Origin of the sequence: Pseudomonas orientalis (assembly GCF_001439815.1) — a bacterium.
In the GTDB taxonomy this organism is placed as follows: Bacteria; Pseudomonadota; Gammaproteobacteria; order Pseudomonadales; family Pseudomonadaceae; genus Aquipseudomonas; species Aquipseudomonas orientalis.
On sequence record NZ_JYLM01000004.1, the window covers coordinates 454,934 to 512,472 of the forward strand.

The following is a 57,539-nucleotide window of genomic DNA, read 5'->3' on the forward strand; positions in this document are numbered from 1 at the left end:
GCACTGGCTGAGCGGCTACCTGCCAGCCAAGGTACCGCGCTGGATATCGCCGAGGGCATGCTCAACCATGCGCGGCCCTCAGGCGGCGCGCAGTACTTTATCGCCGGGGATGCGGAACGCTTGCCGCTGAAGGCTGAAAGCTTCGCGCTGATGTTTTCCAGCCTGGCGGTGCAGTGGTGTGCGAACTTCGACGCGGTCCTCAGTGAAGCCTTTCGCGTGCTGCAACCGGGCGGTGTGCTGGCCTTTGCCAGCCTGTGCGTGGGCACGCTGGACGAGCTGCGCCAGAGCTGGCGCGCGGCGGATGGCCTGGTTCACGTCAACCGTTTCCGCACCTTCGAGGCTTATCAGCAGCTGTGCGCAGCCAGTGGTTTTCGGGTGACCAGCCTGGAACGGCGGCCCCATGTCCTGTATTACCCGGACGTGCGCAGCCTGACCCATGAGCTCAAAGCCCTGGGCGCGCATAACCTCAACCCCGGTCGCCCGGGCGGGTTGACCGGCCGCGCGCGGGTTGCGGCACTGGTCCAGGCCTATGAGCAGTTCCGTCAGCCCCAGGGCCTGCCGGCCACTTACCAGGTGGTGTACGCCGTACTGGAGAAACCGCTATGAGCGCCGCTTATTTCATCACCGGCACCGACACCGATGTGGGCAAGACCACCATCGCCGCCGGCCTGCTGCATGCCGCGCGCCAAGCGGGTAAAACCACGGCGGCGGGAAAACCGGTGGCCTCGGGCTGCCAGATCACGCCCAAGGGCTTGCGCAACGCTGATGCCCTGGCGCTGCTCGCCGAGTGTTCATTGCCGTTGAGCTATGCCGAGGTCAACCCGGTGGCGTTGGAACCTGCGATTGCGCCGCATCTGGCCGCGCGTGAGGCGGGGGTCGCGCTGACGGTGCAATCGCTGCTCAAGCCGATGCAGCGGATTCTCGCGCACAAGGCGGACTTCACCTTGATCGAAGGCGCGGGCGGTTGGCGCGTGCCCCTGGCCGACCAAGCCAACCTGTCGGACCTGGCCATTGCGCTCAAGCTTCCGGTGATTCTGGTGGTGGGTGTGCGCCTGGGGTGTATCAGCCATGCGTTGCTCACGGCCGAAGCGATCGCGCGCGATGGATTGCAGCTGGCCGGTTGGGTGGCCAATATCATCGACCCGAAGACCTCTCGTCTGGAGGAGAACCTCGCCACCTTGGCCGAGCGTTTGCCGGCGCCTTGCCTTGGGCGGGTACCGAAACTCAAGCATGCCGGGGCGGCAGCAGTGGCTGCGTACCTGGAAATGGACCTGCTTGACTGATTTTGGCTATCGCTTAGGCAATGTGCCATTAGTGTTTTTGACGGGCGTTTCGCCAGGATGTCTGATTCAATTGGCACTCACGATTCTCTAAAGGCAGGCTTGCGCCATGGAAATCTCTGGAAGCAGCGCGTTTTATTCGGGCCTGAGTACCATTCAGGCCGGGCAGAGCCGTGTCGACCAGGCCGCCGGCAAGATTGCCAGCGCCGCGACGACCCAGCCATCGGCCGCGCAAAGCGACCGTCTGCAAGCCAACGATCGCGCCCAGGCATCCAACTCGGCGAGCAATATGGTCGAAATGGCCCAGGGCAAGTTTCAAGTGGAACTGGGGGCGAAAGTCGCCAAGGCTTCGGACGAAATGCTCGGTACGTTGATCGATACCTACGCCTGATTCTTTGAACGCATGACATTCAAAATGTGGGAGGGGGCTTGCCCCCGATAGCGGTCTATCAGCCAGCTTATTCATAGCTGACCTACCGCCATCGGGGGCAAGCCCCCTCCCACATTTGTTTTGTGCCCTCTCGCTGAACTCCTACACTTCTTGTGGCATCACGCCACAGGCTTCGCTGTGCGCGCCATTGATCCGCATCAAGACAAACGGCATCAGGCCGACGCTTGACAACCCCATGTCGTAAACGTATGTTTCAAACACCTGTTTGACCGCCATCATCCTTCCAAGCGGTTGTTCATCCCAGCTACATCAGCAGAGGTTTATCGCTATGCCTGACTACAAGGCCCCCTTGCGTGATATTCGCTTCGTTCGTGACGAACTGCTCGGTTATGAAGCGCATTATCAGAGCCTGCCGGCTTGCCAGGACGCTACGCCGGACATGGTTGACGCCATTCTCGAAGAAGGCGCCAAGTTCTGTGAGCAAGTGCTGGCACCGCTGAACCGCGTGGGTGACATCGAAGGGTGTACCTGGAGCGAGTCAGGCGTTAAAACCCCTGCCGGTTTCAAAGAAGCCTACAAACAGTTCGTCGAAGGCGGCTGGCCTAGCCTGGCCCATGACGTGGAGCACGGTGGCCAAGGCCTGCCGGAGTCCCTGGGTCTGGCCGTGAGTGAAATGGTCGGCGAAGCCAACTGGTCGTGGGGCATGTACCCAGGCCTGTCCCATGGTGCGATGAACACCATTTCCGAGCACGGCACGCCGGAGCAGCAAGAGGCCTACCTGACCAAACTGGTGTCGGGCGAGTGGACCGGCACCATGTGCCTGACCGAGCCGCACTGCGGCACTGACCTGGGCATGCTGCGCACCAAGGCCGAGCCTCAGGCCGACGGTTCCTACAAAGTCTCCGGCACCAAGATCTTCATCTCGGCCGGTGAACACGACATGGCCGACAACATCGTCCACATCGTGCTGGCGCGCCTGCCGGACGCACCGGCCGGTACCAAAGGTATCTCGCTGTTTATCGTGCCCAAATTCCTGCCCAACGCCGATGGTTCGGTGGGCGAGCGCAACGCGGTGACCTGTGGCTCCCTGGAACACAAGATGGGCATCCACGGCAACGCCACCTGCGTGATGAACTTCGACGCGGCCACCGGCTACCTGATCGGCCCGGCGAACAAAGGCCTGAACTGCATGTTCACCTTCATGAACACCGCTCGCCTGGGCACCGCGCTGCAAGGCCTGGCCCACGCCGAGATCGGTTTCCAGGGTGGCCTGAAATATGCGCGTGACCGCCTGCAAATGCGTTCCCTGACCGGCCCGAAAGCGCCGGAAAAAGCCGCCGACCCGATCATCGTGCACCCTGACGTGCGCCGCATGCTGCTGACCATGAAAGCCTTCGCCGAAGGCAACCGTGCGATGGTGTACTTCACCGCCAAGCAAGTGGACATCGTCAAGTACGGCACCGATGACGAAGCCAAGAAACAGGCTGATGGCCTGCTGGCCTTCATGACCCCGATCGCCAAAGCGTTCATGACCGAAGTCGGTTTCGAGTCCGCCAACCACGGCGTACAGATCTACGGCGGTCACGGTTTCATCGCCGAGTGGGGCATGGAGCAGAACGTTCGCGACAGCCGCATTTCGATGCTGTACGAAGGCACCACCGGTATCCAGGCCCTGGACCTGCTCGGCCGTAAAGTGCTGATGACCCAGGGCGAAGCGCTCAAGGGCTTTACCAAGATCGTGCACAAGTTCTGCCAGGCCAACGAAGGCAACGAAGCGGTCAAGGAATTCGTTGCGCCGCTGGCGGCGCTGAACAAAGAGTGGGGCGAGTTGACCATGAAGGTCGGCATGGCCGCGATGAAAGACCGTGAAGAAGTCGGTGCCGCCTCGGTGGACTACCTGATGTACTCCGGTTATGCGTGCCTGGCTTACTTCTGGGCCGACATGGCACGCCTGGCCGCCGAGAAACTGGCTGCCGGCACCGGCGAAGAGGCGTTCTACACCGCCAAGCTGCAGACTGCGCGCTTCTACTTCCAGCGCATCCTGCCGCGTACCCGCACCCACGTGGCAACCATGCTGTCGGGCGCGAGCAACCTGATGGACATGAAAGAAGAGGACTTCGGCCTGGCTTACTAAGCCTTACCGGGTTCAGAAAAGCCGCTTCCTTTCGAGGAAGCGGTTTTTTTTCGTCCGTGCGAATACCGCTGGCTAAACATTGAAATGCGGTCAATGTGGGAGAGGGCTTGCTCCCGATTGCGGTATGTCAGCTAGCCGATTTGGCGGCTGTCACAATGCCATCGGGGGCAAGCCCCCTCCCACATGCGTTTTGTGCCGATGCGAAAAAAGCGCGCTGACGCTAAGGGTTTGATGAAGCGTGCCGTTACAGTGATGGCAAAGTGATACATGGCCGGTCAGTTGTGCTTAACTGGCCGCTTCGAGGCACAGTGCCATTATTCTTGCGGGTCGGAGTTTTACCCTTGTCACGCGTGTCCGCTGTACGCTTCAGTCATTTCCTACCCTCGTTGCTGCTATTGCTGGCCGGGCTCTCGGCTGCCTATCTCAAGGACCTCAACGTCTTCTTCACCTCGCTGTTCAACGTGCTGCCGACCCTGGTGCTGTTGCTCGGCGGAGCGTACTGCGCGGTCTATCGGCGTCAGCGTGAGTTGTTCCTGATGATCACGGTGTACGTCACGTATTTCCTGCTGGACACCCAGACCGATTTCTACCGCGACCATGGCCGCGTACGCGAAGACGCTGCGGTGGTATTTCACCTGTGCTGCCTGCTGCTGCCGTTGCTGTTCAGCGTGTACGCGCTGTGGCAGGAAAAGACCCACCTGTTCCGTGACTTCGTCGCACGCTGCGCGGTGTTATTGGCCGTCGGCAGCGTGGCGCTGGCGCTGGAGCAAAGTTACCCACAGGGGGTGCTGGACTGGTTGGCCGAGATTCGCTGGCCGGCGCTGCATGGCGCCTGGATGAGCCTGATCCAGCTGTCATACCCGATGTTCCTGATTGGCTTTATCACCCTGGCCGCCCAGTACTGGTATCAGCCGCGCCCGCTGCACGCCGCGCAACTGGTGGGGTTGCTGGGGATGTTCTGGATGCTGCCGCAGACCTTCATCCTGCCGTTTACCCTCAACATCATGTGCAGCCAGGTGATGCTGATGATCGCGGCCGGTGTGGCGCATGAGGCCTATCAAATGGCCTTTCGCGATGAGCTGACCGGCTTGCCCGGTCGCCGCGCCCTTAATGAACGCATGCAGCGATTGGGGCGCAACTATGTGCTGGCGATGGGCGACGTGGACCATTTCAAGCGTTTCAACGACACCCACGGTCATGACGTGGGTGATCAGGTGTTGCGCCTGGTGGCGAGCAAACTGTCCAAGGTCAGCGGCGGCGGGCGCGCCTATCGTTACGGCGGTGAAGAGTTTGCCGTGGTGTTTGCCGGCAAGAGCCTGGATGAATGCCTGCCGCACTTGGAGGAGATCCGCGAAATCATTGCCAACTATGCGATCAAATTGCGCAACCCGGACCGCCCCAATGACGACCATCAGGGGCGCCAGCGTCGCGCTGCCAGCGGTGCGTCCAGTGTGTCGGTGACCGTCAGCATCGGCGTGGCCGAGCGCCAGGCCGAGCAGCGCAGCCCTGAAGAAGTGCTCAAGTGCGCCGATCAGGCGCTCTACGCCGCCAAGGGCGCCGGGCGCAATTGCGTGATCGCGGCCGGGCAGAACCGTCGCGGTGCGGTGCGCATGCAAAGCGCTGCCGGTTGAGTAATGGTGCTGTATTCAGCAGCCCTACAGTGATTGTTTGCGGCGTTGGCCGGCAGTAGGTTGAAACCATCTGCTGCCGGAGACATTGCCATGCCTGAGTACAAAGCTCCCCTGCGCGACATGCGCTTTCTGATCGATAACGTGTTCGACTTCCATGGCCACTACGCGGCCCTCGGCGCGACGGACGCCAGCCCCGATATGGTCAGTGCAATCCTCGAAGAAGGCGCGAAGTTCTGCGAAAACGTGCTGGCGCCGCTCAATCGCAGCGGCGATGAAGAGGGCTGCCATTTCGATAATGGCGTGGTGACCACGCCCAAGGGCTTCAAGCAAGCCTTCGCCCAGTACGTGGAAGGCGGCTGGCACGGCGTGGCGGCGGACCCGGCCTTCGGCGGCCAGGGCTTGCCGCAGTCCCTGGGGCTGGTGCTGAGCGAAATGATCGGTTCCAGCAATACGTCCTGGGGCATGTACCCGGGCCTGACCCACGGCGCAATGTCGGCGATCCACGCCCACGGCACCGACGAACAGAAGGCCACCTACCTGCACAAACTCACCGCCGGCGAGTGGACCGGCACCATGTGCCTGACCGAAGCCCACTGCGGCACCGACCTGGGTTTGATCAAGACCCGCGCCGTTCCCCAGGCCGATGGCAGTTATGCAGTCACCGGCAGCAAAATCTTCATCTCGGCCGGTGAGCACGACATGAGTGCAAATATCATCCACCTGGTGCTGGCCAAACTGCCGGATGCACCGGCGGGGACCAAAGGTATTTCGTTGTTCATCGTGCCCAAGTTCCATGCCGATTCCGGTGAACGCAACGCCGTGCATTGCGGTTCCATCGAGCACAAGATGGGCATCAAGGCCTCGGCCACCTGCGTGCTGAATTTCGACGGCGCCAAGGGCTTTTTGATTGGCGAGGCGAACAAAGGCCTCAACTGCATGTTCACCATGATGAACCACGCGCGCCTGGGCACGGGGATGCAGGGCTTGTGCAATGGCGAGGCCAGCTTCCAGGGTGCGATCAAATACGCCGGCGAGCGCCTGCAGATGCGCTCGTTGACCGGCGCCAAGGCCCCGGACAAACCCGCCGACCCGATTATCGTGCATGCCGATGTACGCCGCATGTTGCTGACCATGAAAGCCTTCAACGAAGGCAATCGCGCGCTGACCTACTTCACCGCCCAATTGCTCGACACCGCGCACTTGAGCCGCGACGCCGGCCAGCGCCAGGAGGCTGAGGACCTGTTGGCCTTCCTCACGCCGATCTGCAAAGCCTTCATGACCGAAACCGGGCTGGAGGTGACCAACCACGGTATGCAGGTGTTCGGCGGCCATGGCTATATTCGCGAGTGGGGCATGGAACAACTGGCCCGTGATGCGCGGATTGCGCCGATCTACGAAGGCACCAACGGCATCCAGGCGCTCGATCTGCTGGGGCGCAAGGTGCTGGGCAGCCAGGGCAAGTTGCTGCGCGGCTTTACCAGAATCGTGCATAAGTTCTGCGCCGCCAACGCCGAACATGCGCAACTCAAGGCCCATGTCGAACAGCTCAACCAGTTGAATCAGCAATGGGGCGAGCTGACGCTGAAGGTCGGCACGGCAGCGATGAGCAATCCCGACGAAGTGGGGGCGGCGGCCATGGATTACTTGATGTACAGCGGTTACATCATCCTCGCCTACCTGTGGTTGCGCATGGCGATTGCGGCGCAGGCGCACGACGACCCAGGGTTCGCCCAGGCCAAACGTGCGACGTGCGACTTTTATTTCAAACGTCTGTTGCCGCGCACCACGATGCATCGAGCTGCGGTGGAGGCGGGCAGCGAGTGCCTGATGAGCTTGCCGGCGCAAGCTTTTGCACTGTAGATGGCTGGCAACAGCTTGCTTCGTGACTTATAAATACTTATGGGTCACGAACGGACCCTATGTGTCTGAAAAGTTGTTCGGTTACACTCGGAGCCTGTAAAACCGATCCTATCGAATCACTTTTCACGTTCCCACGAGGTTTGCCATGGCTGATTACAAAGCGCCGTTGCGTGATATGCGCTTCGTCCTCAACGAAGTGTTTGACGTCGCCACCACCTGGGCGCAGTTGCCTGCCTTGGCAGACACGGTTGACGCCGAAACCGTTGAAGCCATCCTCGAAGAGGCGGGCAAGGTCACCGCCAAATCCATCGCGCCGTTGAGCCGTGGCGGCGATGAGCAAGGCTGCCGCTGGGCGGACGGTACCGTCAGCACTCCGGACGGTTTCCCGCAGGCTTACGCGACCTATGCCGAAGGCGGCTGGGTAGGCGTCGGCGGCGACCCGGTGTATGGCGGCATGGGCATGCCCAAGGCGGTGTCGGCGCAGGTCGAAGAGATGATCAACTCGTCCAGCCTGGCGTTCGGCCTGTACCCGATGTTGACCTCGGGCGCTTGCGTGTCGATCAATACCCACGCCAGCGACGAACTCAAGGCCACCTACCTGCCGAAGATGTACTCCGGCGAGTGGGCCGGTTCCATGTGCCTGACCGAAGCCCATGCCGGTACCGACCTGGGCATGATTCGCACCAAGGCCGAGCCGCAGGCGGACGGGTCCTACAAAGTCAGCGGTACCAAGATTTTCATTACCGGCGGCGAACACGACCTGACCGAAAACATCATCCACCTGGTGCTGGCCAAGCTTCCGGATGCACCGGCCGGGCCCAAGGGCATCTCGCTGTTCCTGGTGCCGAAGTTCATGGTGAACGCCGACGGCAGCCTCGGCGCGCGCAACCCGGTGACCTGCGGCTCGATTGAACACAAGATGGGCATCCAGGCCTCCGCGACCTGCGTGATGAACTTCGACGAAGCCGTGGGCTACCTGGTCGGTGAGCCCAACCGTGGTTTGGCGGCGATGTTTACCATGATGAACTACGAGCGCCTGGGGGTGGGTATTCAGGGCCTGGCATCCGGCGAGCGCTCCTATCAGAACGCGATTGAATATGCCCGCGACCGCCTGCAGAGCCGGTCGCCCCTGGGCGCAAAAGCCAAGGATAAACCGGCCGACCCGATCATCGTGCACCCGGACGTACGCCGCATGCTGCTGACCATGAAGGCGGCGAACGAAGGCGGCCGTGCGTTCTCCACCTACGTGGCGACGCAGTTGGACATTGCCAAATTCAGCGAAGACGCGGCTGCCCGTGAGCGCGCCGACAACCTGGTGGCGCTGCTGACGCCGGTCGCCAAGGCTTTTCTCTCGGACCTGGGCCTGGAAACCACCGTGCTCGGCCAGCAAGTGTTTGGTGGCCACGGCTACATTCGCGAGTGGGGCCAGGAGCAATTGGTGCGTGATGTGCGTATCACGCAGATCTACGAAGGCACCAATGGTATCCAGGCCCTGGATTTGGTGGGGCGCAAGATCGTCGGCAGCGGTGGGGCGTTCTACACCCTGTTCGCCGATGAGATCCGCCAGTTCATCGCCAGTGCCGGCGCGCAACTGGGCGAGTTCACCCGGCCGCTCGGCGCGGCGGTGGACAACCTGGATGAATTGACCGCCTGGGTGCTGGACCGTGCCAAGGGCAATCCGAATGAAATCGGCGCGGCCTCGGTGGAGTACCTGCACGCGTTTGGTTACATGGCGTATGCCTATATGTGGGCACGCATGGCCAAGGCCGCCTGGGGCAAGGAGACCGAGGACGATTTCTATGCCAGCAAGCTGGGCACGGCGCGCTTTTACTTTGCGCGCCTGTTGCCGCGGATTCACTCGTTGAGTGCGTCGGTGAAAGCCGGTAGCGAATCGCTGTTCCTGATGGATGAAGCACTGTTTTAAGGGCGAGGCGTGCGTGTAAGCATTCTCTTACATGACGTGCTGCTAATCGTCCTCTATCGCCAAATTGGATCCACGGATAATCTACTTCACATGGACGTCGCGCAGGAAGCGCAAAGCAACAACACGGACACGTAGGATTCTGCCAGGATGGCGGAGTGAAATGGATGTCAGGGAAACAGTCTGCAAAGCCCCGCTTCGGCGGGGTTTTCTTTTGCCCGCGAAAAAGTCAGGCGCCCGCCTGCGGGGCATTCATCACGTTTTCCAGCAACGTGCGCAGCAACGCCATCGTCGCTTGCTGGCGCTGCACGTCACGGCACACCAGACCGACTTTCAACGCCACCCTGGGTTCGCTCAAGGGTTTCCACAGCAGCGACTGGCTGTTGTGTTCATCCTGGGAACGCCCCGGCAGCACAGTGGCCAACTGAGTATGAGGCAGGCTGTCGAGAATCCCCGCCATGGTATTGAGTTCGGCCTGCACCTGCGGGCGGCGGCCCAGGTTCGCCAACTGACCCTGCCAGATCTGCCGTATCTGGAATTCTTCCCCCAGCAGCAACATCGGCAACTCGGCTGCCTGTTTCAGCGAGACCTTCTTGAATTCCCGCAACGGATGTTGCTCAGGGATGACCACCTTCAACTCATCCTCATACAACAACACCCCATGCAGCCCCGGCTGGCGCGGTGGCAGGTAGCTGATGCCGATGTCCAGCGAGCCATTGAGCAGCCGCCGCTCGATCTCAAGCCCGGTCAGCTCGTAGATCTGCACGACCAGATGCGGTTGGGCCTTGCGCACCCGCTCCAGCATCTGCGGCACCAGGCTGGTGTGCACGGTTTGCAGCACGCCGATAGCCAGGGTGCGCATCGCCTGGCCCTTGAAGTTACGCAACGCCTCCACGGCTTGCTGCATGCCGTCGATCAGGGGCAGGGCATGGTTGTACAGCGTGTGGGCGGCCAGTGTGGGGAGCAGGCGCTTGCTGCTGCGTTCGAACAGGCTCACGTCGAGGTTCTGCTCCAGTTGGCGAACCTGCTGCGACAGGGCCGGCTGGGAGATCGACAGACGCTCCGCGGCACGGCCTACATGGCCTTCCTCATACACCGCGACGAAATAACGCAGTTGCTTGAAATCCATAAGGTTTGCTTATCGAAAAAGCTGGAAAATCGAAATGGCCGTCGGCCCCCGAGACGCCTAGTCTAGCGCCTATTCGCAGGGCTTACAGGGCCGAATCGGGCAATGAATAACGTTTTGGGTAATGGCGTTTACATAGGCAAGGCAAAACACTTCTGCGCACTGTCAGTACCCGGTACCTATCCAGGTGCGGTTGCTATCGGGGGCGAACTGTGAACCTGTTCCGGCGGCCCGCGCCGAGCCTTGACGACCTGGTACTTCATGCTCCGCCTCATGATTTTTCCAACCATTGCCTGATGCCTACCGTCGCGCGTCCATCCGAGGTGTTCGTCCAGGGTCAAGGCGCCTGGCTCTCGGACACTGACGACCGTGCCTACCTGGATTTCAGCCAGGGCGGCGGCGCCAACAGCCTCGGCCACAGCCCGCAAGCGGTGCGCGACGCCATCGCCGCACAGATGCAAACCGTGATCAACCCTGGCATGGGCTTGCACAGCCGGGCGCAGCTCGACCTGGTTGAGCGCCTGTGCCATCACACCGGCAGCGATCAGGCCTATCTGCTCAATAGCGGCGGCGAGGCTTGTGAAGCCGCGATCAGACTGGCGCGCAAATGGGGCCAACTGCATCGCGGCGGCGCTTATCACATCATCACCGCGGGCAACGGCTGCCATGGCCATGGTTTCGCAGCGATGTCGGCATCGGCCGTTGCCCGCGAAAACCGTTTCGAACCGCAATTGCCGGGTTTCAGTCATGTGCCCTTCAACGATCTGCCGGCGCTGCATGCCGCCGTCGATGCACACACCGTCGCCATCATGCTGGAGCCGATCCAAAGCGCCGCCGGTGTTATTCCCGCGACCGAACATTATCTAAAGGGCGTCGAACGTCTGTGCCGTGAGCTGGGGATTTTGCTGATTCTTGACGAAGTGCAAACCGGGATCGGCCGCTGCGGCAGTCTGCTCGCCGAGCAGCAATACGGCGTTCGCGCCGATATTATTACTATCGGCAAAGGCCTGGGCGGTGGCGTGCCCTTGGCGGCGTTGCTGGCACGCGGCACAGCCTGCTGCTTCGAAACGGGCGAGCTGGACGGTACCCATCACGGCAATGCGCTGATGGCCGCAGCGGGGATCGCGGTGCTCGATGCCGTCTTGACCGACGGCTTTCTCGAGCACGTACGCGAATCCGGCCTCTATCTGGCAGAAGGCCTCGCCCGCCTGGCCTACCGTTATGAGCATGGGCAACTGCGCGGCAACGGACTGATATGGGGCCTGACGCTGTCGGACGACTCCGCGTCTGCCGTGGTAAAGGCCGCGCTGCACGAAGGCCTGATCCTCACCGCTGCGCAGCCGGATTGTTTGCGTTTCACGCCGGCCTTGAACGTCAGCAAAAACCACATTGATGAAATGCTCCTGCGCCTGGCCCGTGCCTTCTCTCGGGTACGCACCGCGCAACTGCAATGCCGCAAGGGCATTGCCGTCTGACTCTATTTTCTGAACCGTCTCGCGGAATACGCGGCGCCTCCAGCCTGATTCTTTTGGCTGGGGGCGTTTTTTTATCTGGCCATTAAAGGATGGCCCACTGCCAGAAACCACTGAACCCTCACGAAGCGCCAATGTCGATTAGCTACACGGCTCACACGAGCCGATTTTCTGGAGCTGACCCATGGACATCATTCGTATCATCATCGCCATTCTGCTGCCGCCACTGGGTGTGTTCCTGCAAGTAGGATTCGGCGGCGCATTCTGGCTGAACATTCTGCTGACCCTGTGCGGTTACTTCCCCGGCATCATTCACGCCGTGTACATCATCGCCAAGCGCTGAGGCTCTCAGCCTTTTGCGATGAGGCGTGAATTGCGCTCATTGCGAAACGCCAGTTGTTCAATGGTCTGGGTGGCATGTTCGGCTTCTTCCCGCGCCTGCAGGATGATGCCGTGCTGCTCGGACTTGCTGCACACGGGGTCGGCGTTGCTCGCATCCCCGGTGAGCATGAAGGCCTGGCAACGGCAGCCGCCGAAATCCTTTTCCTTCTCATCGCATGAACGGCACGGCTCGGGCATCCAGTCGTAGCCGCGAAAGCGGTTGAAGCCGAACGAGTCGTACCAGATGTGCTGCATGCTGTGGTCGCGCACATTGGGAAACTGCACCGGCATCTGTCGGGCGCCATGACAGGGCAGGGCAGTACCGTCCGGTGTGACTGTCAGGAAAATACTGCCCCAGCCATTCATGCAGGCTTTCGGGCGTTCTTCGTAGTAATCCGGCGTGACGAAAATCAACTTGCACGGGTGGCCTTCGGCTTCGAGCCTGGCGCGGTATTCGTTGGTAATGCGTTCGGCGCGTACCAGTTGTTCCCGGGTCGGCAATAACCCCACACGATTGAGTTGCGCCCAGCCGTAGAACTGGCAGGTGGCAAGCTCGACGAAGTCCGCCTCAAGCGCAATGCACAGCTCGATAATGCGGTCGATCTTGTCGATGTTATGCCGGTGGGTGACGAAGTTCAGCACCATCGGATAACCGTGGGCTTTCACCGCGCGGGCCATTTCCAGCTTTTGCGCGAAGGCTTTTTTCGAGCCGGCCAGCAGGTTGTTGACCTGTTCGTCGCTGGCCTGGAAGCTGATCTGGATATGGTCCAGGCCGGCCTTTTTGAAGTCGCTGATCTTCTGTTCGGTCAGGCCGATGCCGGAGGTGATCAGGTTGGTGTAGAACCCCAGCTTGCGTGCCTCGCCGATCAACTCAGCCAGATCCTGGCGCACCAGCGGTTCACCGCCGGAAAACCCCAGCTGCGCGGCGCCCATCTCGCGGGCCTCGCGAAATACCTTGATCCACTGCTCGGTGCTCAGTTCCTTGCCCTGCTCGGCAAAATCCAGCGGGTTGGAGCAATACGGGCACTGCAGCGGGCAGCGGTAGGTCAGCTCGGCGAGCAGCCACAGCGGCAGGCCGATAGCGGGTTTTTCAGGCAAGGGTAATCCAGTGCTCGGCACGGGCGACCTCCATGAATTGCTCGATGTCAGCACCGAGTTCCGGCACGCCGGGGAATTGCCTGTCCAGCTCGGCGATGATGGCGGCCACGTCGCGCTCGCCGTCGATCAAACCACCGATCAGCGCGGCGCTGTCGTTGAGCTTGATCATGCCTTCCGGATAGAGCAACACATGGCCTTGCTGCGCGGGCTCGTACTGATAGCGGTAACCCGGGCGCCACGTGGGTTTTTTGCTGCGATCAAAACTCATAGGGTGATCCCTTTATGCCAGACCCGCTCTGCGGTCACGCTGTGGTACGGCGGGCGGTTCAGTTCGTAGGCCATGCTCATGGCGTCGAGCATGCTCCACAGGATGTCCAGTTTGAACTGGAGAATTTCCAGCATGCGCTCCTGGCCTTCACGGGTGGTGTAGTGCTGCAGCGTGATCGCCAACCCGTGTTCCACATCGCGACGGGCCTGGCCCAGTCGGGTGCGGAAGTATTCGTAGCCGGCCGGGTCGATCCACGGGTAGTGCTGCGGCCAGCTGTCGAGGCGCGACTGGTGGATCTGCGGCGCGAACAGTTCGGTCAACGAACTGCTGGCAGCCTCTTGCCAACTGGCGCGGCGGGCGAAGTTGACGTAGGCGTCCACCGCAAAGCGCACGCCGGGCAGCACCAGTTCCTGGGAGCGCAGCTGGTCGGGGTCGAGGCCGACGGCCTGGCCCAGGCGCAGCCAGGCTTCGATGCCGCCGTCTTCTCCGGGCGCGCCATCGTGGTCGAGCAGGCGCTGGATCCATTCGCGACGAATCTCCCGGTCCGGGCAGTTGGCCAGGATCGCAGCGTCCTTCAGGGGAATGTTCACCTGATAGTAGAAGCGGTTGGCGACCCAGCCCTGGATCTGCTCGCGGGTGGCGCGGCCTTCGTACATCGCCACGTGGTACGGGTGGTGGATGTGGTAGAAGGCGCCTTTGGCACGCAGGGCCTGTTCGAATGCTTCGGGGGTCATCGGTGTATCAGTCATCTGGGGGCTCCTACAACTCAATGCTCATGCCGTCGTAGGCTACTTCGACATTACGCCGCACCAACTCGGCTCGCTCGGGGGAGTCTTCATCGAGGATCGGGTTGGTGTTGTTGATGTGGATAAGGACTTTGCGCTGCTTCGGCAATTGTTCCAGCACTTCGAGCATGCCGCCGGGACCATTCTGCGCCAGGTGGCCCATTTCGCGGCCGGTGCGGGTGCCGACGCCACGGCGCTGCATTTCGTCGTCGTCCCACATCGTGCCGTCCACCAGCAGGCAGTCGCTGCCGGCCATGATCTCCAGCAGCGGCGCGTCGACCTTGCCCAGGCCCGGGGCGTAGAACAGTTTGCCGCCGGTGCGCAGGTCTTCGACGATCAGGCCGATGTTGTCGCCCGGGTGCGGGTCGAAGCGATGCGGCGAATAAGGCGGCGCTGCGCTGCGCAGCGGCAGTGGGGTGAAGCGCAGGTTGGGGCAGGCGGGGATGGTGAAGCTGGCGTCCAGCTCGATGCGGTTCCAGGCCAGGCCGCCGTTCCAGTGGGTGAGCATGGTGAACAGCGGGAAACCGGTGCTCAGGTCTTCATGGACCATATCGGTGCACCACACCTGGTGCGGGCAACCCTCGCGCAGGCTCAGCAGGCCGGTGGTGTGGTCGATCTGGCTGTCCATCAGGATGATCGCGCCGATGCCGGTGTCACGCAGGGCGCGGCCCGGTTGCATCGGCGCAAAGCCCTGCAATTGCGCGCGGATATCCGGCGATGCATTGCACAGCACCCAGTTCACACCATCGTCGGAAATCGCGATGGACGACTGGGTGCGCGCCTGGGCCCGCAGGCTGCCATCACGAAAACCTGCGCAGTTCACGCAGTTGCAGTTCCACTGCGGGAAGCCACCGCCGGCGGCGGAACCTAGAATCTGGACAAACATGATCGCTCCATCAGCAAAGCTCAAAACAAAAACGCCCCGGGCGAACCGAGGCGTTGTAGTACCCAGCGAATTAGCGGCTGGCGAAGTACATGGTGACTTCGAAACCGATGCGCAGATCAGTGTAAGCAGGTTTGGACCAGGTCATATTCATACTCCTATCAAGGGACGGGATGTTCACTACCAAGTAGTACATATAGTCCACCTCCCATGGGAGATGTTCAGATATTGCGTGTGAATATTACGCAATTCTTTTCGAGTTAGCGCTGTCTTGAAAGAAAAAGCCTGTTGCAGGGTTGGCAATGATCACTCCGCCAGCTGCCAGGCCATTCGGCTGAACGGCCCGTTAGCGAGGCAATGCCAGCCACCTGTGGCGTCGTTCAGCTGTTGGGCGGCATGCCGCATATCGTCGCGTGAGCAGGTTTGTATCAAATCTTGTAATTGCCCCAGGTAGTCCGATGGGTGACCCGCCAAGTGCGCGTGCCACAGCAGATCGGCGGCTTGGGCCATGGGCAATGACTGGGCAGCGAATTGCTGCGCCAGCGCCTCGTTACCCATGTCAACGCTGCGTTCGATCAATGATGGCAGTTGGTTCAGAAAGGTCTGCACCTGTTCGAGGATTTCTTCCAGGGAAGCGCTGGGGGACTGCACGCCGAACAGCAGGCCGGTTTGCCCATTGATCTGTCGGATACCGCTCAAAACGGCGTAGCCCAGTTGTAGTTCAACGCGCAGGCGCTGGTAGAACGGCCCTTGAAGCAGGTGACCGAGCAAGCGCCAGGCGGCTTCATCGCGCAGGGCCTGGGTGGGTGTTGGGCAGAACAACAGCAGCGCCGCTTCGCTGGATTCGGTGTTTATCTCGTGCCAGAGGCGCTGGCCTTGGAGATGTTGAGGCAGGTACTGGAACTGTGCAGGCTGCCCGGGCAAACGTGCCGCAGCGGTCTTGATGGCCGCTTCACAAGCTGGCGGTAAGCCTGCGCCCAGTCCGTGCCAGCGCGCGGTGGCCCATGAGGTTGGGACTGCTTGGGGCGTCGGCTGAACACCGGCACAGCAGTTGGGCAATGCCTTGAGCAATTCGCGGATGGCGATCACCGGCGTCGAGGGCGGTGGCGGCAGCTGTTCATCGGCAGTGGTCAAGCAGTGCGTCAGCGCTTCGAGCACGGCGGGCATGGGCTCGTGGACACCGAGTATTTTTACCTGCCAGTCATTGGCGATGGTGTCGAAACACAACTCGACGCCCGCCTGTGCTGCACTCTCGCGCAACGGCTGCAAGGTGTTTTCCAGACCAGCAGGCACCGCAGAGTCGAATCGCCAGCGCAGGTACAGCGCGCCTTCGTCAGTGTCGTCCGCCAATGCCTGGCTGAAGGTCAGCGCCGACAGGTCTCGTCGCCCCCGCGAGCGATCCTGGGCGAAGGTGCGCAAGCCACGGTGGGCGCTGGTCTGGCCGCGAATCAAGCCGGCCCGTTCTTCCCTGACCGGCGGGCGCAGGAACGGATTATTCGGTGGAAGCTGCCAGCCGTGCGTGGCGGGCGGCAAATGCAGTGCGCCGAGCATGGCCTTGAGGGCTGCGAGGCCTTGGTCCGATAAATCTTCCGTGCCGTCGCGTGCCAGCGCCAGGGCGCCCTGGACCTGCTGTTGGCGCGCCTTGAGCAAGGCGAATTCTTCGCGTAACGGCGTCCAGTCGCTGTGTGCGAAAAAACTCAGCCAGTCGTACAACCGCGCCTCGATCTGTGTCGTCGAATCACTTTGGCTGTCGAGGGTAAAATCGATATCCAGCACGGCCTGTCCGGCAAAGTGATACGGCACCGAAGCGTGCACTGCCGTCGCCAGGCGTCGATCTTTGAGGTCTGCGAGCAAGCCGCCCGGCGCCGAACTGTTGAGCCAGGTACAGAGAAACGCCAGCGCTTCGCGCGGCGCATCACAGGTGATGACCTGGTGCAGATGATGATCGGCAACGTGCTGATAGCTCCGCGCTTGCCCGGCCATCAGCGCCGGTGGCGCGGCCTGGGGATGCCGCGGGCCAGGGGGCAGCTGCGCACTGAATCGCTGCGCCAGCGCTTCCAGGTCTTCCCGGGATTGCGGGCCGGCCAGGCTCAACGTCATCTGCCCGCTCTGATAGAAGCGTTGATGAAATTCGCGCAACGCCTGCTGAAAGGCCTCGCGTTCCACTGGCAGGCTGTCGCGGTTGCCCGCATGAAATCCGCGCAATGGATGATCAGCGGCCAGGCCCTCCAGCAAAGCCACCTGTTGCTGCGCCTTGGCATCCTCAGACCAGGCCACGAACTCGGCGTGCAGCACTTCGCGTTCGCGCAGTTGGTCGTCAATGGCCAGGCGAGGGTGCGTCAGCATGTCGGCCAAGCGCACCAGCCCCTCGTCGAAGGTCGACACCGGCAGCTCGAAAAAGAACTCGGTGACGCGCTCGCGGGTGCTGGCATTCACGTGCCCGCCATGGCGCTGCACATAGGCCATCAACCCTTCGCCTGCGGGAAAACGCTCGGTTCCCAGAAACAACAGGTGCTCCAGAAAGTGCGCCAGCCCCGGCCACGCCAAAGGCGCGTCATGACTGCCCGCCGCCACGCGTAAAACAGCGGCGCAGCGCTTCAAGCGCGGCGCATGGTGCAGGCAAAGGTTCAGGCCGTTGGCCAGAGTCAGGTGCAGAGGGTGAGGGTGAATCGGCGCAGGCATGGGCACTTCCGAAGCGGGGCAAGGGCCTATGCTAGCAAACCCGGTGGGTCAGGGCTTGTGCAGTGCGCCGTAAAGCTCGGGACGACGGTCCTGCAAGTAATGATTGGCGGCGCGGGCGTCGAGGATCGCTTGCCGCTCCAGCGTGCCGACGATCAACGTCTCATCCAGGCCCGCCTGGGCGATGCGCTGACCGTCGGGCGCGGCAATGCTGCTTTGGCCGCAGTAGTGAATATCGCCTTCGTGTCCGCAGTAGTTGGCATAGGCCACGAAGCATTGGTTCTCGAACGCCCGTGCCCGCACGGTGACGTCGGCGACAAAATCGAACGGCACCATATTGGCGGTGGGCACCAGGATCAGCTCGGCACCGGCCAGCGCCAGGCGGCGCGTGTTTTCCGGGAACTCCAGGTCATAGCAAATCAGCAAACCCAGCTTCCAGCCGTTCAACTCCACCAGCGGGAAGTCGTCATCACCGGCGCTGAACATCGAATGGTCCAGATCGCCAAACAGATGGGTCTTGCGATAGTTGCACAGGCGTGTGCCATGGGCGTCGATCAACTGCACGGCGTTGTAGACCTGGCCATCCTCGGCCCGCTCCGGATAGCCGTACACAATCGCCAGCCCGGCACTTTGCGCGATGTCGGCAATGGTTTGGGCCGACTCCCCATCCTTCGCCTCGGCCAGCGCGCCTGCCGCCTCGGCGCCAATGTTGTAGCCCGTCAGGAACATCTCCGGCAACACGAGCACATCGGCTCCCGCCGCTTCATGGGCCAGTTGTCGCAGGCGCTTGAGATTACCGGCGACATCCAGCGGCAGTGGCGGGCATTGGTACAGGGCGACACGCATGTCAGGCTCCTTATTCGGGCAGGGCGATGGGCCCTATCTCGTCAAACACATCGCCGGGCCCCGGGTTTTCCGGATGAGTGCTGCCGCCGAAGTGGTTCATGATGCCCCACACCGCGTTCAGCGAGGTCTGCACCGCGCCTTCCACCCACGCCGGGGTCCAGGAAACGTCGTCGCCAGCGATAAAAATCCCACGTTGCTCGGCAGGCATGTCCTTCTGCATGAAGTGCGCATACATGCGCTGGTTATACCGATAGTGGCCGGGCAATGCACCTTTGAAGGCCCCGAGGAAGTGCGGGTCGGCTTCCCAGGACACCGTGATCGGGTCGCCGATGATGCGCGCCTTGATGTCGACCTTCGGATAGATCTTGGCCAGCGCGTCGAGTGCCAGCTTGACCCGCTTATCGATGGGCTGGGGCAGCATTTTCAGCGCGTCGCTCATCCACGAGTAGGACAGGCAGATCACGCCCGGCTTGTCGTCGCCGTTGTCGAACAGATAGGTGCCACGGGTCAGGCGGTCGGTGAGCGTCATGCTCATCAGGTCTCGGCCGGTTTGCGGGTCTTTGTCTTTCCAGAACGGGCGGTCGACCATGACGAAGGTTTTCGATGACTGCATGTAACGCGTGCGGTCCAGGGCCATCCACATTTTTTGCGAGAACAGGGTTTCGTCGCATTCGATCTGGGTGGTCAGCAGCCAGCTCTGGCAGGTGGTCAACACGGCGGCGTACTCGCGGGTGTCACCGTAGGTGTCGGTGACGGCGAAACGACCGTCGGCAGCGTGGGCGATGCGCTTCACCCCTGCCCGTGGCGCGCCTCTGTGCAATGAGCTGAGGCTGGTGCCGGCGGGCCAGTGGGCACAGCGCTCCGGTACGTGACGCCAAATGCCCATGGGCACTTGGGCCACGCCGCCAACCACCAAGTGTTGGTGGTCGTCACAATTGGTCATCACCACGCGGAAGATTTCCAGCATGGAGTTGGGGAAGTCCGAGTCCCAGCCGCCGGTGCCGAAACCTACCTGGCCAAAGACTTCGCGATGATGGAACGACAACTTTGCGAAGGCTTTTGAGGTGGCGACGAAGTCGTAGAAGGTGCGGTCGTCCCACAGCGGCACCAGCTTATTCCACAGCGCCTTGAGCCGCGCCACGTCGCGGTCGCGGATCGCTTGCTGGATATCGCTGAACTGTGACCCTGCTTCCAGGGCATCGGCCCAGGCATCGGCCACTTCCTGGAACAGCGCAGGCAAGTCGGACAGTTTTTGCGCGTAGTGGGTCTGGCCTTCCAGATCGATAACGGTGCTGCCGGATGCCGGCGTCAGCGGGTTGGGGAAGGGTTTGGTGTCCAGGCCCAGTTTGTCCACATAGTGATAGAAAGCGGTGGACGACACTGGAAAACGCATCCCACCCAGCTCGGCGATAATGCCTTCGGCGCCTTCAAACGCCTGGGAGCGCAGGCGACCGCCCATCTTCGAGGCTTCGTACACCACCGGCTTCAAGCCCAGCTTCATCAGTTCGTAGGCCGCCACCAGCCCCGCAATGCCGGCGCCCACGATCGCCACTTCGGCGCCGTGGTGGGCGGCAGGAATACTGCCCAGGCCGGCGGGATGCTCGATCCAGTCATCAAAGGCAAACGGGAAATCCGGGCCGAAGATGGTGATGGGTTTCTTACCGTCGGTGGGGTGGCGATGGGGCTTGGCGATGCTGCTGGACGGAATGCTCATGGCGGACCTTACTGACGACTCGGCGGGACAGTGCCCGTTGAGTATAGGAAAAGATGGCAGCCAGTTTAGGGAGCGTTGCGCTCGTTAATAAGACGCAATGTGTCGTCGGATTGCACTCATTTTAGTCATTGTGACGAGATGTTCGGTCAGACAGGCTGCCCGCGGTCCAGTTTGTTACTGAGAATGATCGAAGTCGTGGTTTTCTCAACACCGTCGACACTGCCGATCTGATCGAGCAATTGATCCAGCTGCTCCGGCGACTCCGTGCGCAGCCACGCCACATAATCAAACTCGCCGCTCACCGCGCACAACTGCTGCACCTGGGCCATTGCACTCAACCTGCGCAGCACTTCCTTGCCCGAGCGCGGCTGCACGGTAATCCCCACATACGCCTGCAGACCGCCATCCGCCAGGCGCTGGCCCAGGCGCACGCCATAACCGGTGATGACCTGGGTTTTCTCCAGGCGTGCCAGGCGCGACGTCACCGTGGTGCGCGCAATGCCGAGCTGCCGGGCAAGCATGGCCACGCTTTCGCGGGCGTTGAGCTGCAGGGCTGCGATCAGCTGGCGGTCGATTTCGTCCAGGACGGGCAAGGGCAGAGCTCCAGTGCGGGGGTAGTGGGCCTGCATGTTACAGGCTTGATCCGGGTTACAGAACTGCTGTGCCAGGCACACGAAAGCCGCGCAATGCGCGGCTTTATTTGGGCGTCTTATCCACTTTGAACTATCACAAGCCCCATCCCCCTAAAGCTTTGTAGATAGCCCTTGGCCCAGGCTGATCCTGGGTTCTCCACTTACACGCATAGGTTTGGTGAGTTATGAAAAGTGAACAAGTCGAAGGCGTTACAGAGAAGCTTGCTGGAAAGGCACAGAGCGCCGTAGGGAAATTGTTTGGTGATTCGAAACTGGAAGCTGAAGGTGTTGGACGCCAAGCTGCCGGACAGTTGACTCAAACCTATGGTGACGCGTTGGACAGCGTATCGACTTTCGTAAAGGAAAAACCCGTTGCTGCCATCGCGATTGGTGCGGTGGCCCTGTTGGTGCTGGACCGTCTGCTGCGCCGTTGAGGTGAGGGGAAACCTTCAAAATTCAACCGTGTGGGCGGTTTGTGGACGGAAGATATTTTCTGGCGATTTTCAGTCAGGTTTCGTCTATTGCAGAAACGACAAAGGCCACGTAATACGTGGCCTTGAAGTTGGTGGGCCCACACGGACTTGAACCGTGGACCAAAGGATTATGAGTCCTCTGCTCTGACCAACTGAGCTATAGGCCCTTGTAACTGGACGCGGATTATAACGACGGTTTCCTCGCTGTGCCATCCGTAAAATCCCCCATCCGTGTACGAAGGAAGGTTTCGGCAAAAAGCTGCGGTGGCAGGGGCAGGCTGACGATGTAGCCTTGCATCTGTTCACAGCCTTCTGCGGCGAGGAATGCTTGCTGTGCGGGATTCTCCACGCCTTCGGCGATGATGGTGAATTGCATGCTGTGGCCGAGGGCGATGATGGCGCGCACGATGGCGGCGTCGTGGGGGTCGTCGGGCAGGCCGCGGACGAAGGACTGGTCGATCTTGAGGAAGTCCAGCGGCAGGCGCTTGAGGTAGCTGAGGGACGAATAGCCTGTACCGAAATCATCGATTGCCAGTTGCACGCCCAATTTCTTGAGCTGGTGCAGCACCGTCAGTGCTTCTTCCGCCTGGCTCATGATGAAGTTTTCGGTGATTTCCAGTTGCAGGCAGCCGGGTTCCAGGCGGTAATCGCGCAGCAGTTGTTCGATGCGCGACAGCAGGTTGGGGTGGCGCAGCTGCGCGCCGGCGAGGTTGACGGACAATGGGCCGAAGTCCTCGTAAGCGTCTCGCCAGGCGTGCAATTGTCGACAGGCCTGTTCCAGCACCCAATCGCCGATTTGCAGGATCGTGCCGTTCTCTTCGGCCAGGGCGATGAAGTGTTCGGGCGGTACGTCGCCGAAGGTCGGGTGGTGCCAGCGAATCAAGGCTTCGGCGCCGATCAGTTCGTGGGTGATCAGGCTGCGTTTGGGTTGGTAATACAGGCTCATTTCTCCACGTTCGATGGCGCGGCGCAGCTCATGCTCCAGCGCGACGCGTTCGTTGGCCTGGGTGGTCAGGTCGCAGGTGTAGCTTTCAACCCGGTTGCGGCCCTTGGCTTTGGAGCGGTACATCGCGGCGTCGGCGTTTTTGACCAGGGTGGCAACGTCGGTGCCGTCCTGCGGGTACAGGCTGGTGCCGATACTTGCGCTGATAAAGAACTCGTGCTCGCCGGCCTGGAAGGGCGGTGTGAAGCAATCGAGCAGTTTGTTCGCCAGGTATTGCGCGTCGCTGGCCTGTTGCAGGCCGGGCAGCAGGATGATGAATTCATCGCCGCCCAGGCGGGCGACGGTGTCGATATCGCGCAGTTGGTCCTTGAGGCGTACGGCGATGTCTTTGAGCAGCAGGTCACCGACCGGGTGGCCGAGGCTGTCGTTGATGTGTTTGAAGCGGTCCAGGTCGAGGAACAACACGGCGCCTTGGTTCCCGCTGTCCTGCTGACCATTGAGGGCCGCTTGCAGTCGACTTTCAAACAGCGTGCGGTTGGGCAGGCCGGTCAACGGGTCGTGATGGGCCTGATAGTCAAGGCGCGCCTGGGCGAGCTTGAGGCTGGAGATATCGGCAAATACTGCAACGAAGTGCGTGACCACCTCTTCGCGATTGCGCACGGCGCTGATGGTGAGCCAGCTTGGGTAGAGCTCACCGTTCTTGCGGCGGTTGGAAATTTCGCCCTGCCAGTGTCCCAGGGTCGTCAACTGATGCCACATCGCGGCATAGAAAGCGCTGTCGTGCAGGCCGGAGGCGAGCAGGCGCGGGGTCTGGCCAAGCGCTTCTGCCTCGCTGTAGCCGGTGATTTCGCTGAACGCGCGATTGACGGCACTGATGTTCTGCCGCGTGTCGGTGATCAATACGCCTTCGGCGGTGCTCTCGAACACGGTGGCAGCCTGTTGCAGTTTTTCCTGCATTTGCTGGCGCTCGGTGATGTCGCGGGCGATGGTCAGCATGCAGTCCTCTTCGCCGATGGGCAGCTGGCGGCTGGACAGTTCGCAGAGGCGAATCCGGCCATCGACGTGGCGGATATGGCAGATGAAGTCGCGGACAAAACCGTCGCGCTGCAGCAATTCCAGCATGTGCTTGCGTTCGTTGAGGTCGACCCATATGGCAAGGTCCAAGGCCGACTGATCGAGCGACATAGCGCTGGTGTAGCCGGTCAGATGGCTGAAGCCTTCGTTCACTTCTATCAGCAGGCCATCACTTTGACGGCTCAGCAGCAAGCCGTCCGGTGAGGCATGAAACGCCTTGGCAAACTTCTGCTCGGACAGCAGCAGTGCCTCTTCCGTCCGCTTGGCTTCGCTGATGTCGATCATCAAGCCGCGCAGCACCGGTTCCGGGCCGTATTTGATCAGGCTGACAATGTCGCGGACCCACAGGCAGCGGCCATCGGCGGTGATCACGCGATAGTCGATGCTGTGATCACGGTTGGCGCGGGTTTCACGGTAACAATAGGTTTCGGCGCGCATCAGGTCGGCGGGGTGAATGATGTTGCGCCAGAAGCCGGGGATCAGCCAGTGGGCGCGGGGGTAGCCAAGCAATTGCTCGGCATGGGGCGACACGTAGCTGTAGGTGAAGTCGCTGACGTTGGCTTCCCAGGCGATGGCGGACAGACTCTCCACCAGGCCGCGATAGTGGTACTCGCTGCTGCGCAGTTTTTGCTCAAGCGCCACTCGGCGGGAAATTTCCGAACTGAGCCGGCGATTGATTCGAATCACGATGACCAGCACGGTGCTCAGCAGCAACACCGCAGGTAGCCCGTACAACAACAAATCCGCCCAGAACGTGCGGTGATCGCTGAAGCTGCCCACCCAATGCTGCTGGATCGCATCGGTTTCGGCTGGGCTGAGATCGGCGAGCACCTTGTCCAGGATACCCACCAGTATTTTCTCGTCCTGGGGTACGCCCATTGCCAGCTGATAACGGTAGGGCGTTTCGCCGCTGACGTACAAACCATCGAGTTTCAGCTGGCGCAGGCTCCAGACGCTGGACGCCAGGTCGCTGACTACCGCATCGACTTCATCGGTGGCCAGGGCCTGCAGCATGGAGCTGGCGTTAGGCATCGCGACGAGGTTGAGGTCCGGGTGGTGGGTGCGCAGTAATTCATGGGGCGCATAGTTTTCCACCACGGCGATTTTCAGGCCGTACAAATCCTTGAGGTTGCGTGGTTTCGCGCCACCTTCATGGGCCAGTATCACGATGGGGAAGTCGAGATAGGGGCGCGTGAAGGCCAGGAAGCTCTGGCGTTCAGGGGTAGACATGATGCCGGGCAGCAGGTCGAGCTGATTGTTGCGCGCTTGTTCGAGCACGGCAGTCCAGTTCACCGGCTCGATCAGCTTGACCCTGACGCCCAGGCGATCCTGTATCAGGCGCACATAATCGGCGGCCAGGCCCTGATATCGGCCATTTTCATCGCGGTATTCAAAGGGCGGCCAGGACGCATCCACGCCAAGGCGCAGCTCCTGATGGTCCGTCAGCCAGCTACGCTCATCATCAGTGAGAGTCAACGCGCCAGCCGTTGCGGTCCAGGTCAGCAGCGACAGCAGTATCACGGTCGGCAATCTGGGCATAACGGTCTCGTTATGGCACGGGGAATGTCTCGAGTGTAGACGGGCATTGCGTGGGCGGGGTGTTGCGGGGCAGTTAATCTGCGCAAAGAAATGACTGGAAAGCAAAACCCCCGGCCTGGGCCGGGGGTTCTGGTATCACTCGTCGAGGAAGGAGCGCAGATGCTCGCTTCGCGTCGGGTGGCGCAACTTGCGCAGCGCCTTGGCTTCGATCTGACGGATCCGCTCACGGGTCACGTCAAACTGTTTACCGACTTCCTCGAGGGTGTGGTCGGTATTCATGTCGATGCCGAAACGCATGCGCAGTACCTTGGCTTCACGGGCAGTGAGGCCGGAGAGTACGTCGCGAGTCGCTTCCTTGAGGCTCTCAACAGTGGCGACATCGATGGGCGACTGCATGGTCGAGTCTTCGATGAAGTCACCCAGATGGGAGTCTTCGTCATCACCAATCGGCGTTTCCATGGAGATCGGCTCTTTAGCGATCTTCAATACCTTGCGGATTTTATCCTCAGGCATTTCCATGCGTTCGCCCAGCTCTTCCGGGGTCGGTTCGCGACCCATTTCCTGCAACATCTGCCGGGAAATACGGTTGAGCTTGTTGATGGTCTCGATCATGTGCACCGGAATACGGATGGTGCGGGCCTGGTCGGCGATCGAGCGAGTGATCGCCTGACGGATCCACCAGGTGGCATAAGTCGAGAACTTGTAGCCGCGACGGTATTCGAACTTGTCCACAGCCTTCATCAGGCCGATGTTGCCTTCCTGGATCAGGTCGAGGAACTGCAGGCCACGGTTGGTGTACTTCTTGGCGATCGAGATCACCAGACGCAAGTTGGCTTCAACCATCTCTTTCTTCGCGCGGCGGGCCTTGGCCTCACCGATCGACATGCGACGGTTGATGTCCTTGATCTCGGCGATCGTCAGGCCTGTTTCAGCCTCCAGTGCGCTCAGTTTCTGCTGGCAACGGATGATGTCCGGCTGCAGGCGACCAATGGCTTCGGCGTATTTCGCCTTGCCCTTGGCCAGGGCGTCACTCCAGGTTTCGTCAACTTCGTTGCCCGGGAACTGGCGCAGGAAGTCGGTACGCGGCATGCGCGCATCACGGACACAGAGCTGCATGATCGCACGCTCTTGTGCACGCAGACGCTCAAGGGCGCTACGAACCCGTTCAACCAGGCCTTCGAATTGCTTGGGCACCAGCTTGATCGGCATGAACAGCTCGGCCAGGGCCAACAGCTCGGCAATCGCCTGCTTGTTGCCACGACCATGCTTTTTCAGTGCCTTGCGGGTGATTTCCATTTGATCGGAAACCGCACCGAAACGCTGGGCCGCGATGATCGGGTCTGGACCGCTTTCGACTTCATCTTCTTCGTCGCTGCTGGCTTCAGCATCGTCGTCTTCGGTTTCGTCGTCCGCTTTCGGCGCTTTCGGATCAACCGGCGGCGGTATTTCGGCGGCAGGTGGCGCAATGCCGTCGTCCGGGTCGATATAACCGCTCAGGACGTCGGACAGGCGGCCACCTTCGGTGGTGACGCGAGTGTACTCGGAGAGAATGTGGTCAACCGTGCCAGGGAAGTGCGCGATTGCGCCCATCACTTCACGGATGCCCTCTTCGATACGCTTGGCGATTTCGATTTCGCCTTCGCGTGTCAGCAACTCGACGGTGCCCATTTCACGCATATACATGCGCACAGGGTCAGTCGTGCGACCGATGTCGGTCTCCACCGCAGCCAGCGCGGCAGCGGCTTCTTCAGCGGCTGCCTCGTCGGTATCGGCGTCGGCCAACATAAGGGCGTCCGCATCCGGAGCACTCTCGTGTACGGGGATCCCCATGTCATTAATCATGCGGATGATGTCTTCCACCTGCTCAGGATCTGAAATATCCTCAGGCAGGTGGTCGTTGACCTCTGCGTAAGTCAGATACTTCTGCTCACGACCAAGGGTGATCAACTCTTTGATACGAGACTGCTGTTGCGCTTTTCCGGACATAACACCCTATCCACTGAAGGTCTTGGCGGGCAAAAAACAAGCCGAGGATTATACCCGAGCTATGACCTCACACGCCAGCTGAGGTCGGGTTTGATGTGCAAACGTTCTGTTTTAAAAGGTCGCGCATCTGTTTTGCTATCTGAATTTGCTCTTCAGCCGACAATCCCGGCTGTCTTGCTCTCTTTATGAGCTCATCGAGGGTCTGTGTGTGCTGACCCGCGGATAACCTGTTAATGGTGTCTAAAAACTGTTGTTCAAGGTTATCGCCGTCAATTAGCCACTCCTTTTCCGCAAGAGCCTTCAACAGGCGGCCCTGTTCCGTGCCATGCCAACGCGCCATGAGCTGAATTGAGTTTAGCTTAGGATTTTTCTGCACGGCCTCGATCAGGGCGATGAGCACCTGGGCGTAGGTGTTGCTCTCGTTGGCGAAATGATCGGCGCTTTCAACCTTGCCCGCCAATTGCGGGTGGTGAATGAGCGTACGCAAGGCAATCAGCGTCGGCGCTTCCACGGCAACCGGCGTACGCGGGGCGTGGGCCTCGTCGCGGTCGCCGCGTTTGCCATTCTTGCTCCAGGGCTTCTTGTCCCATTTCTTGCCGCCGGCACCGGGCTTTTTCGGCGTCCAGTCCTGCTGGGGCGCATACGCCTCCTGCGGTTGGTGGAAGTCGGAATAGTCCGGCATGGCATCGTAATCCATGCCTGGGTCGTAGGCCGGTGGAGCATCTTGCGGTGCGTTATGCACCAGCTGGCTGACGGCTTCGCCGCTCAAGCCAGTGATTTCCAGCAAGCGCATGCGCATCAGTGATTTCAGGTTGGCGCCCGGGACCTTATCGATCAACGGCGCTGCGAGGGTGGCCATATGGGCCTTGCCTTCAAGCGAGCGCGGGTCGGCCTCTTCGGTCAGTTGCTGGAAGAAATAGTCCGCCAGCGGCTGTGCGTGTTGATTGATGCGGGCGCGGAACGCGTCGGTGCCTTCGGAACGCACCAGGGTGTCCGGGTCTTCGCCTTCGGGCAGGAACAGGAAGCGTGCGCGGCGCCCGTCCTGCAGGCTCGAAAGTGTCGCCTCAAGCGCGCGCCAGGCGGCGTTGCGGCCTGCCTGGTCGCCGTCGAAGCAGAACAGCACGCTGGGCACCACGCGAAACAGGCGCTTCATGTGTTCTTCGCTGGTGGCGGTACCGAGCGTCGCCACCGCATTGCGCAGGCCTTGCTGGGCCAGGGCGATCACGTCCATATAGCCTTCAACCACGATGATTTCGTCGAGGTTGCGGTTGTTCTTGCGCGCCTCAAACAGGCCGTAGAGTTCCTGGCCCTTATGGAAAACCGGGGTTTCCGGCGAGTTCAGGTACTTGGGTTTGTCGTCCCCCAGCACCCGGCCACCGAAGGCGATGATGCGGCCACGGCTGTCGCGGATCGGAAACATCACGCGGTCACGGAAGCGGTCATAGCGCTTGCCGGTCTCGGCGTTTTCCACCAGTAGGCCGGCATCAATCATGGCTTTTTGCTGGAGCGTATCGCTGCTCAGGTGCTTGTACAGATTGTCCCAGCCGGGCGGGGCGAAACCGAGGCCGAAGTCCCGGGCGATTTCACCGGTGAGGCCGCGGCCCTTGAGGTAATCGACGGCGGCTTTGCGCTGCGGATGGCTTTTAAGTGCTTGTCGATAGAAGTCGGCAGCGGCGGTCAGCAGTGGATACAGCGGCGAGTCGGTGGGTTGTCGCGGTTTGTGCGCACGGCCACTTTCTTCGCGGGGGATTTCCATGCCGGCGGCTTTTGCCAGGTCCTCGACGGCCTGGGGGAAATCCAGGTTGTCGTGGTCCATCAGGAAGCCGAGGGCGTTGCCACCGGCACCGCAACCGAAGCAGTAATAGAACTGCTTGTCCGGGCTTACGCTGAACGACGGGGTTTTTTCTTTATGGAACGGGCAGCAGGCGGTGTAGTTCTTGCCGGCTTTTTTCAATTGCACGCGTGAGCTGACGACATCGACGATGTCGGTGCGGTTCAGAAGGTCGTCAATAAAGCTCTGGGGAATCAGCCCGGCCATGGCGTTCTCGTCATCACTGCGTGTAAATGAGGGCCCGTGAAATGTTCAAGCGCACGTGGGGTGCCTGATCATTATCGTCTGCATGGGATGTCAGAGAGTGTATCTGTCGAACATTCGCTGACGTTAGTTTCTATCAGTGTTCGCAGTGTTCGACGAATAAAAGTTGCCCATGAGTCCGGTCTTGACCTGTGGGCGGTCTCGGAAGCTCATCAATGGGCACAGTCGACACAGTATGATCGCCTGCTTGAAGAATTAGGTGTGCTCGTCAGTAGCCTTGTTAGGCTCGTCAGAAGAGACGTGCACCGCTGGCAAAAGAGCCAGTCCTGACGTTTGAAGCGGTGTCTCGGTCGCGTGTGCGGCGTCGACGATGAAGCATCAAGCGATATCCGCAAATGCCAACAGCCCGGCTGAGGGCCGGGCTTGGCAGAAGCTTGCTACGAACGTCTGTGTATTAGTACAGACGAACGGCGCGGCGCTGTTCGCGCTGAACTTTCTTGGCGTGACGCTTAACAGCGGCTGCTGCTTTACGCTTACGCTCAGAAGTTGGCTTCTCATAAAATTCGCGGCTACGAACTTCAGCCAGAACACCGGCTTTTTCGCAGGAGCGCTTGAAACGACGCAGAGCTACGTCGAAGGGTTCGTTCTCTTTTACTTTGACGGCTGGCATCCAGAGCTACCTTCTTTCATTACCGGGATCAACGTTCTCGTCGCAAAAAATTCGCGGCTGAGGTCGTCGGTTTTTAAGGGTTGCGGATGTTAACCCCTCATTGGCAGGAATGCAAAGCCTCTGATCGAAAACCGCTAGTCGGGAGGGGGAGTGGCGACTATTATGCGCGCCTTCGAATTCAGCCTCTACAAGGCGCAAACCCATGCTAGTACTGGGACTTGAAACCTCCTGCGACGAAACCGGTGTCGCACTTTACGACAGTGAACGCGGGCTTTTGGCCGATGCGCTGTTCAGTCAGATCGACCTGCATCGTGCCTATGGCGGCGTGGTGCCGGAGCTTGCCAGCCGTGATCACGTCAAACGTATGCTGCCATTGATCCGCCAGGTGCTGGATGAAGCCGGCTGCGTGGCGACCGAGATCGACGCGATTGCCTACACCGCAGGCCCCGGACTGGTCGGAGCCCTGCTGGTTGGGGCTTCCTGTGCCCAGGCGCTGGCATTTGCCTGGGGCATTCCGGCCCTTGGTGTGCACCATATGGAAGGCCATTTACTGGCTCCGATGCTGGAAAAAACACCGCCGGCGTTCCCGTTCGTCGCTTTGTTGGTTTCGGGGGGGCATACGCAGCTGGTTCAGGTCGACGGCATCGGCCAATACACCTTGTTGGGCGAGTCGCTGGACGACGCCGCCGGCGAAGCGTTCGACAAGACCGCGAAGATGATGGGGCTCAATTACCCCGGTGGTCCGGAAATCGCCCGCCTCGCCGAAAAAGGCGTGGCCGGTCGTTACACATTCCCGCGACCGATGTGTGATCGTCCTGGTTTGATGTTCAGCTTCAGCGGCCTGAAAACCTCCGCGTTGAATACCTGGCAGCAGAGCGTCAGCGCCGGGGACGACGGCGAGCAAGCCCGTTGCGACATCGCGCTGGCGTTCCAGCAGGCTGTGGTAGAGACTTTGACCATCAAGTGCAAGCGCGCGCTGAAGCAGGCTGGCATGAAGCGGCTGGTGATTGCCGGCGGCGTCAGCGCCAACAAGGCCTTGCGCGGCTCGTTGGAGACCATGCTCGGCGAGATGAAGGGCGAGGTGTTCTACGCGCGCCCTGAGTTCTGCACCGACAATGGCGCGATGATCGCCTACGCCGGCTGCCAACGCCTGCAGGCCGGGCAGCATGAAAGCCTGGCGATCAGCGTGCAGGCGCGTTGGCCGATGGAGCAGCTGTCGCCGTTGTAGGGGTTAACGTGGGCCCGGTTTAAAAATGCCGTTCGCGCCCGGCAAACAGGTCGCGTAGATTGCCGCGGTGGCGCCAGACGATCAGCAGTGTCAGCACGCTCATCGGCAGCAGCGCCGCCGGTTCCTGCCAGGCCAGCAACGGCAGGGTGAGCGGTGTGGCGATCAGCGCCGCCAGGGAGCTGGTGCGGGTCAGGTAGAACGTCAGCAGCCAGGCGAGCACCGCCAGCAAGGCTGCCGGAGGATAGATTCCCAGCAGCATGCCGGCCGCCGTGGCGACGCCTTTGCCGCCGCGAAAGCGGAAGTACAGGGGGAACAGGTGGCCGAGGACGGCGCAGATGCCCACCCAGGCCTGCTGTTGCAGGGTGAGGCCTGCGAGGCTGGCGATCAGTACGGGCAGCAGGCCCTTGCAGAGGTCGCCCAGCAGTGTCAGCACGGCCAGCTTCTTGCCGGCCAGGCGCAACATATTGGTGGCACCGGCATTGCCTGAGCCACTCATTCGCGGATCGGGGTTTCCCGTCAGGCGGCTGAGCAAAATGGCAAAGGACAGCGAGCCGAGCAGGTAGGCGAGAATCGCCAGTGACCAAAACATGCTAACTATTCCGGGCGAGGACGCCCTGATTCTAACGGGGCATTGCGCCCTTGTCGTGCTGCGGAGAAGAGTGCTTGGACAGAGTGTTTATCGAAGGCCTGGAAGTCGACACCGTGATCGGCGCCTACGACTGGGAGCGCGGAATCCGTCAATGCCTGCGCCTGGACCTGAGCTTTGCCTGGGACAATCGCCCGGCCGCCGCCGGCGACGACCTGAACCTGGCGCTGGATTACGCCAGCGTGTCCGCGCGTATCCAGGCCTTTGCCGAGCAGTCCCGGTACCAACTGGTGGAAACCTTCGCCGAGCGCCTTGCCCAAGTGCTGATGAGTGAATTCCAGATTCCCTGGCTGCACCTCAAATTGACCAAGCCAGGCGCCGTCCCGGCCGCCAAGGGCGTGGGCGTGGAGATCGAGCGCGGATGTCGCTGACTCAGGTTTACCTCGGCCTTGGCAGTAATATCGAGCGCGAGCTCAATTTACGGGCGGGGCTCGATGCGCTGGCGAGCTTTTTGACGGACATGCGCTGTTCTGCGGTGTTCGAAAGCCAGCCGGTTGGTATCAAGAGCGGCCCGTTTTTCAATCTGGTGGTGTCGGGCTTTACCGACCTGACATTGATGGAGTTGGACCGTCGGTTGAAATTCATCGAGGCCGAAAATGGTCGTTACGCGCCTGATCGCAAAGGCTTGCCGTTAGACATCGACGTGCTGCTGTATGGCGATCTGGTGGGTAACTTTGATGGTTTGGTGCTGCCGCGTGCGGAGATCCTCAAGAACGCATTTGTCTTGTGGCCGCTGTCGATGATGGCGCCGGATCGTGTTCACCCTGAGGCGGGCAAGACCCTGGCCGACCTCTGGCGCGATGCGCAGATTGATCAAGTGCTCGCGCCCGTGCCGTTTGAGTGGCGGGGCGAGCAACTCACGCCGCCAGCTCTTTTGTAGGAGCCGAGCTTGCTCGCGAAAAACCTGAGGGCGCTGCGTTATCGGTGACGTCCTTCGCGAGCAAGCTCGCTCCTACAGAGGCTTGTGTTGTTCCTTGTAGGCTTTCAGCGTCTTGAGCCGTTCGCGCTTGAGCGCCTCGCCCAGCTCCGGGCCTTTGAAGCCTTTCTCCAGCAACGGTGCTACCTGCACCGCGCGCGCGGCCTTCGCCGCGCCACGCAAATAATCCGCCTGTGGATAACGTCGCTGTTCAAGCCCCTTGCGGCCACGCGCATCCATCTCGCAGGCGACCACAAACTCCTCAAAGCGCTGCGGTCGACGGTAGACGTCGAAACTCTGCAGCAACTCCAGCAGCGTCGAGGCCTTCAGTTCCAGGGCACGATGTCCGTGGGTGTGGTATTGACCCACCAGCAGTGCCAATTCCTGACAATCCTTCGGTACCTTGAAGCGTTCGTTGACAGCCTTGATCAGCTTCAGACCCCGGTGTTCGTGCGCAATATGCTGCGGTAACTTATCCACAGGCGTCAGACCCTTGCCCAGGTCATGCAGCAGGCACGCCCAACGTACGGTCAGCGGCTGTCGATGCAAGGCTGCCTGCTCCAGCACGCTCAACGTGTGCAGGCCGGTGTCGATCTCGGGGTGATGAGCCTCGGGTTGCGGTACGCCGAACAGCGCGTCCACCTCCGGTATCAAGGTTTTCAGCGCATTGCAGTCACGCAGCACCTGGATAAACACCTGGGGCTGATCTTCCATCAATGCCCGGGAAATTTCTTTCCAGCTGCGCTCCGGCGTCAGCGCCTCCAGTTCGCCGGATTCGCTGAGTTGACGCATCAGCTCCAGGGTTTCGGGTGCCACGGTGAATCCTAGGTGCGCATAACGCGCGGCGAACCGGGCAACGCGCAGCACTCGCAGGGGATCTTCGGCGAAAGCGGGCGAAACGTGCCGTAAAATCCGCGCATCCAGGTCGCGTTGGCCGTGGTAGGGATCGGTCACATTGCCGTCATCGTCTTCAGCCATGGCGTTGATGGTCAGGTCGCGACGAATCAGGTCTTCTTCCAGCGTGACCTCGGGGCTGGCGTGAAACACGAAGCCGCCGTAGCCCCGGCCACTTTTACGCTCGGTGCGGGCGAGGGCGTATTCATCGCCGTTTTTCGGGTCCAGGAACACGGGGAAGTCAGCGCCGACCGGTTTGAAGCCTTTGGCCAGCATCTCTTCGGTGGTGGCGCCGACGACGACGCGGTCGATGTCGGTGACCTTGATGCCCAGCAGGCGATCACGCACGGCACCGCCGACTTTGTAGATTTTCATTAAAAAGCCTCCATTAGCGCCACAGGATACCGCCTGCGCCTGGCCAATGGAGGCTTTGCCGTTTCAGAGATGCACGACGGCCAGGTCCAGGCGGCCGTAGTCGTTGTCGTTATGATCGCTGCGCGGTGGAACATGGTGGGTTTTCATCACCTGGTCGCCCTGCAGGGTTTCCAGATGGATATCGAAGCCCCACAGCCGATGCAGGTGCTTGAGCACTTCCTCGGTGGATTCGCCCAGGGGTTTGCGGTCGTGCTGCTGGTGACGCAAGGTCAGCGAGCGATCACCGCGCATGTCGATGCTGTAGATCTGCACATTGGGCTCGCGGTTGCCCAGGTTGTACTGCGCCGCCAGGGTCTCGCGGATAGTCCGATAGCCAGGCTCGTCATGGATGGCCGGCACCACCAGGTCCTCCTTGAGGTCGTCATCCAGGATGCTGAACAACTTGAGATCACGAATCACTTTCGGGGACAGGTACTGCAGGATGAAGCTCTCGTCCTTGAAACTGCTCATGGCGAACTTGATGGTGGAGAGCCAGTCGCTGCCGGCGATTTCCGGGAACCAGTGACGGTCTTCTTCGGTGGGATGCTCGCACATGCGGCGGATGTCGCGGTACATCGCAAAGCCCAGCGCGTAGGGATTGATGCCGTTGTAGTAGGGGCTGTCGAACCCGGGCTGGAACACCACGCTGGTGTGGGAGGTGAGAAACTCCATCATGAAACCGTCAGTGACCAGGCCTTCGTCGTACAGGTCGTTCATCAGTGTGTAATGCCAGAACGTCGCCCAGCCCTCGTTCATCACCTGAGTCTGGCGCTGTGGATAAAAGTACTGGGCGATCTTGCGCACGATGCGCACGATTTCCCGTTGCCACGGCTCCAGCAACGGGGCATGTTTTTCCAGGAAGTACAGGATGTTTTCCTGAGGTTCGGCGGGGAAGCGTGCATTGTCCTTGTCGCTGTTTTTGCCGGCACGCTTTGGAATGGTGCGCCACAAATCGTTGATCTGCTTCTGTAGGTGTTCCTCACGCTCCTGCTGGCGCAGACGTTCTTCTTCGGCCGAAATCGGATAGGGGCGTTTGTAGCGGTCGACGCCGTAGTTCATCAGGGCGTGGCAGGAGTCGAGCAAATCCTCGACCGCGTCGATGCCGTGGCGCTCCTCGCATTGCATGATGTACTGCTTGGCGAATACCAGGTAATCGATGATCGAACTGGCATCGGTCCAGGTGCGGAACAGGTAGTTGCCCTTGAAAAAGCTGTTATGCCCGTAGCACGCATGGGCCACCACCAGTGCCTGCATGCAGATGGTGTTTTCTTCCATCAGGTAGGCGATGCACGGGTCGGAGTTGATCACGATCTCGTAGGCCAGGCCCATCTGGCCGCGGGTATAGGACTTCTCGGTGCTGAGGAAGTGTTTGCCGTAGGACCAATGGTGATAACCCAGTGGCATGCCGACGGAGGCGTAGGCATCCATCATCTGTTCGGCGGTGATCACTTCGATCTGATTGGGGTAGGTGTCCAGCGCGTAACCCGCCGCGATGCGGCTGATTTCCCGGTCATAGGCCTGGATCAGTTCAAAGGTCCACTCGGACCCGGTGGAGATAGGTTGGCGCTTATGCTCTTTTTTGGCGGTCATGTCACTAACCTGCGCTGGAAGAGTTCACGGAAGACCGGGTAGATATCGCCGGCCGAGACCAGTTGCTGCTGGGCGAACGTGTCGGCGAAGGCTTCGCCGATGCGCTCGTATTCGAACCACAGCGCCTGGTGCTCACGGGGGGTAATTTCGACGTAGGTGTAGTACTGCACGAAAGGCATGATCTGGTTGATCAGGATATCGCGGCAGATCGGCGAATCATCGTTCCAGTTGTCACCGTCGGAAGCCTGGGCCGCATAGATGTTCCACTCATTGGCCGGGTAGCGCTCGGCCATGATTTCCTGCATCAGCTTCAGGGCGCTGGAGACGATGGTGCCGCCGGTTTCCCGCGAGTAGAAGAATTCCTCTTCGTCCACTTCCCGGGCGCTGGTGTGATGGCGGATGAATACCACGTCGATCTTGTCGTAGTTCCGTTTCAGGAACAGGTACAGCAGGATAAAGAAACGCTTGGCGATGTCCTTGGTGGCCTGGGTCATGGAGCCGGACACGTCCATCAGGCAGAACATCACGGCCTTGGAGCTGGGGTTGGGCTGCTTGACCAGCAGGTTGTATTTCAAGTCGAAGGTATCGAGGAACGGCACGCGATGAATGCGCGCGCTGAGTTTCTCGATTTCGGTCTCTATTTCCTGGATATCGCCGAAGTTGTCCGGCTCTTCGCGCTTCAAGCGCGCCAACTCTTCCTTGGCCTGCTTGAGTTTTGCCCGGCTGCTGCCTGACAGGGCGATGCGTCGGGCATGGGCTGAGCGCAGGGTGCGAATGATGTTGATACGCGACGGATTGCCCTCGTTGCTGATACCCGCGCGTACGGTCTTGAAGGTGTCGGTGCCGGTCAGGTTGCGCTTGACCAGGTTGGGCAGTTCCAGGTCCTCGAACATGAATTCGAGAAATTCCTCCTGGGTAATCTGGAACACGAATTCGTCCATTCCTTCGCCGGCGTTACCGGCCTTGCCCGCGCCCTTGCCGCCACCGCCTCCTTGAGGACGTGCAATGTGTTCACCCGTGGTGAATTCCTTGTTGCCGGGATGCACCACCGTCTGCTTGCCGCCCCGGCCGTGGTGCAGCACGGGTTCGTCGATGTCGCGTCCGGGAATGCTGATTTGTTCGCCATGCTCCATGTCGGTGATGGAACGGCGGCTGACGGCCTCTTCAACCGCCTTTTTGATGTGGTCACGGTAACGCCGCAGGAAACGCTGGCGGTTTACCGTGCTCTTGTTCTTGCCATTGAGGCGTCGGTCGATCACATAGCTCATGGGGAGCCCTCCGGGCAGCTTCACGTTACAAGCTTCAAGCCGCGAGCTGGAAGCTTAAGGACAAGCGGTCGACTGCCAGGCTTGATGCCTGGCAGTGAGCACCTGTCGCTGCCTTACTGCGATTTGCGCACCCGCAGGTACCACTCGGAGAGCAGTCGTACCTGTTTGTCGGTGTAGCCGCGCTCGACCATTCGAGTGACGAAGTCGTTGTGTTTTTGCTGATCCTCCTTGCTGGCCTTGGCGTTGAAGCTGATAACCGGCAGCAGATCCTCGGTGTTGGAGAACATTTTTTTCTCGATCACCACCCGCAGCTTCTCGTAGCTGAGCCAGGTTGGGTTCTTGCCGTTGTTGTTGGCGCGGGCGCGCAGCACGAAGTTGACGATTTCGTTGCGGAAATCCTTCGGATTGCTGATGCCGGCGGGTTTTTCGATCTTCTCCAGCTCCTCGTTGAGCGCCACGCGGTTGAGGATTTCGCCGGTTTCCGGGTCGCGGTATTCCTGGTCCTGAATCCAGAAGTCGGCGTACAACACGTAGCGGTCGAAGATGTTTTGGCCGTACTCGCTGTAGGACTCCAGGTAGGCGGTCTGGATTTCTTTGCCGATGAATTCGATATAGCGCGGCGCCAGGTATTCCTTGAGGAAGCGCAGGTAGCGCTCGCGGGTTTCGGCCTGGAACTGTTCCTGTTCGATCTGCTGTTCAAGTACGTAGAGCAGGTGCACCGGGTTGGCGGCGATCTCGTGGGGGTCGAAGTTGAAGACCTTGGAGAGGATCTTGAATGCGAAGCGCGTCGACAGGCCGTTCATGCCCTCATCGACGCCCGCCGTGTCACGGTATTCCTGGATGGACTTGGCCTTGGGATCGGTATCCTTGAGGTTTTCGCCATCGTACACCCGCATTTTCGAGTAGATGTTCGAGTTCTCCGGCTCCTTGAGGCGCGACAGCACGGTGAACTGGGCAAGCATCTTCAGGGTGTCGGGTGCGCAATGGGCCTTGGCCAGCGAGCTGTTGAACAGCAACTTGTCGTAGATCTTGATTTCATCGCTGACCCGCAGGCAGTACGGCACCTTGACGATGTAGATACGGTCGATGAAGGCTTCGTTGTTCTTGTTGTTGCGGAAAGTGTGCCATTCCGATTCGTTGGAGTGCGCCAGCAGGATGCCGGTAAACGGAATCGCGCCCAGGCCTTCGGTACTGTTGTAGTTGCCTTCCTGGGTGGCGGTGAGCAGTGGGTGCAGCACCTTGATCGGCGCCTTGAACATCTCCACGAACTCCATCAGGCCCTGGTTGGCCCGGCACAGCGCGCCCGAGTAGCTGTAGGCGTCGGCGTCGTTCTGCGGGAACTCTTCCAGTTTGCGAATATCGACCTTGCCCACCAGCGCCGATATGTCCTGGTTATTCTCGTCGCCCGGCTCAGTCTTGGCGACGCCGATCTGGTTGAGGATCGACGGGTAGAGCTTGACCACGCGGAACTGGCTGATATCACCGCCGAACTCGGCCAGGCGCTTGGTGGCCCAGGGCGACATGATGGTATTGAGGTAGCGCCGTGGGATGCCGAAGTCTTCTTCGAGGATCGCGCCGTCTTCGGTGGCGTTGAACAGGCCCAGGGGCGACTCGAACACCGGCGAGCCCTTGATCGCGTAGAAGGGCACTTTTTCGATCAGCTGTTTGAGTTTTTCGGCCAGGGACGACTTGCCGCCGCCAACGGGGCCGAGCAGGTAGAGGATCTGTTTCTTCTCTTCCAGGCCCTGGGCGGCGTGGCGGAAGTAGGAGACGATCTGGTCGATGCATTCTTCCATGCCGTGGAAGTCTTCAAAGGCCGGGTAACGCCGGATCACCTTGTTGGAGAATATCCGCGACAGGCGCGAATTGTTCGAGGTGTCTACCAGCTCCGGCTCGCCAATCGCCAGCAGCAGGCGTTCGGCGGCAGACGCGTAGGTGCTGCGGTCCCGTTTGCACAGCTCGAGATACTCTTGAAGCGTGAGTTCTTCCTGTTGTGTGGACTCGAAACGTTGTTGGAAGTGGCTAAAGATACTCATGACGTCGTCACCTCGCTCGATACGTGGAGCCGACGCCGGATCAATCAGTCGATGCTGGCAGCCATTGACGTTCGCCAATGGCTGTTTTCCCCCCAGAACACCCTGAAACGTTACCGATGACCCGCGCGCCGGTGTACCGGCTCTCCCCTGATTTGGATGGCCTGCGCTTAAGGATAGTTCGGAATCGGGGAGGTCAAGGCGCGATACGTAATTAGTTTGGCTGCGCCGTTCGTCAGAAACGGCGCAAGCCCAAGCGTCACGCGGGGTAGCGGGGTGTGAAAAAAATTATTGCGAATCGCCTGAAGAAATTTCAGCAGGATAGGTCGTACGCCACAGCTCAAAGCCGCCATCCAGGCTATAAACGTCGGAGAAACCCTGGCTGATCAGATAGGCTGCGGCGCTTTGGCTGGAATTACCGTGGTAGCACGCCACGATCACTGGCGCGTCGAGGTCGGCGGCGCGGATGAAGTCGGCGATATTGACGTTGTCCAGGTGCTGGGCGCCGGCAATGTGGGCCGCAGCGTAAGTCGACTGGTCACGGATATCGACGACCACAGCGCCTTGCTCACGCAGGGCCTGGGCTTGTTCGGGAGGGATACGTTTGAATTCGCTCATGGCGGGCTCCTAGGGCTTGGCGGCGGCCGTCTGTGTAGTGGATGCTGGGGATTCACACGGGCAATTGATGCGCTCGCCGGTGTCGATGTTCATCAGGGTCATGGCGCCGCCCCACACGCAGCCGGTGTCGAGGGCGAACACGCCGGGTTCGTCGCATTTGCCTTCAAGGGCGGCCCAGTGGCCGAAGATGATTTTCGTGTCGCGGGTTTTGCGTTCCTTGTGAGCGAACCAGGGCTTGTAGCCGGGCAGGGCGGTGTCGGCGCCTTCCTTGCTCTTGAGGTCCAGCTTGCCGTCCGCCGTGCAGAAGCGCATGCGCGTGAAGTAGTTGGTGATCACTCTCAGGCGGGCGACGCCGGTGAGTTCGTTGTCCCACTTCACCGGCTCGTTGCCGTACATGCCGTCGAGGAAGGCGGTGTACAGGTTGTCATCGGCCAGGGCGCTTTGGACTTCGGCGGCGCACTTGAGGGCTTTCTTCAAGGTCCATTGCGGTGGGATGCCTGCGTGGACCAAGGCGATGTTGCGGGCCTCGTCGTAATGCATGAGCTTTTGCCGGCGCAACCATTCCAGCAGTTCGGCCCGGTCCGGTGCTTCGAGGATTTCGCGCAGGGTGTCGCCTTTTTTCAGGCGCTCGATGTTATGGCCGGCCGCGAGCAGGTGCAGGTCATGGTTGCCCAGCACACAGACCAGCGAATCGCGCAGGTTATAGAGGTAGCGCAGGGTTTCCAGCGACTGCGGGCCACGGTTGACCAGATCGCCGACCAGCCACAGGCGATCGTTCGCGGGATCGAAGGCGACCCGTTCAAGCAGGCACTTGAGGGGCTCCAGGCACCCTTGCAGGTCACCGACCGCGTACGTCGCCATCAGTGCAGGGCTCCGGGCACCGCGAGGCGGAAGGGCTTGATCGTGGCGTCGAACATGTGGCCATCGGTGGCTTTCATCTGATACGAGCCCTGCATGGTGCCGACCTTGGAGGTCATCACCGTACCGCTGCTGTAGGTGTGGCTGGCGCCGATGTCGATCAAGGGTTGCTGGCCGACAACGCCCGCGCCGCGGACTTCTTCAACTTGACCATCGCCGTCGGTGATCATCCAGTGGCGCGACAGCAACTTGGCCGGCACCAGCCCGTTGTTTTTCACCGTGATGGTGTAGGCAAAGGCAAAGCGGTTGAGTTCAGGTTGCGATTGGTCCGCCAGGAAGCGGGTGACGACGCTGACGTCGATCTGGTAGCGAGGATCGGACATGCAAGAGGCCTTAAAAGCAAAAGCGGAGGACAGCAGATGCGGATCAGTCTAGGCCAAGAGGTGGGCACTAGGCCAGACATGCTGTCTGGTATGACGGGGTTCAAGTGTGGGAGGGGGCTTGCCCCCGATTCGGTGGGTCAACCAACATCAGTGTTTGCTGGGCCGACGTCATCGGGGGCAAGCCCCCTCCCACATTTGTGCTTACGCCTGGTCTGCTACTGGCGCAGGCTGGATGGCAAGCTGGTCGGCCAGGCGCACGAAGGCGGCCAGGTCCAGTTGCTCGGGGCGCAGGCTGCCGTCAACGCCGGCGGCTTCGATTTCGGCATTGCTCAACAGCGCCTTGAGCGTGTTGCGCAGGGTCTTGCGGCGTTGGTTGAACGCTTCGCGCACCACGCGCTCGAGCAGTTTGTGGTCCTTGGCCGGGTGCGGCAGTACGGCGTGGGGCACCAGGCGCACGATGGCCGAGTCAACCTTCGGCGGCGGGTTGAACGCGCCCGGGCCGACGTTGAACAGGTGTTCGACGCGGCAATGGTACTGAACCATGATCGACAGACGGCCCCAATCACCGCCACCTGGGCCTGCGGCCAGGCGCTCGACCACTTCTTTTTGCAGCATGAAGTGCATGTCGCGGATGATCCCGGCGTTGTTCAGCAGGTGGAAAATCAGCGGGGTGGAGATGTTATACGGCAGGTTGCCGACAACGCGCAGGCTGTTGGGCGCGGCGTTGAGGCTGTTGAAGTCGAACTTCAGCGCATCGCCCTGATGCAGGTTGAAGTTGGGCTTGTCGGCAAACTGCTGGTTGAGGATCGGGATCAGGTCCTTGTCCAGTTCCACCACGTCCAGTTGACCGCCACTGGCCAGCAGGCCCTGGGTCAATGCGCCCTGGCCCGGGCCGATTTCCAGCAAGCGGTCGTCGGGCTTGGCGTGGATGGAGCGCAGGATGCGGTCGATCACGCCGGCGTCGTGCAGGAAGTTTTGCCCGAAGCGCTTGCGCGCCCGGTGTTGGTAATGCTCGGTCATATACGGGTCTCGGCCATCTGATAGGCGGTTTCCAGGGCTACGTGCAGGCTGCCGGTATCGATCTTGCCGCTGCCTGCCAGGTCCAGGGCAGTGCCATGGTCGACGGAGGTGCGGATGATCGGCAGGCCCAGTGTCACGTTGACTGCGGCGCCGAAGCCTTTGTATTTCAGCACGGGCAGCCCCTGGTCATGGTACATCGCCAGCACTGCGTCGCAGTGCTCCAGATATTTGGGGGTAAACAGAGTGTCTGCCGGCAATGGGCCGCGCAGGTCCATGCCTTCCTGGCGCAGACGCTCTAATGTCGGTTCAATGATGTCGATTTCTTCATGGCCCAAATGGCCGCCTTCACCGGCGTGGGGGTTGAGCCCACAGACCAGGATGCGCGGTTGGGCAATGCCGAATTTGTGTTGCAGGTCGGCGTGCAGGATGCGCGTGACGCGTTCTATGCGCTCGGCGGTGATGGCGTCGGCGATATCGCGCAGCGGCAGGTGGGTGGTCACCAGCGCAACACGCAGGCCAGGGGTGGCCAGCATCATCACGACTTGTTCGGTATGGGTGAGTTCGGCCAGGAATTCGGTATGGCCGGAGAAGGCGATACCGGATTCGTTGATCACGCCTTTATGGACCGGCGCGGTGATCATGCCGGCGAAATCGCCGTCGATGCAGCCTTGGCCGGCGCGGGTCAGGGTTTCCAGCACAAAGGCTGCATTGGCCTTGTCCAGTTGCCCGGCAACGACCTTGGCGTGCAGGGGGGTGTCCCACACATACAGGCTGCCTGCCGACGCCGGCAGGTCGGGCCAGTTGCCCGGCGCAACATCCAGCAGGTTGACAGCCACGCCCAGCTGCGCGGCCCGCTCAAGGAGCAGGTCGCGGCTGGTAATGGCAATCAGGGGGTGTGGCTGGGCGTGCGAGGCGAGCAGCAGGCACAGGTCTGGACCAATGCCGGCCGGCTCGCCGGGTGTTACCGCGAAACGCTGGGGTTTCACTGGGCTGCCTGGTCCGTGCCTGTTTGTTCGGCGGCCGGCAGCTTGTTTTCTACGTAGGCTTCGTCACGGATCTGACGCAACCAGGTTTGCAGCTCTTCGTCGTACTTACGGTTGCGCAGTACGGTCAGGGCTTGTTGCTCACGGGCCTGGTTGGTGTTGTCGGTGGCGCGACGGCCAAGGACTTCCAGCACATGCCAACCGTATTGAGTCTTGAACGGCTTGGACAGCACGCCTTGCGGCGTATCGGCCATGACCTGCTGGAACTCGGGCACCAGGGCTTTCGGGTCGATCCAGTTCAGGTCGCCGCCGTTGAGGGCCGAGCCTGGGTCTTCCGAAAAGCTCTTGGCCAGGGTGGCGAAGTCTTCACCGCTTTCGATGCGGTCATAGATCTTCTGCGCCAGTTCCTTGGTTTGTGCCTCGGTGCGGATTTCGCTTGGCTTGACCAGGATGTGACGAACATGGACTTCGTCTTTCAGCGAGGTCTCGCCGCCGCGCTTGCCGAGCAGCTTGAGGATGATAAAACCGCCAGGGGTACGCGCCGGTTGGGTGATGTCACCCACGTTCATCGCACTCAGCTCACGGTCGAACGGCGGTGGCAACTGCGCGGCTTTACGCCAGCCCATGTCACCACCGTCGAGCGCGTTGTCGCTGCCGGACTGGGCAATCGCCATTTGAGCGAAATCAGCACCCGCCTTGAGGCGATCATAGATCGCCTGGGTCTTGGCCGCGGCGGCGTTGAGCTGCTCGGCGTTGGCGCTGTCCGGTGTCGGGATCAGGATATTGGCCAGGTGCAGCTCTTCGGAGAGTTGCATCTTGCCCAGGTCCGAAGCCAGGAAGTTCTTCACTTCCTGTTCCGACACCTGCACCCGCTCCGCTACGCGACGCTGGCGCACACGGCTGATGATCATTTCACGCTTGATCTGGTCACGTGCGTCCTCATAGGACAGGCCGTCGTGCGCCAGGGCTGCGCGGAACTGATCGATGCTCATGTTGTTGCGTTGAGCGATGGTGCCGACGGCCTGGTTCAGTTCTTCGTCCGAAATACGGATGCCGGAACGTTCGCCGATCTGCAGTTGCAGGTTTTCGACGATCAGGCGCTCCAGCACCTGGGGTTCCAGGACGCTGGTCGGCGGCACGCCACCGCCACGCTTGGCGATGGTCTGCTGAACTTCCTTGACCCGCTGGTCCAGCTGGCTCTGCATGATCACGTCGTTATCGACGATGGCTGCGACTTTATCCAGCTGTTGCACCGCGGCATGCGCCGAGGCGGCACCCAGGAACAGCGCGCCCAGCACTAGCGGGCGCAAGCACTCAGAAAGCTTTGTCTTCACGTTCACGATAACCTTCAATGCCTTTGTCGAGGAAGCTCTCTACCTTGGCGCCGGTCAGGCCGCCGAGTCCTTTGAGGACGATCTGGAAGAAGAGCCCGTGGTCACCCTTTTCGTTAAGCGGGGCGATCTGGCTGTATTCGTCGTTGGAAACCCAGTAACGGTTGATGACGCGCAGTTTCCAGCAGCAGTTGTCGTACTCGAAACCACCAAAGGCTTCCAGAGTACGGTTACGTGCATAGTCATACTGCCAGCGGGTGATCAGGTTCCACTGTGGAATGATCGGCCACATCATCGAGAAGTCGTGCTGCTGGATTTTGTAGTAATCCTTCACGTAGTTCGGCTCGCCTGGTTGGCCGTAGTCACCACCGAACTGCCATTTGTTGGCCAGCTGGTTATAGACGATCTGGTCGTTGCGATAGCGATAACCGAGGTTGATCACCTTGTTCGGGTCGTTTTCCGGCTGATAGTGGAACATCGCGCTGCCGGACCGTGGGGCGTGGCTCTCGGTGTCCCAGTTGTAGTCGGCAGTGGCGCGCCAGTCGCGGTTGAAGTGGAATTCGTATTCCAGCGCGATAGGCGATACGTCGGTACGCGCGTCATCACGATCGGCGGCCAGTACGCCTGGCAGTTGAACCTCACGGTCCTTGAAGTACACGGCCTGACCTACCGACACGCGTTGGCGCTCAAAGCCGTTATCTTCGATCCAGCGGCTGGTGACGCCCAGGGACAGCTTGTTCTCGTCACCGATCCGGTCGTTGCCGCTGAAGCGGTTGTCGCGGAACAATGAAGAATAACTGAACGAGTATTCACTGGTATCAAACACCGGAATATCGCTCTGGTCCTTGTTCGGTACGTAGAGGTAGTAGGCTCGCGGTTCGAGGGTCTGGTTGAAGTCCTTGCCGAACAAATTGGTTTTGCGATCGAAGTAAAGCCCACTGTCTATGCTGGCGATAGGTACCGCGCGGTCTTGGGAGCTGTTGAACACCCCGCCAGCGTAAGGAGCTGCTCCAGGCTGAGCAGCGGCCCGCTGCGCGACGATGATGTCATTCTTACCTGAGCTATCCAAATCAAGATCATATTTGGTGTAGACGTACTTGAGCTTCGGCGTAATAAAACCGTAGGTCCAGTTCATCGGGTATTCGACGGCTGGAGCAACGTTCAGGCGAGTACCGTTGGCCCGGGTAAGACCCAAAACGTTGGTGTCCAGGCGAGCCGTTTTGTCGCCGTTCTCGTCTGTAAAGATACCGTTTTGCAAGTCACGATCAAAGCGTACGGCTTCGGTTTCATAACTGAAGTTCAAGCCGCCCGGATGAAACGGCAGCTGGCCGTTCAGCGTGAGCTGCGGCAACCGGTCATACGGCGTGATCTGAGAGATTGTGGACAGCTGGTACGCCTGGACATTCAGGCGAGCCTGATAAGAATCGCCCCGATACGTCAGGGAGCCCTGCTGGTTCAGGAAGTCCCGGTTCTGGACACCCTCCTCAAAGGTCTTCAAGTCCTGGAAGTAGTAAGGGTCGCTGATCTTGGTGTAATCCACCTGGGACGTCAGGCGCGAATCCAACCCACCCCTGTGCTGCCAGTTGAGCATGTAGCGGGTTTTTTCGTAGTCGGTCTGGTTCTTGCGCTCGTCGTTGTCGTCGTTCAGGTACGCCCCGCCGAACTGGCCTTCGCTGGATTTGGTGAGGTAGCGGAATTCGCCTTCCATCAACAAGCCGCGCTTGGTCATGTATTGCGGGTACAACGTGGCGTCGTAGTTCGGTGCCAGGTTGAAGTAGTACGGCGTCACGAGGGTAAAGCCAGTCTCGCTGCCGGTGCTGAAGCTCGGCGGCAGGAAGCCGGACTGACGACGATCGTCAATCGGGAAATAGATGTAAGGGGTGTACAGGATCGGGATGTTCTTGACCCGCAACGTCGCGTTGGTGGCCGTACCGAAACCGGTCGCCGGGTTCAACGTGATGTTGTTGCCCTTGAGCTGCCAGGCGTTGCTGTCCGGCTCGCACGTGGTGTACGTACCGTCCTTGAGACGGATGATCGCGTTCTCGGCACGCTTGGCGTACAGCGCGTTACCGCGGATACGCGACTTGTGCATCACGTACTCGGCGTTGTCGATCTGGGCGGCGCCGGTGTCGAGCTGGACCTGGGCACGGTCGCCCACGATCAGCGCGCCGTTGTCACGCAGACGCACGTTGCCGTTCAGCTCGCCACGGTTCTCGGCCTGGTACAGGTTGGCTTCGTCGGACTCCAGCTGCATGCTGCCCTGGCGCATGACAACGTCACCGGCCAGCGTGGCGACCTGCTGTTCCTGCTCGTAACGAGAGGCCTTGGCACCGATGAAGGTCGGCGCATCGCTCTTGTTCGTCTTGTCATTCATGCCAGGACGCGTCGGCTCGATGTAGGCACCGCCGCAGTAAGGGCCGGTTTCGGCCAGCTGTGCTGCGGTCAGTTTCTCGCGAGGCACCCAGTCCAGGTGGCTGTAGTCTTTGCTGCGCGAACGCAGCCCACGGCCCTTGGCTTCGGTGACCAGCATGGTCTTGGGCTCGGCGTCGACGCTGCCGCCAGCCTCGCCCTGCGGCGTGCTGTTGGCCGAGCTGACGGCAGAACCGTCATGCACCGGGCGCGGTGGCAATGGGGCGGCGGCCGTCTTCGGCGCGCAATCCCAGGCACCCGAAGCAGAGACTGAGCAGTCATACTGTTCCGCGGCGACCACGAATGAGGTGGCGAAAGGTTGCAAGGCCAGCAGACTGCCGGTTACCAGCAACGGAAATTTTCTACGAAACGCGGGGGATTTCAATGCCATCTTATTAGTCCGGGCTTCCTGCGTGCCATCTGCCCGCGGTTTGGGCCGCACGCCTCTCGATGGTCTGAAAAAGATGCGTGATAATAAAGCATGCCCCGCTTGACGGCTAGCGCCGTCGGAGACCCTTGTAATGCCCGAGCACGATCTACGTTTACAACAGCTGGAAGTCTGGCTGGATGAGCAGTTGCCGATTCTCTTCAACGCTCAGGACTGGGGCCCCGTACCCCCGGCCACATTGACCGCGGCCAGCAGCGACGCGAGTTTCAGGCGTTACTTCCGGTGGGAGGGTGGGGCGCATACATTCATCGTGATGGACGCGCCGCCGCCCCAGGAAAACTGCAAACCTTTCGTCGATATCGCGCATTTGCTCGCGAAATCGGGAATTAATGTGCCAAAAATTTATGCAGAAGATCTGCCCCGTGGCTTTCTTTTGCTCAATGACCTGGGCCGAAACACCTATCTGGACGTGATTGACGAGCAAAACGCCGATCAATTGTTCGCCGATGCCATTGATGCCTTGCTGGCATTCCAGCAATTGCCGATGGACGCGCCGTTGCCCAGCTACGACGTCGCCTTGTTGCGCCGCGAGCTTGAGTTGTTCCCCGAGTGGTACATACGCCGCCACCTGGGTATCGAGCTTGATACCCGGCAGCAGGCCCTCTGGCAGCGCGTCAGCGACCGGTTGATCGACAGCGCCCTGGCGCAGCCCAACGTGCTGGTGCACCGCGACTATATGCCGCGCAACCTGATGATCAGTGAGCCCAGCCCGGGCGTGTTGGATTTCCAGGACGCGGTCTACGGCCCGGTGACCTATGACATCACCTGCCTGTTCAAGGACGCCTTCCTCAGTTGGCCCCAGGCCCGCGTGCAAGCATGGCAGCGCGGCTATTGGGAGCGTGCCGGGCAGTTGGGCATCCCCGTGCAGGATGATTTTGAAGACTTCCTGCGCGCCAGCGACCTGATGGGCGTGCAACGTCACCTCAAGGTCATCGGTATCTTCGCGCGGATCTGTCACCGCGATGGCAAGCCTCGCTATCTGGCGGACGTACCGCGCTTCTTTGCCTATATAGAAGCGGTGCTGGCCGACCGACCGGAGTTGAGCGACCTGGGCGAGCTGCTCAGCAGCCTGCGCCAACCGGCCGAGGCTTGCGTATGAAGGCGATGATCCTGGCGGCCGGCAAGGGCGAGCGCATGCGCCCGCTGACGCTGCATACGCCCAAGCCGCTGGTGCAGGCAGGCGGCAAACGGCTGATCGAGTATCACCTTGAAGCGCTGGCCAGGGCCGGCTTTACCGAGATCGTGATCAACCATGCCTGGCTCGGTCAGCAGATCGAAAGCTATCTGGGTGACGGTGCCCAGTTCGGTGTGCGCATCCGTTATTCAGCCGAGGGCGAGCCCCTGGAAACCGGCGGCGGGATTTTCCAGGCGCTGCCGTTGCTGGGAGAAGAGCCGTTCCTGGTAGTCAACGGCGACATCTGGACCGATTACGACTTCAGCCAATTGAAGCGACCGCTCCAGGGCCTGGCCCATCTGGTGATGGTCGACAACCCGGCGCATCATCCGTCCGGCGGTGACTTCTACCTGGACGACGGCGTGCTTCATGATGCGGCGCCCGGTGCCGATAACCTGACCTTCAGTGGCATTTCCGTGCTCGACCCCCGATTGTTCGCGGGGTGCAGTGCGGGTGCCTTCAAGCTGGCGCCGCTGTTACGCGCGGCGATGGCCAAGGGTCAGGTAACGGGTGAACACATGAAGGGACGCTGGGTGGATGTCGGAACGCTTGAGCGCCTGGCGCAAGTCGAAACCTTGCTGACAGCGGGACGCTAGGATGTTGTGGCCAGGGACGCTGATCGGCGCCGGGGCTGGCTTTGCGATTGCCAGTATTCCGGGGGCTTTGTTGGGTGCATTGCTGGGGCAGGCGCTGGACCGGCGTCTGCAATTGCACAGTTGGGCGCAGTTGCGCGAACGTCTTGGCGGGCGCCCCGCGTTGCGCAACGACGAATTGTTGTTCGTGCTGCTGGGGCGCCTGGCCAAAAGCAATGGCCGCATTGTGGACGGCCATATCCAGCAGGCGCGCCAGGAAATGCGCGCGCTGGACATGACCGAGCCGGCCCAGCGCCGAGCCATCATGGCCTTTAATCGCGGCAAGTCCGGCACCGACCGGGTGCGCCGTTATCTGCGCGTGCTCAAGTCGCAACCCCATGCCGCCGAGGGCGTTCTACGTGCCTGCTGGCGTATGGCGTGGGCGGACGGCCGGGCGGATGAGGCCGAGCGTGACCTGATCGAGTTGTGGGGTAAATGGCTGGGCTGGACGCCGCAACAAATCCGCGCGTTGGCCTCCGATTACGCGCCGGCGCGCAAGCCGTTGGTCAATCGTGCCGGGGCTTATCAGGAGGCGTTGCGCATTCTTGGGGTGACGGCGACCGCTGAGCCTTCGGCGATCAAGCGCGCCTATCGCCGCCTGCTCAGCCGCCACCATCCGGACAAGATCGCCGGCAGCGGCGCCAGCCCCGCGCAAGTGCGCGAGGCGACCGAGCGTACCCGCGAGTTGCATAACGCCTATGCGTTGATTCGCGAGCGACGGGACTTTCGCTGATAGTGCCGATCAAATGTGGGAGGAGGCTTGCCCCCGATGGCGGTGTATCAGTTGCCACATTTGTTGGCTGACACACCGCTATCGGGGGCAAGCCCCCTCCCACATTGGTAATTCGACGCTTTCGAAAAATGTGGTCAATCGGCCTGCGGGCTCAACCAGCCGCGCACTCGCCGATATAGCTGCTCCTGCTGGGCGGCATCATTGCCGGGCAGGGCGTGGAGTTGCACCTGCTTGTAGCCGTCATTCTTGCCGCGTTTGGCCGCCTGGAGTCGGGCCAATGCGTTTTTGCCGTCCTGGGCGCCGTCCTGGTAGAACACATCCGCAGTAGGCACTTTGAGCGCCGGCGCCAATTGCTGCAGGTCCGGTTGACGCGCGGCGGGTGTCTTCCCGGCCACCATCACCAGTTTCTGCACCTGGGTGGGTTGTTTCTCGCTCAGATAGCGCGCAGCCCACCATGCGCCGGTACCGTGGCCGAGCAGTGCCACACTGCGGGCGCCCTGGGTCTGGGCGAAGGCGACGGCCGCATTGATGCGGTCGAAGATACGTTTGGCGTCGGTCTTGTCCTGTTCATCGGCGCCCGGTACCACCGCCGGGTCGGTGCCTTCGGCTTCCGCGCTGGCGGCCTGTTCAACCGGTTTGGCGACCGTGCTGCCGTCCTTGCTGCTGGTATCGACCGCCGCCTGGGGCGGTTCGATGACCCGTGGCGGCAGGGTATCCAGGTTGACGTCCGGCAGTGACAGGCTGAGGGTGCCCCAGGCCGCATCCGGCAGTTTGCGACGCAACGGGCCGATTGCTTGCGGCCAGTCGGCATTTTCGCCGGCGCCTGGCACGATGATCACCACGCCTTGGGGGGCGGCACCGTTGGCGGGCTTCCACAGGGCCAGGAACGAATCGCTGCCGGCCTGCAATTGTTGTTGTTCCTGTTGCGCAACCTGGCGTTCGAGGGCGCGGGCTTCTGCCTCGCTGCGCTCGGGCAAGGGCTGGCGTTCGGCGGGTTTTTCCGCGACGGGTGCTGGCGCGTCGGCGGCTTGAACAGAAAAGGCGCTGGTAAATAGCAGCGACAGGCACAATGCTGGCAGTGCCGAACGGTTTCGAGGTGGCATCGTTAAATCCCGGCCGGAAATGATTCCAGCAGCCTAATGGGTTGATCGGTATTTGTCAGTGATGTGAGACGTGGATCATGGGTTTTCGCTTGCTGCTGGTTATCGGCTGTCTGTGTGTTGCCTTGATGGGCAACGCCGCGCCTGGCCCCGTCGCGCCCCAGGCGCAACTGAATGCGCAGCAGCGTGAGTGGCTGGCGCAGCACCCGCAATTAAGAGTGGGCCTGGTATTGCAGGCACCCTACGCGCAATACGACCGACGGCTGCAGCGGTTGTCCGGGGCCAATGTCGAGTTGATGCAGTGGCTGGCCAAGGCGCTGGGCATCGAGCTGACCTGGCGCAACTTTCCCGATCAGCAGCAGTTGGAAGCCGCCGTGCGCTATGGCGAGGTGGACATCGCCCCCGGCCTGCAGCAAACCCCGGCCGGCTTGCGCCTGTGGTTGTTCAGCGACCCTTATATGCGTGTGCCCCAGCATATCGTCGGTATCCGCGAAGGCGGCGGTGCGGTGGAACTGGAAAAACTCGACACGCAATCGCGCATCGCGGTGCGCATGCCCAGCACGGTGGCCGACTACCTGCGCAGCACGTATCCCAACCTCAACCTGCAAGGCGTGCCCATGGAGCGCCAGGCGCTGCAGTTATTGGTGAGCCGCCAGGCCCGTTATGCGGTGGTGGATGAGGCGCAACTGGGCCGGTTGTCCGGCGAGGCGGAGTTCGCGGGATTGGCGGTGGTCGGCGATATCGGCCTGCCGCAGTTACTGCGGGTGGCCACGCGGCGCGAGTGGCCGGAACTGGCGAGCATCATGCAAAGCGCGTTGCGGGCGATACCTGCCCGCGACCTGGACCAATTGCACAGCCGCTGGCTGCAACCCCAGTACCCGCGTCTATCGGACGCCATGGGTTTGTGGAAAAACCTCAGCGTGCTGTTGGGGTTGTTACTGCTCGCCAGCCTCGCGGCGCTGCTCTGGCAGCGCCGCCAGCAGCGCAGCCTGGAGCACGCCCTGTTGGCGGCGCGGGAAGAAAGCGCCGCGCGTGCCGCCGGTGCCGAAGCCTTGCAGTTGACGCAGTTTTCCATCGATCAGAGTACGGTCGGCATCCTGTGGGTCAATTGGGACAGTCACGTGCGTTACGCCAATCGCGCCGCCGAAACCATGCTCGGCTATGGTCCTGGCGCATTGATCGAGCGACCGCTGATCGATGTTGACCCCGCCCTGAGCATGGACCGCTGGCTCAACCTGTGGAAGCGTGCGCGTGCCAGCGAGGAGGGCGCGCAGACCTTCGCCACCGATTGCCTGCGCGCCGACGGCAGCATCCTGCCCGCCGATGTGTCATTGAGTTTCCTGCGCTTTGCCGACGGCGAATACCTGGTGGTTTACCTGACTGACGTCACCGAACGCCGCCGTTATGTGGCCGCCTTGCTGCAAAGCGAGGCCCAGTTGCGCGAATTGTCAGCCCACCTGGAAACGGTGCGCGAAGAAGAAAAGGCGCGTATCGCCCGCGAGGTACACGACGAACTCGGGCAGATGCTCACCGTGCTCAAACTGGAAACCTCAATGTGCGAATTGACCTATGCGCAACTCGATCCGGGCCTGAACGAGCGCCTGAACAGCATGAAGCGCCTGATCGCCCAGCTCTTTCAATTGGTCCGTGATGTCGCCACCGCGCTGCGCCCGCCGATTCTCGACGCCGGCATTGCCTCGGCCATCGAATGGCAGGCGCGACGCTTCGAAGCGCGCACGCAGATTCCCTGCCTGGTACGCGTCCCGGAAAACCCGCCGCTGCTGAGCGACGCCAAGGCCATCGGCCTGTTCCGCATCCTGCAGGAGGCGCTGACCAATGTGATGCGCCATGCCCGGGCGCATACTGTGGAACTGACGCTGGACGTGCACGGCCCGAACCTGCGGCTGACCATCAGCGATGACGGCATCGGCTTCGTGCAGGCCCAAGGGCGACCGGTCTCGTTCGGGCTGGTCGGCATGCGCGAGCGGGTGCTGATCATGGGCGGGCAACTGAGCCTGGTCAGCGAGTTGGGGGAGGGCACCACCTTGAGCGTCACGGTGCCGTTGGATGCATAACGATAAGAGGAAAGCCCTGTGATCCGCGTACTGGTAGCCGAAGACCACACGATTGTCCGGGAAGGCATCAAGCAATTGATCGGCCTGGCCAAGGACCTGCTGGTGGTAGGCGAAGCGAGCAATGGCGAGCAATTGCTGGAGACCCTGCGCCATGTGCCGTGCGAGGTGGTGTTGCTGGATATCTCCATGCCCGGTGTGAATGGCCTGGAGGCCATCGCGCGTATTCGGGCGTTGAGCAACCCGCCGGCGATCCTGGTGCTGTCCATGCACGATGAAGCGCAAATGGCCGCTCGCGCCCTGAAGGTGGGCGCGGCCGGGTATGCCACCAAGGACAGCGACCCGGCATTGCTGCTGATGGCGATTCGCAAGGTCGCGGCGGGCGGGCGCTATATCGACCCGGATCTGGCAGACCGCATGGTCTTCGAAGTCGGCCTGACGGACTCGCGTCCCTTGCACTCGCTGCTGTCGGAGCGCGAATTCTCGGTGTTCGAACGTCTGGCACAAGGCGCCAACGTCAACGACATTGCCCTGCAGCTGGCCCTGAGCAGTAAAACCATCAGCACCCACAAGGCGCGCTTGATGCAAAAGCTCAATATCACCTCCCTGGCCGAGCTGGTGAAATACGCCATGGAACACAAGCTGCTGTAGCGGCGTATCCATTAACGACACCGGGCAAGCGCCGCCCGGCACAGGCTTGTCGTTGCACTGTCCCATGCCCGCCATCCGTGTAGGGCGATCCCTACCCCGAACCTTCCATCCGGCTGATGTGATTCTCTCCTGGCCCCCGATTTCCGGGGCCTCGCGCCTGGACTACGCTTGTGCCACAGCGGTCCAAAATACAAAGGTGCGGGTATGAGCGAGGCGGATACAAATGATGTGCTGGTCAGCTTTCGTGGCGTGCAGAAAAGCTACGATGGCGAAAACCTGATCGTCAAAGACCTCAACCTGGAGATTCGCAAGGGCGAGTTCCTCACCCTGCTCGGGCCGTCCGGCTCCGGCAAGACCACCAGCCTGATGATGCTGGCCGGTTTTGAAACACCCACCGCCGGTGAGATCCAGCTGGCCGGCCGCTCGATCAATAACGTGCCGCCCCACAAGCGCGACATCGGCATGGTGTTCCAGAACTACGCACTGTTTCCGCACATGACCGTGGCCGAGAACCTGGCGTTTCCCCTGTCCGTGCGTGGCTTGAGCAAGACCGACATCAGCGAGCGGGTCAAGCGCGTGCTGAGCATGGTCCAGCTCGACGCCTTCGCCCAGCGCTACCCGGCGCAACTGTCCGGTGGCCAGCAACAGCGGGTGGCATTGGCCCGCGCCTTGGTGTTCGAGCCGCAGCTGGTGCTGATGGACGAACCCCTCGGCGCCCTCGACAAGCAACTGCGCGAACACATGCAGATGGAAATCAAGCACCTGCATCAGCGCCTCGGCGTGACCGTGGTGTATGTGACCCACGACCAGGGCGAAGCCTTGACCATGTCCGACCGCGTGGCGGTATTCCACCAGGGCGAAATCCAGCAGATCGCCGCACCGCGCAGCCTGTATGAAGAACCGAAGAATACCTTTGTGGCCAACTTCATCGGCGAAAACAATCGGCTCAATGGCCGTCTGCACAGCCACACCGGCGAGCGCTGTGTGGTGGAGCTGGCGCGCGGCGAGAAGGTCGAGGCGCTGGCGGTGAACGTAGGCCCGATCGGCGGCCCGGTGACCCTGTCGGTGCGGCCGGAGCGCGTCAGCCTCAATGGTGCCAGCGGCAGCTGCATCAACCGCTTCTCCGGGCGGGTGGCGGAGTTCATCTACCTGGGCGACCACGTGCGTGTGCGCCTGGAAGTCTGCGGCAAGACCGATTTTTTCGTGAAACAACCGATCGCCGAGCTGGACCCGGCCCTGACGGTCGGCGACGTGGTACCGATTGGCTGGCAAGTCGAGCACGTTCGCGCACTCGACCCACTTTTAGAGGCGAATTGATCGCCCCCTGGCTTCACCAACCCTGCACGTGGAGAGCACAACAATGTTGAGATCCCTTAAGTATTCGGCTCTGGCCATCGGCTTGATGGGCGCGACACAGGCCATGGCAGGCCCGGACCTGACCGTCGTTTCCTTTGGCGGCGCGAACAAGGCGGCCCAGGTCAAGGCCTTCTATGCCCCGTGGGAAAGCGCGGGCAACGGCAAGATCATCGCCGGTGAGTACAACGGTGAGATGGCCAAGGTCAAAGCCATGGTCGACACCAAGAGCGTGTCCTGGGACCTGGTGGAAGTGGAGTCGCCGGAGCTTTCCCGTGGTTGCGACGAAGACATGTTCGAACCCCTGGACCCGAAACTGTTCGGCAACACCGCCGACTACGTGAAGGGCGCAATCCAGCCCTGCGGGGTGGGCTTCTTCGTGTGGTCCACGGTGCTGGCCTACAACGCCGACAAACTCGCCAGTGCACCGACCAGTTGGGCGGATTTCTGGGACACCAAGAAATTCCCCGGCAAGCGTGGCCTGCGCAAAGGCGCCAAGTACACCCTGGAATTCGCCTTGATGGCCGACGGCGTGGCGCCCAAGGACGTCTACAAAGTGCTTGCCGGCAAAGATGGCCAGGACCGTGCGTTCAAGAAACTCGATGAACTCAAGCCGTCGATCCAGTGGTGGGAAGCCGGCGCACAGCCGCCGCAGTACCTTGCCTCGGGCGATGTGGTGATGAGCTCGGCCTATAACGGCCGGATCGCCGCCGTACAGAAAGAAAGCAACCTCAAAGTGGTATGGAACGGCGGCATCTACGACTTCGACGCCTGGGCCATTCCAAAAGGCCTGGCCAAGGAGCGCGCCGAAGCGGCGAAGAAATTCATCGCCTTCTCGGTGCAGCCTCAGCAGCAGAAGATCTATTCGGAAAACATCGCCTACGGTCCGGCCAACACCCAGGCCGTGCCGTTGCTGGCCAAGGACGTGCTCAAGGACATGCCGACCACTCCGGAAAACATCGCCAACCAGGTGCAGATCGATGTGAGCTTCTGGGCTGATAACGGCGAGCAGCTTGAGCAGCGCTTCAATTCCTGGGCTGCCAAATAACCCATCTGGGAGATGCCAGTCTGTAGGAGCGAGCTTGCTCGCGAAAAACGTCAACGATAACGCGTGCTTCCTGAATGAACGCGGCGCCTGTGAGTTTTTCGCGAGCAAGCTCGCTCCTACAGATTGGCATTAGGGCTTGCCCCTTCCCACAGGGCATCTGCATTTATCTTCAAGATCCGGAGTTCAGTCATGGCAGTAGCCATTCCCACCCTCAAGCAGCGCCTGGCCCGTGCCGAGCGGCTCAACCGCTGGAAGGCCCAGGCCTTGATTGCGCCGCTGGTGCTGTTTTTGCTGCTGGTGTTCCTGGTGCCCATCGTTGCGCTGCTCTACAAGAGCGTCGGCAACCCGGAAGTGGTCGCAGGCTTGCCGCGTACGGTGGTGGCAGTGACGGCCTGGGACGGTCGTGGCTTGCCCGGCGAGTCGGTGTACCAGGCGCTGAGTGAGGACCTGGGCGAAGCGCGCAAAAACCAGACCCTGGGCGATCTGTCCAAGCGCTTGAACATGGAACTGGCCGGCTATCGCAGCCTGCTGACCAAAACCGCGCGGGCGCTGCCGTTTACTGAAGCGCCTGCCTCTTATAAAGCCGCGCTGGAAAGCCTCGACGAACGCTGGGGCGACCCGGCGTACTGGCAGGCGATCCGACGCAATACCAGCAGCCTGACGCCTTACTACCTGCTGGCGGCCGTCGATCACCGTATCGATGACTTGGGCGAAATCGCGCCGGCCACCCCCGACCAGGCCATCTATCTGGATATCTTCGCCCGCACATTCTGGATGGGCCTGGTCATCACCGTGATCTGCCTGCTGCTGGCCTATCCCCTGGCGTACCTGCTGGCCAACCTGCCGGCGCGCAAAAGCAACCTTTTGATGATCCTGGTCTTGCTGCCGTTCTGGACCTCGATCCTGGTACGGGTGGCGGCGTGGATCGTATTGCTGCAATCCGGTGGCCTGATCAACAGCGCCCTGATGGGCATGGGCCTGATCGATACGCCGCTGGAGCTGGTGTTCAACCGTACCGGTGTGTACATCTCCATGGTGCATATCCTGCTGCCGTTCATGATTCTGCCGATCTACAGCGTGATGAAGGGCATTTCGCCGACTTACATGCGTGCGGCGATTTCCCTGGGCTGTCATCCCTTCGCCAGCTTCTGGCGCGTGTACTTCCCGCAGACCTACGCCGGTGTCGGCGCCGGTTGCCTGTTGGTGTTTATCCTGGCGATTGGTTACTACATCACCCCGGCCTTGCTGGGCAGCCCGAACGATCAGATGGTCAGCTACTTCGTGGCCTTCTATACCAACACCAGCATCAACTGGGGCATGGCCACGGCGCTGGGCGGCTTGCTGCTGCTGGCGACGGTGCTGCTGTACCTGATTTACAACCGGCTGGTGGGCGCCAGTCGCCTGCGCCTGAGCTGAGGAGACCTTGCGATGCTGAGCCCTTATATGTCACCGGTGGAGCGGCTGTGGTTCTACAGCCTGCGGATTCTGTGTGGTCTGATCCTGCTGTTCCTGATCCTGCCGGTGCTGGTGATCATCCCGTTGTCGTTCAACAGCGGCAGTTTCCTGGTGTACCCGCTGCAGGGCTTTTCGCTGCAGTGGTATCACGACTTTTTCGCCTCGGCCGAATGGATGCGCGCCTTGCGCAACAGCATCATCGTCGCCCCGGCGGCCACGCTGCTGGCGATGGTGTTCGGCACGCTGGCGGCGATCGGCCTGACCCGTGGCAACTTCCCCGGCAAGGCACTGGTGATGGCTTTGGTGATTTCGCCGATGGTGGTGCCGGTGGTGATTATCGGCGTGGCCAGTTATTTGTTCTTTGCCCCGCTGGGCCTGGGCAACAGCTTTTTCTCGCTGATCGTGGTGCATGCGGTGCTGGGCGTGCCGTTTGTGATCATTACCGTGTCGGCGACCTTGCA

50 protein-coding genes and 1 tRNA gene (2 of these 51 running past the window's edge) are annotated in these 57,539 nt (G+C 61.0%); 22 read left to right on the forward strand and 29 right to left on the reverse strand.

The genetic code is table 11. The features are described from left to right. The 3 genes from bioC to TU82_RS13330 all read left to right on the forward strand — a co-directional run. On the forward strand, nt 1–606 hold the 3' portion of the coding sequence (gene bioC, locus TU82_RS13320; RefSeq protein WP_057723638.1) for a malonyl-ACP O-methyltransferase BioC. It extends 207 nt beyond the left edge of the window; only the last 606 of its 813 coding nucleotides appear in the window; its start codon lies off the left edge, out of view; it ends in the stop codon at nt 604–606. Further along, entirely contained in the window at nt 603–1,283 is a 681-nt protein-coding gene (gene bioD, locus TU82_RS13325) for a dethiobiotin synthase (RefSeq protein WP_057723639.1), read from the forward strand. The genes bioC and bioD overlap by 4 nt, the downstream gene beginning before the upstream one ends. A gap of 106 nt (nt 1,284–1,389) precedes the next feature. Next, nucleotides 1,390–1,671, forward strand: a complete 282-nt coding sequence (locus tag TU82_RS13330; RefSeq protein ID WP_057723640.1) for a hypothetical protein — start codon at nt 1,390–1,392, stop codon at nt 1,669–1,671. 141 nt (nt 1,672–1,812) lie between these two features. Here TU82_RS13330 and TU82_RS29350 read toward each other — a convergent pair whose 3' ends face one another. After that, nucleotides 1,813–1,947, reverse strand: coding sequence for a hypothetical protein (locus tag TU82_RS29350; protein ID WP_276307130.1), 135 nt, complete (start codon nt 1,945–1,947; stop codon nt 1,813–1,815). A gap of 52 nt (nt 1,948–1,999) precedes the next feature. On the opposite strand from TU82_RS29350, the gene TU82_RS13335 reads away from it, so the two are divergent. From TU82_RS13335 to TU82_RS13350, 4 genes are all read left to right on the forward strand, one after another. Further along, nucleotides 2,000–3,805, forward strand: a complete 1,806-nt coding sequence (locus TU82_RS13335) for a phenylacyl-CoA dehydrogenase (RefSeq protein ID WP_057723641.1) — start codon at nt 2,000–2,002, stop codon at nt 3,803–3,805. 341 nt (nt 3,806–4,146) lie between these two features. Then, complete coding sequence (locus TU82_RS13340) at nt 4,147–5,436, forward strand: GGDEF domain-containing protein (protein ID WP_057723642.1); 1,290 nt, start codon at nt 4,147–4,149, stop codon at nt 5,434–5,436. A 90-nt stretch (nt 5,437–5,526) separates the two neighbouring features. Further along, nucleotides 5,527–7,296 (forward strand): acyl-CoA dehydrogenase C-terminal domain-containing protein, encoded by a 1,770-nt coding sequence (locus tag TU82_RS13345; protein WP_057723643.1) that lies wholly within the window; start codon nt 5,527–5,529, stop codon nt 7,294–7,296. Between the two features lie 145 nt (nt 7,297–7,441). Continuing rightward, a complete protein-coding gene (locus tag TU82_RS13350) occupies nt 7,442–9,220 on the forward strand; it encodes an acyl-CoA dehydrogenase C-terminal domain-containing protein (protein WP_057723644.1) in 1,779 nt (592 codons plus the stop codon). 226 nt (nt 9,221–9,446) lie between these two features. On the opposite strand, the gene TU82_RS13355 is transcribed toward TU82_RS13350, so the two are convergent. Beyond that, the gene (locus TU82_RS13355) at nt 9,447–10,346 is read right to left on the reverse strand and encodes a LysR family transcriptional regulator (RefSeq protein ID WP_057723645.1); all 900 of its coding nucleotides are present in this window, start codon (nt 10,344–10,346) and stop codon (nt 9,447–9,449) included. A gap of 209 nt (nt 10,347–10,555) precedes the next feature. Here TU82_RS13355 and TU82_RS13360 point away from each other — a divergent pair, with 209 nt between their 5' ends. Further along, nucleotides 10,556–11,818 (forward strand): aspartate aminotransferase family protein, encoded by a 1,263-nt coding sequence (locus TU82_RS13360; RefSeq protein WP_057723646.1) that lies wholly within the window; start codon nt 10,556–10,558, stop codon nt 11,816–11,818. A 181-nt stretch (nt 11,819–11,999) separates the two neighbouring features. Next, nucleotides 12,000–12,158 carry a YqaE/Pmp3 family membrane protein gene (locus TU82_RS27875; protein WP_003194776.1) on the forward strand — a complete coding sequence of 53 codons (159 nt, stop codon included), beginning with the start codon at nt 12,000–12,002 and terminating at the stop codon, nt 12,156–12,158. A 5-nt stretch (nt 12,159–12,163) separates the two neighbouring features. Here the strand turns inward: TU82_RS27875 and pqqE are convergent, their stop codons facing one another. The 9 genes from pqqE to TU82_RS13405 all read right to left on the reverse strand — a co-directional run bounded on the left by pqqE (nt 12,164) and on the right by TU82_RS13405 (nt 21,062). Beyond that, entirely contained in the window at nt 12,164–13,294 is a 1,131-nt protein-coding gene (gene pqqE / locus TU82_RS13365) for a pyrroloquinoline quinone biosynthesis protein PqqE (RefSeq protein ID WP_057723647.1), read from the reverse strand. Beyond that, the gene (gene pqqD, locus TU82_RS13370) at nt 13,287–13,562 is read right to left on the reverse strand and encodes a pyrroloquinoline quinone biosynthesis peptide chaperone PqqD (protein WP_057723648.1); all 276 of its coding nucleotides are present in this window, start codon (nt 13,560–13,562) and stop codon (nt 13,287–13,289) included. Before pqqD ends, pqqE begins: the two co-directional genes overlap by 8 nt. Continuing rightward, nucleotides 13,559–14,311 carry a pyrroloquinoline-quinone synthase PqqC gene (gene pqqC / locus TU82_RS13375; RefSeq protein WP_057723649.1) on the reverse strand — a complete coding sequence of 251 codons (753 nt, stop codon included), beginning with the start codon at nt 14,309–14,311 and terminating at the stop codon, nt 13,559–13,561. The genes pqqD and pqqC overlap by 4 nt, the downstream gene beginning before the upstream one ends. 10 nt (nt 14,312–14,321) lie before the next feature. Continuing rightward, complete coding sequence (gene pqqB / locus TU82_RS13380) at nt 14,322–15,233, reverse strand: pyrroloquinoline quinone biosynthesis protein PqqB (protein ID WP_057723650.1); 912 nt, start codon at nt 15,231–15,233, stop codon at nt 14,322–14,324. Between the two features lie 70 nt (nt 15,234–15,303). Next, a complete protein-coding gene (gene pqqA / locus TU82_RS13385; RefSeq protein ID WP_003194766.1) occupies nt 15,304–15,378 on the reverse strand; it encodes a pyrroloquinoline quinone precursor peptide PqqA in 75 nt (24 codons plus the stop codon). Between the two features lie 158 nt (nt 15,379–15,536). Beyond that, nucleotides 15,537–17,912, reverse strand: coding sequence for a pyrroloquinoline quinone biosynthesis protein PqqF (gene pqqF / locus TU82_RS13390; protein ID WP_057723651.1), 2,376 nt, complete (start codon nt 17,910–17,912; stop codon nt 15,537–15,539). A 48-nt stretch (nt 17,913–17,960) separates the two neighbouring features. Next, nucleotides 17,961–18,755, reverse strand: coding sequence for a carbon-nitrogen hydrolase family protein (locus tag TU82_RS13395; protein WP_057723652.1), 795 nt, complete (start codon nt 18,753–18,755; stop codon nt 17,961–17,963). Nucleotides 18,756–18,765: 10 nt separating this feature from the next. Continuing rightward, entirely contained in the window at nt 18,766–20,448 is a 1,683-nt protein-coding gene (locus TU82_RS13400) for a flavin monoamine oxidase family protein (protein ID WP_057723711.1), read from the reverse strand. Between the two features lie 167 nt (nt 20,449–20,615). Then, nucleotides 20,616–21,062, reverse strand: a complete 447-nt coding sequence (locus TU82_RS13405; RefSeq protein ID WP_057723653.1) for an Lrp/AsnC family transcriptional regulator — start codon at nt 21,060–21,062, stop codon at nt 20,616–20,618. A gap of 224 nt (nt 21,063–21,286) precedes the next feature. On the opposite strand from TU82_RS13405, the gene TU82_RS13410 reads away from it, so the two are divergent. Further along, nucleotides 21,287–21,535, forward strand: a complete 249-nt coding sequence (locus TU82_RS13410) for a CsbD family protein (protein ID WP_057723654.1) — start codon at nt 21,287–21,289, stop codon at nt 21,533–21,535. A gap of 129 nt (nt 21,536–21,664) precedes the next feature. Here the strand turns inward: TU82_RS13410 and TU82_RS13415 are convergent. The 5 genes from TU82_RS13415 to rpsU all read right to left on the reverse strand — a co-directional run bounded on the left by TU82_RS13415 (nt 21,665) and on the right by rpsU (nt 29,821). After that, nucleotides 21,665–21,741: transfer RNA gene (locus tag TU82_RS13415), tRNA-Ile, on the reverse strand. 17 nt (nt 21,742–21,758) lie between these two features. Continuing rightward, entirely contained in the window at nt 21,759–25,130 is a 3,372-nt protein-coding gene (locus TU82_RS13420; protein ID WP_057723655.1) for a bifunctional diguanylate cyclase/phosphodiesterase, read from the reverse strand. A gap of 135 nt (nt 25,131–25,265) precedes the next feature. Next, nucleotides 25,266–27,116 (reverse strand): RNA polymerase sigma factor RpoD, encoded by a 1,851-nt coding sequence (gene rpoD / locus TU82_RS13425; protein WP_057723656.1) that lies wholly within the window; start codon nt 27,114–27,116, stop codon nt 25,266–25,268. A gap of 67 nt (nt 27,117–27,183) precedes the next feature. Then, the gene (gene dnaG, locus TU82_RS13430) at nt 27,184–29,154 is read right to left on the reverse strand and encodes a DNA primase (protein WP_057723657.1); all 1,971 of its coding nucleotides are present in this window, start codon (nt 29,152–29,154) and stop codon (nt 27,184–27,186) included. A 451-nt stretch (nt 29,155–29,605) separates the two neighbouring features. Continuing rightward, on the reverse strand, nt 29,606–29,821 hold the full coding sequence (gene rpsU / locus TU82_RS27880) for a 30S ribosomal protein S21 (protein WP_002551877.1): 216 nt from the start codon (nt 29,819–29,821) through the stop codon (nt 29,606–29,608). 202 nt (nt 29,822–30,023) lie between these two features. On the opposite strand from rpsU, the gene tsaD reads away from it, so the two are divergent. Further along, the gene (tsaD, locus tag TU82_RS13440; RefSeq protein ID WP_057723659.1) at nt 30,024–31,049 is read left to right on the forward strand and encodes a tRNA (adenosine(37)-N6)-threonylcarbamoyltransferase complex transferase subunit TsaD; all 1,026 of its coding nucleotides are present in this window, start codon (nt 30,024–30,026) and stop codon (nt 31,047–31,049) included. Between the two features lie 19 nt (nt 31,050–31,068). On the opposite strand, the gene plsY is transcribed toward tsaD, so the two are convergent. Next, nucleotides 31,069–31,638 carry a glycerol-3-phosphate 1-O-acyltransferase PlsY gene (gene plsY / locus TU82_RS13445; protein ID WP_057723660.1) on the reverse strand — a complete coding sequence of 190 codons (570 nt, stop codon included), beginning with the start codon at nt 31,636–31,638 and terminating at the stop codon, nt 31,069–31,071. Between the two features lie 74 nt (nt 31,639–31,712). Between plsY and folB the strand changes: the two genes are divergently transcribed. Together folB and folK are read left to right on the forward strand one after the other, a co-directional pair. Next, nucleotides 31,713–32,066 carry a dihydroneopterin aldolase gene (folB, locus tag TU82_RS13450; protein ID WP_057723661.1) on the forward strand — a complete coding sequence of 118 codons (354 nt, stop codon included), beginning with the start codon at nt 31,713–31,715 and terminating at the stop codon, nt 32,064–32,066. Further along, nucleotides 32,057–32,575, forward strand: coding sequence for a 2-amino-4-hydroxy-6-hydroxymethyldihydropteridine diphosphokinase (gene folK, locus TU82_RS13455; protein ID WP_057723662.1), 519 nt, complete (start codon nt 32,057–32,059; stop codon nt 32,573–32,575). Before folB ends, folK begins: the two co-directional genes overlap by 10 nt. Before the next feature lie 72 nt (nt 32,576–32,647). Here folK and TU82_RS13460 read toward each other — a convergent pair whose 3' ends face one another. The 11 genes from TU82_RS13460 to TU82_RS13510 form a co-directional block, all read right to left on the reverse strand. Next, nucleotides 32,648–33,880, reverse strand: coding sequence for a multifunctional CCA addition/repair protein (locus TU82_RS13460; RefSeq protein WP_057723663.1), 1,233 nt, complete (start codon nt 33,878–33,880; stop codon nt 32,648–32,650). Nucleotides 33,881–33,943: 63 nt separating this feature from the next. Further along, nucleotides 33,944–35,509: a SpoVR family protein gene (locus TU82_RS13465; RefSeq protein WP_057723664.1), complete on the reverse strand. Its 1,566-nt coding sequence runs from the start codon at nt 35,507–35,509 to the stop codon at nt 33,944–33,946. Further along, on the reverse strand, nt 35,506–36,777 hold the full coding sequence (locus TU82_RS13470) for a YeaH/YhbH family protein (protein WP_057723665.1): 1,272 nt from the start codon (nt 36,775–36,777) through the stop codon (nt 35,506–35,508). The genes TU82_RS13465 and TU82_RS13470 overlap by 4 nt, the downstream gene beginning before the upstream one ends. A 113-nt stretch (nt 36,778–36,890) precedes the next feature. Continuing rightward, a complete protein-coding gene (locus TU82_RS13475) occupies nt 36,891–38,813 on the reverse strand; it encodes a PrkA family serine protein kinase (protein WP_057723666.1) in 1,923 nt (640 codons plus the stop codon). Nucleotides 38,814–39,098: 285 nt separating this feature from the next. Next, nucleotides 39,099–39,428, reverse strand: coding sequence for a thiosulfate sulfurtransferase GlpE (gene glpE, locus TU82_RS13480; protein WP_057723667.1), 330 nt, complete (start codon nt 39,426–39,428; stop codon nt 39,099–39,101). A gap of 9 nt (nt 39,429–39,437) precedes the next feature. After that, nucleotides 39,438–40,289: a symmetrical bis(5'-nucleosyl)-tetraphosphatase gene (locus TU82_RS13485; RefSeq protein WP_057723668.1), complete on the reverse strand. Its 852-nt coding sequence runs from the start codon at nt 40,287–40,289 to the stop codon at nt 39,438–39,440. After that, nucleotides 40,289–40,669, reverse strand: coding sequence for a Co2+/Mg2+ efflux protein ApaG (apaG, locus tag TU82_RS13490; RefSeq protein WP_057723669.1), 381 nt, complete (start codon nt 40,667–40,669; stop codon nt 40,289–40,291). Before apaG ends, TU82_RS13485 begins: the two co-directional genes overlap by 1 nt. 201 nt (nt 40,670–40,870) lie before the next feature. Continuing rightward, nucleotides 40,871–41,689 (reverse strand): 16S rRNA (adenine(1518)-N(6)/adenine(1519)-N(6))-dimethyltransferase RsmA, encoded by an 819-nt coding sequence (gene rsmA, locus TU82_RS13495; protein WP_057723670.1) that lies wholly within the window; start codon nt 41,687–41,689, stop codon nt 40,871–40,873. Beyond that, on the reverse strand, nt 41,686–42,675 hold the full coding sequence (pdxA, locus tag TU82_RS13500) for a 4-hydroxythreonine-4-phosphate dehydrogenase PdxA (protein WP_057723671.1): 990 nt from the start codon (nt 42,673–42,675) through the stop codon (nt 41,686–41,688). The genes rsmA and pdxA overlap by 4 nt, the downstream gene beginning before the upstream one ends. Next, nucleotides 42,672–44,006 (reverse strand): peptidylprolyl isomerase, encoded by a 1,335-nt coding sequence (locus tag TU82_RS13505; protein WP_082632017.1) that lies wholly within the window; start codon nt 44,004–44,006, stop codon nt 42,672–42,674. The genes pdxA and TU82_RS13505 overlap by 4 nt, the downstream gene beginning before the upstream one ends. Further along, nucleotides 43,987–46,803, reverse strand: coding sequence for an LPS-assembly protein LptD (locus TU82_RS13510; protein WP_057723673.1), 2,817 nt, complete (start codon nt 46,801–46,803; stop codon nt 43,987–43,989). The genes TU82_RS13505 and TU82_RS13510 overlap by 20 nt, the downstream gene beginning before the upstream one ends. 130 nt (nt 46,804–46,933) lie before the next feature. Between TU82_RS13510 and TU82_RS13515 the strand changes: the two genes are divergently transcribed. Genes TU82_RS13515 through TU82_RS13525 form a run of 3 tightly spaced genes read left to right on the forward strand, consistent with a single transcriptional unit; the run spans nt 46,934 to nt 49,399 of the window. Next, on the forward strand, nt 46,934–47,959 hold the full coding sequence (locus TU82_RS13515; RefSeq protein WP_057723674.1) for an aminoglycoside phosphotransferase family protein: 1,026 nt from the start codon (nt 46,934–46,936) through the stop codon (nt 47,957–47,959). Next, nucleotides 47,956–48,630 carry an N-acetylmuramate alpha-1-phosphate uridylyltransferase MurU gene (gene murU, locus TU82_RS13520; RefSeq protein WP_057723675.1) on the forward strand — a complete coding sequence of 225 codons (675 nt, stop codon included), beginning with the start codon at nt 47,956–47,958 and terminating at the stop codon, nt 48,628–48,630. Before TU82_RS13515 ends, murU begins: the two co-directional genes overlap by 4 nt. A gap of 1 nt (nt 48,631) precedes the next feature. Then, entirely contained in the window at nt 48,632–49,399 is a 768-nt protein-coding gene (locus tag TU82_RS13525) for a TerB family tellurite resistance protein (RefSeq protein WP_057723676.1), read from the forward strand. 134 nt (nt 49,400–49,533) lie between these two features. Here TU82_RS13525 and TU82_RS13530 read toward each other — a convergent pair whose 3' ends face one another. Beyond that, nucleotides 49,534–50,502, reverse strand: a complete 969-nt coding sequence (locus TU82_RS13530; protein ID WP_057723677.1) for an alpha/beta hydrolase family protein — start codon at nt 50,500–50,502, stop codon at nt 49,534–49,536. A gap of 77 nt (nt 50,503–50,579) precedes the next feature. Between TU82_RS13530 and TU82_RS13535 the strand changes: the two genes are divergently transcribed. The 6 genes from TU82_RS13535 to TU82_RS13560 form a co-directional block, all read left to right on the forward strand. Next, entirely contained in the window at nt 50,580–52,574 is a 1,995-nt protein-coding gene (locus TU82_RS13535; protein ID WP_057723678.1) for a sensor histidine kinase, read from the forward strand. A gap of 18 nt (nt 52,575–52,592) precedes the next feature. Then, entirely contained in the window at nt 52,593–53,222 is a 630-nt protein-coding gene (locus tag TU82_RS13540; RefSeq protein ID WP_057723679.1) for a response regulator, read from the forward strand. A 204-nt stretch (nt 53,223–53,426) separates the two neighbouring features. Next, nucleotides 53,427–54,539, forward strand: a complete 1,113-nt coding sequence (locus TU82_RS13545) for an ABC transporter ATP-binding protein (RefSeq protein ID WP_057723680.1) — start codon at nt 53,427–53,429, stop codon at nt 54,537–54,539. Nucleotides 54,540–54,582: 43 nt separating this feature from the next. Beyond that, on the forward strand, nt 54,583–55,623 hold the full coding sequence (locus TU82_RS13550) for an ABC transporter substrate-binding protein (RefSeq protein ID WP_057723681.1): 1,041 nt from the start codon (nt 54,583–54,585) through the stop codon (nt 55,621–55,623). Nucleotides 55,624–55,812: 189 nt separating this feature from the next. Continuing rightward, complete coding sequence (locus tag TU82_RS13555) at nt 55,813–57,039, forward strand: ABC transporter permease (RefSeq protein WP_057723682.1); 1,227 nt, start codon at nt 55,813–55,815, stop codon at nt 57,037–57,039. A 12-nt stretch (nt 57,040–57,051) separates the two neighbouring features. Continuing rightward, nucleotides 57,052–57,539 carry the 5' portion of an ABC transporter permease gene (locus TU82_RS13560; protein ID WP_057723683.1) on the forward strand. It continues 337 nt past the right edge of the window, so 488 of the gene's 825 nt are visible here — the first part of the coding sequence; its start codon is at nt 57,052–57,054; its stop codon lies off the right edge, out of view.

Excerpts from the sequence above, each read along its gene's own strand:
- bioD (WP_057723639.1), top strand. The coding sequence starts at position 603 with ATGAGCGCCGCTTATTTCATCACCGGCACCGACACCGATGTGGGCAAG.
- TU82_RS13330 (WP_057723640.1), top strand. The coding sequence starts at position 1,390 with ATGGAAATCTCTGGAAGCAGCGCGTTTTATTCGGGCCTGAGTACCATT.
- TU82_RS29350 (WP_276307130.1), bottom strand. The coding sequence starts at position 1,947 with ATGGCGGTCAAACAGGTGTTTGAAACATACGTTTACGACATGGGGTTG.
- TU82_RS13335 (WP_057723641.1), top strand. The coding sequence starts at position 2,000 with ATGCCTGACTACAAGGCCCCCTTGCGTGATATTCGCTTCGTTCGTGAC.
- TU82_RS13345 (WP_057723643.1), top strand. The coding sequence starts at position 5,527 with ATGCCTGAGTACAAAGCTCCCCTGCGCGACATGCGCTTTCTGATCGAT.
- TU82_RS13350 (WP_057723644.1), top strand. The coding sequence starts at position 7,442 with ATGGCTGATTACAAAGCGCCGTTGCGTGATATGCGCTTCGTCCTCAAC.
- TU82_RS13355 (WP_057723645.1), bottom strand. The coding sequence starts at position 10,346 with ATGGATTTCAAGCAACTGCGTTATTTCGTCGCGGTGTATGAGGAAGGC.
- TU82_RS27875 (WP_003194776.1), top strand. The coding sequence starts at position 12,000 with ATGGACATCATTCGTATCATCATCGCCATTCTGCTGCCGCCACTGGGT.
- pqqD (WP_057723648.1), bottom strand. The coding sequence starts at position 13,562 with ATGAGTTTTGATCGCAGCAAAAAACCCACGTGGCGCCCGGGTTACCGC.
- pqqC (WP_057723649.1), bottom strand. The coding sequence starts at position 14,311 with ATGACTGATACACCGATGACCCCCGAAGCATTCGAACAGGCCCTGCGT.
- pqqB (WP_057723650.1), bottom strand. The coding sequence starts at position 15,233 with ATGTTTGTCCAGATTCTAGGTTCCGCCGCCGGCGGTGGCTTCCCGCAG.
- pqqF (WP_057723651.1), bottom strand. The coding sequence starts at position 17,912 with ATGCCTGCGCCGATTCACCCTCACCCTCTGCACCTGACTCTGGCCAAC.
- TU82_RS13395 (WP_057723652.1), bottom strand. The coding sequence starts at position 18,755 with ATGCGTGTCGCCCTGTACCAATGCCCGCCACTGCCGCTGGATGTCGCC.
- TU82_RS13410 (WP_057723654.1), top strand. The coding sequence starts at position 21,287 with ATGAAAAGTGAACAAGTCGAAGGCGTTACAGAGAAGCTTGCTGGAAAG.
- TU82_RS13420 (WP_057723655.1), bottom strand. The coding sequence starts at position 25,130 with ATGCCCAGATTGCCGACCGTGATACTGCTGTCGCTGCTGACCTGGACC.
- rpoD (WP_057723656.1), bottom strand. The coding sequence starts at position 27,116 with ATGTCCGGAAAAGCGCAACAGCAGTCTCGTATCAAAGAGTTGATCACC.
- dnaG (WP_057723657.1), bottom strand. The coding sequence starts at position 29,154 with ATGGCCGGGCTGATTCCCCAGAGCTTTATTGACGACCTTCTGAACCGC.
- rpsU (WP_002551877.1), bottom strand. The coding sequence starts at position 29,821 with ATGCCAGCCGTCAAAGTAAAAGAGAACGAACCCTTCGACGTAGCTCTG.
- tsaD (WP_057723659.1), top strand. The coding sequence starts at position 30,024 with ATGCTAGTACTGGGACTTGAAACCTCCTGCGACGAAACCGGTGTCGCA.
- plsY (WP_057723660.1), bottom strand. The coding sequence starts at position 31,638 with ATGTTTTGGTCACTGGCGATTCTCGCCTACCTGCTCGGCTCGCTGTCC.
- folK (WP_057723662.1), top strand. The coding sequence starts at position 32,057 with ATGTCGCTGACTCAGGTTTACCTCGGCCTTGGCAGTAATATCGAGCGC.
- TU82_RS13460 (WP_057723663.1), bottom strand. The coding sequence starts at position 33,880 with ATGAAAATCTACAAAGTCGGCGGTGCCGTGCGTGATCGCCTGCTGGGC.
- TU82_RS13465 (WP_057723664.1), bottom strand. The coding sequence starts at position 35,509 with ATGACCGCCAAAAAAGAGCATAAGCGCCAACCTATCTCCACCGGGTCC.
- TU82_RS13470 (WP_057723665.1), bottom strand. The coding sequence starts at position 36,777 with ATGAGCTATGTGATCGACCGACGCCTCAATGGCAAGAACAAGAGCACG.
- TU82_RS13475 (WP_057723666.1), bottom strand. The coding sequence starts at position 38,813 with ATGAGTATCTTTAGCCACTTCCAACAACGTTTCGAGTCCACACAACAG.
- glpE (WP_057723667.1), bottom strand. The coding sequence starts at position 39,428 with ATGAGCGAATTCAAACGTATCCCTCCCGAACAAGCCCAGGCCCTGCGT.
- TU82_RS13485 (WP_057723668.1), bottom strand. The coding sequence starts at position 40,289 with ATGGCGACGTACGCGGTCGGTGACCTGCAAGGGTGCCTGGAGCCCCTC.
- apaG (WP_057723669.1), bottom strand. The coding sequence starts at position 40,669 with ATGTCCGATCCTCGCTACCAGATCGACGTCAGCGTCGTCACCCGCTTC.
- rsmA (WP_057723670.1), bottom strand. The coding sequence starts at position 41,689 with ATGACCGAGCATTACCAACACCGGGCGCGCAAGCGCTTCGGGCAAAAC.
- TU82_RS13510 (WP_057723673.1), bottom strand. The coding sequence starts at position 46,803 with ATGGCATTGAAATCCCCCGCGTTTCGTAGAAAATTTCCGTTGCTGGTA.
- TU82_RS13515 (WP_057723674.1), top strand. The coding sequence starts at position 46,934 with ATGCCCGAGCACGATCTACGTTTACAACAGCTGGAAGTCTGGCTGGAT.
- murU (WP_057723675.1), top strand. The coding sequence starts at position 47,956 with ATGAAGGCGATGATCCTGGCGGCCGGCAAGGGCGAGCGCATGCGCCCG.
- TU82_RS13525 (WP_057723676.1), top strand. The coding sequence starts at position 48,632 with ATGTTGTGGCCAGGGACGCTGATCGGCGCCGGGGCTGGCTTTGCGATT.
- TU82_RS13530 (WP_057723677.1), bottom strand. The coding sequence starts at position 50,502 with ATGCCACCTCGAAACCGTTCGGCACTGCCAGCATTGTGCCTGTCGCTG.
- TU82_RS13535 (WP_057723678.1), top strand. The coding sequence starts at position 50,580 with ATGGGTTTTCGCTTGCTGCTGGTTATCGGCTGTCTGTGTGTTGCCTTG.
- TU82_RS13545 (WP_057723680.1), top strand. The coding sequence starts at position 53,427 with ATGAGCGAGGCGGATACAAATGATGTGCTGGTCAGCTTTCGTGGCGTG.
- TU82_RS13550 (WP_057723681.1), top strand. The coding sequence starts at position 54,583 with ATGTTGAGATCCCTTAAGTATTCGGCTCTGGCCATCGGCTTGATGGGC.
- TU82_RS13555 (WP_057723682.1), top strand. The coding sequence starts at position 55,813 with ATGGCAGTAGCCATTCCCACCCTCAAGCAGCGCCTGGCCCGTGCCGAG.